55 protein-coding genes (1 of these 55 cut by a window edge) are annotated in these 56,755 nt (G+C 64.9%); 21 read left to right on the top strand and 34 right to left on the bottom strand.

Annotated features, from left to right (window positions below; translation table 11 throughout):
* Nucleotides 1–22, top strand: partial view of a DUF2863 family protein gene (locus J0M27_RS08050; protein ID WP_294989630.1) — the end only. Its footprint begins 1,151 nt before the window's first position; 22 of the gene's 1,173 nt are visible here — the last part of the coding sequence; its start codon lies off the left edge, out of view; the stop codon is at nt 20–22.
* Between the two features lie 45 nt (nt 23–67).
* Here J0M27_RS08050 and J0M27_RS08045 read toward each other — a convergent pair whose 3' ends face one another.
* Nucleotides 68–1,321 carry a D-amino acid dehydrogenase gene (locus J0M27_RS08045; protein WP_294989627.1) on the bottom strand — a complete coding sequence of 418 codons (1,254 nt, stop codon included), beginning with the start codon at nt 1,319–1,321 and terminating at the stop codon, nt 68–70.
* Between the two features lie 126 nt (nt 1,322–1,447).
* On the opposite strand from J0M27_RS08045, the gene msrB reads away from it, so the two are divergent.
* From msrB to J0M27_RS08020, 5 genes are read left to right on the top strand one after another with little or no spacing between them, the layout of a single operon-like run.
* The gene (gene msrB, locus J0M27_RS08040) at nt 1,448–1,846 is read left to right on the top strand and encodes a peptide-methionine (R)-S-oxide reductase MsrB (RefSeq protein WP_294989624.1); all 399 of its coding nucleotides are present in this window, start codon (nt 1,448–1,450) and stop codon (nt 1,844–1,846) included.
* Nucleotides 1,847–1,863: 17 nt separating this feature from the next.
* A complete protein-coding gene (locus tag J0M27_RS08035) occupies nt 1,864–2,436 on the top strand; it encodes a septation protein A (RefSeq protein WP_294989621.1) in 573 nt (190 codons plus the stop codon).
* A 52-nt stretch (nt 2,437–2,488) separates the two neighbouring features.
* Complete coding sequence (locus J0M27_RS08030; RefSeq protein ID WP_294989618.1) at nt 2,489–2,794, top strand: YciI family protein; 306 nt, start codon at nt 2,489–2,491, stop codon at nt 2,792–2,794.
* A complete protein-coding gene (locus J0M27_RS08025; RefSeq protein ID WP_294989616.1) occupies nt 2,791–3,054 on the top strand; it encodes a BolA family protein in 264 nt (87 codons plus the stop codon). Before J0M27_RS08030 ends, J0M27_RS08025 begins: the two co-directional genes overlap by 4 nt.
* 29 nt (nt 3,055–3,083) lie before the next feature.
* Nucleotides 3,084–3,884 (top strand): peptidylprolyl isomerase, encoded by an 801-nt coding sequence (locus J0M27_RS08020; protein WP_294989614.1) that lies wholly within the window; start codon nt 3,084–3,086, stop codon nt 3,882–3,884.
* 108 nt (nt 3,885–3,992) lie between these two features.
* Here J0M27_RS08020 and purL read toward each other — a convergent pair whose 3' ends face one another.
* The gene (purL, locus tag J0M27_RS08015) at nt 3,993–8,000 is read right to left on the bottom strand and encodes a phosphoribosylformylglycinamidine synthase (protein ID WP_294989611.1); all 4,008 of its coding nucleotides are present in this window, start codon (nt 7,998–8,000) and stop codon (nt 3,993–3,995) included.
* A 182-nt stretch (nt 8,001–8,182) separates the two neighbouring features.
* On the opposite strand from purL, the gene J0M27_RS08010 reads away from it, so the two are divergent.
* From J0M27_RS08010 to J0M27_RS08000, 3 genes are all read left to right on the top strand, one after another.
* Complete coding sequence (locus tag J0M27_RS08010; protein WP_294989608.1) at nt 8,183–9,151, top strand: GGDEF domain-containing protein; 969 nt, start codon at nt 8,183–8,185, stop codon at nt 9,149–9,151.
* Nucleotides 9,152–9,287: 136 nt separating this feature from the next.
* Nucleotides 9,288–10,151, top strand: coding sequence for a tetratricopeptide repeat protein (locus J0M27_RS08005; RefSeq protein ID WP_294989605.1), 864 nt, complete (start codon nt 9,288–9,290; stop codon nt 10,149–10,151).
* 76 nt (nt 10,152–10,227) lie between these two features.
* A complete protein-coding gene (locus J0M27_RS08000) occupies nt 10,228–12,594 on the top strand; it encodes a Tex family protein (protein WP_294989602.1) in 2,367 nt (788 codons plus the stop codon).
* Here J0M27_RS08000 and J0M27_RS07995 read toward each other — a convergent pair.
* Nucleotides 12,584–14,317, bottom strand: coding sequence for a diguanylate cyclase (locus J0M27_RS07995; RefSeq protein WP_294989599.1), 1,734 nt, complete (start codon nt 14,315–14,317; stop codon nt 12,584–12,586). The two genes, J0M27_RS08000 and J0M27_RS07995, sit on opposite strands and share 11 nt — an antisense overlap.
* A 54-nt stretch (nt 14,318–14,371) precedes the next feature.
* Entirely contained in the window at nt 14,372–15,409 is a 1,038-nt protein-coding gene (locus J0M27_RS07990) for an isocitrate/isopropylmalate family dehydrogenase (RefSeq protein ID WP_294989596.1), read from the bottom strand.
* 316 nt (nt 15,410–15,725) lie between these two features.
* Here J0M27_RS07990 and J0M27_RS07985 point away from each other — a divergent pair, with 316 nt between their 5' ends.
* The 4 genes from J0M27_RS07985 (at nt 15,726) to J0M27_RS07970 (ending at nt 21,174) form a co-directional block, all read left to right on the top strand.
* A complete protein-coding gene (locus tag J0M27_RS07985; protein ID WP_294989593.1) occupies nt 15,726–17,165 on the top strand; it encodes a 1-acyl-sn-glycerol-3-phosphate acyltransferase in 1,440 nt (479 codons plus the stop codon).
* Nucleotides 17,166–17,202: 37 nt separating this feature from the next.
* Nucleotides 17,203–18,603: an AAA family ATPase gene (locus J0M27_RS07980; RefSeq protein ID WP_294989589.1), complete on the top strand. Its 1,401-nt coding sequence runs from the start codon at nt 17,203–17,205 to the stop codon at nt 18,601–18,603.
* A complete protein-coding gene (locus tag J0M27_RS07975; protein WP_294989586.1) occupies nt 18,600–20,204 on the top strand; it encodes a VWA domain-containing protein in 1,605 nt (534 codons plus the stop codon). The genes J0M27_RS07980 and J0M27_RS07975 overlap by 4 nt, the downstream gene beginning before the upstream one ends.
* A gap of 112 nt (nt 20,205–20,316) precedes the next feature.
* Entirely contained in the window at nt 20,317–21,174 is an 858-nt protein-coding gene (locus J0M27_RS07970; protein WP_294989583.1) for a DUF364 domain-containing protein, read from the top strand.
* A 13-nt stretch (nt 21,175–21,187) separates the two neighbouring features.
* Here the strand turns inward: J0M27_RS07970 and J0M27_RS07965 are convergent, their stop codons facing one another.
* From J0M27_RS07965 to J0M27_RS07950, 4 genes are read right to left on the bottom strand one after another with little or no spacing between them, the layout of a single operon-like run.
* Nucleotides 21,188–23,689 carry an FtsX-like permease family protein gene (locus tag J0M27_RS07965; protein WP_294989580.1) on the bottom strand — a complete coding sequence of 834 codons (2,502 nt, stop codon included), beginning with the start codon at nt 23,687–23,689 and terminating at the stop codon, nt 21,188–21,190.
* Between the two features lie 22 nt (nt 23,690–23,711).
* Nucleotides 23,712–25,079, bottom strand: coding sequence for a DNA repair protein RadA (radA, locus tag J0M27_RS07960; protein WP_294989577.1), 1,368 nt, complete (start codon nt 25,077–25,079; stop codon nt 23,712–23,714).
* Nucleotides 25,079–26,170, bottom strand: coding sequence for an alanine racemase (gene alr / locus J0M27_RS07955; protein WP_294989575.1), 1,092 nt, complete (start codon nt 26,168–26,170; stop codon nt 25,079–25,081). Before alr ends, radA begins: the two co-directional genes overlap by 1 nt.
* 34 nt (nt 26,171–26,204) lie before the next feature.
* Nucleotides 26,205–27,122, bottom strand: coding sequence for a LysR family transcriptional regulator (locus J0M27_RS07950; RefSeq protein ID WP_294989573.1), 918 nt, complete (start codon nt 27,120–27,122; stop codon nt 26,205–26,207).
* A gap of 223 nt (nt 27,123–27,345) precedes the next feature.
* Here J0M27_RS07950 and J0M27_RS07945 point away from each other — a divergent pair, with 223 nt between their 5' ends.
* Nucleotides 27,346–28,368, top strand: a complete 1,023-nt coding sequence (locus J0M27_RS07945) for a YbhN family protein (RefSeq protein WP_294989570.1) — start codon at nt 27,346–27,348, stop codon at nt 28,366–28,368.
* Nucleotides 28,369–28,431: 63 nt separating this feature from the next.
* Here the strand turns inward: J0M27_RS07945 and J0M27_RS07940 are convergent, their stop codons facing one another.
* From J0M27_RS07940 to J0M27_RS07920, 5 genes are read right to left on the bottom strand one after another with little or no spacing between them, the layout of a single operon-like run.
* A complete protein-coding gene (locus J0M27_RS07940) occupies nt 28,432–29,127 on the bottom strand; it encodes a uracil-DNA glycosylase (RefSeq protein WP_294989846.1) in 696 nt (231 codons plus the stop codon).
* A 29-nt stretch (nt 29,128–29,156) separates the two neighbouring features.
* Nucleotides 29,157–29,597: a ribosomal protein S18-alanine N-acetyltransferase gene (gene rimI / locus J0M27_RS07935; protein ID WP_294989566.1), complete on the bottom strand. Its 441-nt coding sequence runs from the start codon at nt 29,595–29,597 to the stop codon at nt 29,157–29,159.
* Nucleotides 29,597–30,286, bottom strand: coding sequence for a tRNA (adenosine(37)-N6)-threonylcarbamoyltransferase complex dimerization subunit type 1 TsaB (gene tsaB / locus J0M27_RS07930; RefSeq protein ID WP_294989563.1), 690 nt, complete (start codon nt 30,284–30,286; stop codon nt 29,597–29,599). The genes rimI and tsaB overlap by 1 nt, the downstream gene beginning before the upstream one ends.
* Nucleotides 30,287–30,299: 13 nt before the next feature.
* Nucleotides 30,300–31,160, bottom strand: coding sequence for an SPFH domain-containing protein (locus tag J0M27_RS07925; RefSeq protein ID WP_294989561.1), 861 nt, complete (start codon nt 31,158–31,160; stop codon nt 30,300–30,302).
* Between the two features lie 11 nt (nt 31,161–31,171).
* Nucleotides 31,172–31,624, bottom strand: coding sequence for an NfeD family protein (locus J0M27_RS07920; protein ID WP_294989559.1), 453 nt, complete (start codon nt 31,622–31,624; stop codon nt 31,172–31,174).
* Nucleotides 31,625–31,955: 331 nt separating this feature from the next.
* Here J0M27_RS07920 and J0M27_RS07915 point away from each other — a divergent pair, with 331 nt between their 5' ends.
* Nucleotides 31,956–32,252: an HU family DNA-binding protein gene (locus J0M27_RS07915; protein ID WP_294989556.1), complete on the top strand. Its 297-nt coding sequence runs from the start codon at nt 31,956–31,958 to the stop codon at nt 32,250–32,252.
* Between the two features lie 95 nt (nt 32,253–32,347).
* Here the strand turns inward: J0M27_RS07915 and J0M27_RS07910 are convergent, their stop codons facing one another.
* The 16 genes from J0M27_RS07910 to rpsB all read right to left on the bottom strand — a co-directional run bounded on the left by J0M27_RS07910 (nt 32,348) and on the right by rpsB (nt 47,290).
* On the bottom strand, nt 32,348–33,136 hold the full coding sequence (locus tag J0M27_RS07910; RefSeq protein ID WP_294989553.1) for an RNA methyltransferase: 789 nt from the start codon (nt 33,134–33,136) through the stop codon (nt 32,348–32,350).
* On the bottom strand, nt 33,133–33,708 hold the full coding sequence (gene rnhB, locus J0M27_RS07905) for a ribonuclease HII (RefSeq protein WP_294989549.1): 576 nt from the start codon (nt 33,706–33,708) through the stop codon (nt 33,133–33,135). Before rnhB ends, J0M27_RS07910 begins: the two co-directional genes overlap by 4 nt.
* On the bottom strand, nt 33,705–34,856 hold the full coding sequence (lpxB, locus tag J0M27_RS07900; protein ID WP_294989546.1) for a lipid-A-disaccharide synthase: 1,152 nt from the start codon (nt 34,854–34,856) through the stop codon (nt 33,705–33,707). Before lpxB ends, rnhB begins: the two co-directional genes overlap by 4 nt.
* Nucleotides 34,857–34,860: 4 nt before the next feature.
* On the bottom strand, nt 34,861–35,637 hold the full coding sequence (lpxA, locus tag J0M27_RS07895; RefSeq protein ID WP_294989843.1) for an acyl-ACP--UDP-N-acetylglucosamine O-acyltransferase: 777 nt from the start codon (nt 35,635–35,637) through the stop codon (nt 34,861–34,863).
* Nucleotides 35,634–36,071, bottom strand: coding sequence for a 3-hydroxyacyl-ACP dehydratase FabZ (gene fabZ / locus J0M27_RS07890; RefSeq protein WP_294989840.1), 438 nt, complete (start codon nt 36,069–36,071; stop codon nt 35,634–35,636). Before fabZ ends, lpxA begins: the two co-directional genes overlap by 4 nt.
* A 32-nt stretch (nt 36,072–36,103) precedes the next feature.
* A complete protein-coding gene (gene lpxD / locus J0M27_RS07885; protein ID WP_294989543.1) occupies nt 36,104–37,129 on the bottom strand; it encodes a UDP-3-O-(3-hydroxymyristoyl)glucosamine N-acyltransferase in 1,026 nt (341 codons plus the stop codon).
* A 10-nt stretch (nt 37,130–37,139) separates the two neighbouring features.
* Nucleotides 37,140–37,637, bottom strand: coding sequence for an OmpH family outer membrane protein (locus tag J0M27_RS07880; protein WP_294989540.1), 498 nt, complete (start codon nt 37,635–37,637; stop codon nt 37,140–37,142).
* A gap of 24 nt (nt 37,638–37,661) precedes the next feature.
* Nucleotides 37,662–39,941, bottom strand: coding sequence for an outer membrane protein assembly factor BamA (bamA, locus tag J0M27_RS07875; RefSeq protein ID WP_294989537.1), 2,280 nt, complete (start codon nt 39,939–39,941; stop codon nt 37,662–37,664).
* Between the two features lie 15 nt (nt 39,942–39,956).
* Nucleotides 39,957–41,330 (bottom strand): RIP metalloprotease RseP, encoded by a 1,374-nt coding sequence (gene rseP, locus J0M27_RS07870; protein ID WP_294989535.1) that lies wholly within the window; start codon nt 41,328–41,330, stop codon nt 39,957–39,959.
* Nucleotides 41,327–42,514 carry a 1-deoxy-D-xylulose-5-phosphate reductoisomerase gene (gene ispC, locus J0M27_RS07865; RefSeq protein WP_294989533.1) on the bottom strand — a complete coding sequence of 396 codons (1,188 nt, stop codon included), beginning with the start codon at nt 42,512–42,514 and terminating at the stop codon, nt 41,327–41,329. Before ispC ends, rseP begins: the two co-directional genes overlap by 4 nt.
* Complete coding sequence (locus J0M27_RS07860) at nt 42,511–43,314, bottom strand: phosphatidate cytidylyltransferase (protein ID WP_294989530.1); 804 nt, start codon at nt 43,312–43,314, stop codon at nt 42,511–42,513. The genes ispC and J0M27_RS07860 overlap by 4 nt, the downstream gene beginning before the upstream one ends.
* On the bottom strand, nt 43,307–44,119 hold the full coding sequence (uppS, locus tag J0M27_RS07855; RefSeq protein ID WP_294989527.1) for a polyprenyl diphosphate synthase: 813 nt from the start codon (nt 44,117–44,119) through the stop codon (nt 43,307–43,309). The genes J0M27_RS07860 and uppS overlap by 8 nt, the downstream gene beginning before the upstream one ends.
* A 106-nt stretch (nt 44,120–44,225) precedes the next feature.
* The gene (gene frr, locus J0M27_RS07850) at nt 44,226–44,783 is read right to left on the bottom strand and encodes a ribosome recycling factor (protein WP_294989525.1); all 558 of its coding nucleotides are present in this window, start codon (nt 44,781–44,783) and stop codon (nt 44,226–44,228) included.
* An 8-nt stretch (nt 44,784–44,791) separates the two neighbouring features.
* The gene (gene pyrH, locus J0M27_RS07845) at nt 44,792–45,508 is read right to left on the bottom strand and encodes a UMP kinase (RefSeq protein WP_294989523.1); all 717 of its coding nucleotides are present in this window, start codon (nt 45,506–45,508) and stop codon (nt 44,792–44,794) included.
* 13 nt (nt 45,509–45,521) lie between these two features.
* On the bottom strand, nt 45,522–46,421 hold the full coding sequence (tsf, locus tag J0M27_RS07840; protein ID WP_294989521.1) for a translation elongation factor Ts: 900 nt from the start codon (nt 46,419–46,421) through the stop codon (nt 45,522–45,524).
* A 119-nt stretch (nt 46,422–46,540) separates the two neighbouring features.
* Nucleotides 46,541–47,290 carry a 30S ribosomal protein S2 gene (gene rpsB / locus J0M27_RS07835; protein ID WP_294989518.1) on the bottom strand — a complete coding sequence of 250 codons (750 nt, stop codon included), beginning with the start codon at nt 47,288–47,290 and terminating at the stop codon, nt 46,541–46,543.
* 299 nt (nt 47,291–47,589) lie between these two features.
* Between rpsB and J0M27_RS07830 the strand changes: the two genes are divergently transcribed.
* The 3 genes from J0M27_RS07830 (at nt 47,590) to J0M27_RS07820 (ending at nt 52,002) form a co-directional block, all read left to right on the top strand.
* Entirely contained in the window at nt 47,590–48,348 is a 759-nt protein-coding gene (locus tag J0M27_RS07830; protein WP_294989516.1) for a hypothetical protein, read from the top strand.
* A gap of 132 nt (nt 48,349–48,480) precedes the next feature.
* Nucleotides 48,481–49,290, top strand: coding sequence for a type I methionyl aminopeptidase (gene map / locus J0M27_RS07825; RefSeq protein ID WP_294989513.1), 810 nt, complete (start codon nt 48,481–48,483; stop codon nt 49,288–49,290).
* A 138-nt stretch (nt 49,291–49,428) separates the two neighbouring features.
* A complete protein-coding gene (locus tag J0M27_RS07820) occupies nt 49,429–52,002 on the top strand; it encodes a [protein-PII] uridylyltransferase (protein WP_294989510.1) in 2,574 nt (857 codons plus the stop codon).
* Between the two features lie 29 nt (nt 52,003–52,031).
* Here J0M27_RS07820 and J0M27_RS07815 read toward each other — a convergent pair whose 3' ends face one another.
* Nucleotides 52,032–52,907, bottom strand: a complete 876-nt coding sequence (locus J0M27_RS07815; RefSeq protein WP_294989508.1) for an alpha/beta hydrolase — start codon at nt 52,905–52,907, stop codon at nt 52,032–52,034.
* A 48-nt stretch (nt 52,908–52,955) separates the two neighbouring features.
* Entirely contained in the window at nt 52,956–53,240 is a 285-nt protein-coding gene (locus J0M27_RS07810; RefSeq protein WP_294989505.1) for a hypothetical protein, read from the bottom strand.
* A 431-nt stretch (nt 53,241–53,671) separates the two neighbouring features.
* Between J0M27_RS07810 and J0M27_RS07805 the strand changes: the two genes are divergently transcribed.
* The 3 genes from J0M27_RS07805 (at nt 53,672) to J0M27_RS07795 (ending at nt 54,930) form a co-directional block, all read left to right on the top strand.
* Complete coding sequence (locus tag J0M27_RS07805) at nt 53,672–53,923, top strand: type II toxin-antitoxin system prevent-host-death family antitoxin (RefSeq protein ID WP_294989502.1); 252 nt, start codon at nt 53,672–53,674, stop codon at nt 53,921–53,923.
* Nucleotides 53,920–54,174 (top strand): Txe/YoeB family addiction module toxin, encoded by a 255-nt coding sequence (locus J0M27_RS07800; RefSeq protein WP_294989499.1) that lies wholly within the window; start codon nt 53,920–53,922, stop codon nt 54,172–54,174. Before J0M27_RS07805 ends, J0M27_RS07800 begins: the two co-directional genes overlap by 4 nt.
* 243 nt (nt 54,175–54,417) lie before the next feature.
* A complete protein-coding gene (locus J0M27_RS07795) occupies nt 54,418–54,930 on the top strand; it encodes a transposase (RefSeq protein ID WP_365962417.1) in 513 nt (170 codons plus the stop codon).
* A gap of 259 nt (nt 54,931–55,189) precedes the next feature.
* On the opposite strand, the gene J0M27_RS07790 is transcribed toward J0M27_RS07795, so the two are convergent.
* From J0M27_RS07790 to J0M27_RS07780, 3 genes are read right to left on the bottom strand one after another with little or no spacing between them, the layout of a single operon-like run.
* On the bottom strand, nt 55,190–55,399 hold the full coding sequence (locus J0M27_RS07790) for a BrnA antitoxin family protein (protein WP_294989496.1): 210 nt from the start codon (nt 55,397–55,399) through the stop codon (nt 55,190–55,192).
* Between the two features lie 9 nt (nt 55,400–55,408).
* The gene (locus J0M27_RS07785; protein WP_294989493.1) at nt 55,409–55,690 is read right to left on the bottom strand and encodes a BrnT family toxin; all 282 of its coding nucleotides are present in this window, start codon (nt 55,688–55,690) and stop codon (nt 55,409–55,411) included.
* A gap of 13 nt (nt 55,691–55,703) precedes the next feature.
* The gene (locus tag J0M27_RS07780; RefSeq protein WP_294989490.1) at nt 55,704–56,279 is read right to left on the bottom strand and encodes a hypothetical protein; all 576 of its coding nucleotides are present in this window, start codon (nt 56,277–56,279) and stop codon (nt 55,704–55,706) included.
* Nucleotides 56,280–56,755 lie beyond the last annotated feature (476 nt).

The following is a 56,755-nucleotide window of genomic DNA, read 5'->3' as shown; positions in this document are numbered from 1 at the left end:
CGCTCCGCGGCACCTGCACTGAGCGACCGAAAAGTCGGCGCTGGCAGCACGGCGATTCGGGCCGCGCTCAATAGTCGTAGGGTGCCGGATCCAATCCCGGATCGCGGCCGGCAACCCTGTCCGCCAGCAATTGCGCCGAACCGCAGGCCAAAGTCCAGCCCAGGGTGCCATGACCGGTGTTGAGCCACAGGCCGTCGAGGCCGGCGCCGCGCAACGGACCGACCAAAGGCACGTTTCCCGGCGTCGAGGGTCGCAGTCCGGCCCAGTATTCCGCGTCCCCAACGTCAGCCAGTCCCGGAAATACCTCCCCGATTCGGCGCAGCAATGCAGCACAGCGCGCGGAGTTCAACGAGGTGTCGTAACCGTTGAACTCCGCGGTTCCCGCCACCCGCAGCCGCTGGCCAAAACGCGACATGACGATCTTGTGGCCGTCGTCGGTGAGGCTTACGGTGGGCGCCGCAGCGGCTTCCGGCACATTCAGCGTCACCGAGTAACCCTTGGCCGGATATACCGCCAGCCTCACGCCCAGCGGTCGCAACAGCAGCGGCGAGTAGCTTCCCAGCGCCAGTATGGTGATGTCGCTGCCGAGGTTCTCGCCGGACGCGAGGCGCACCGAGCCAACCCGGCCTCCCTCGCGCCGCAGGCCAACGACCGTTTCGCCATGACGAAAGCACACGCCGCGAGCCGCGGCTTGGCGCGCCAGGGCCTCGGTAAAGCGCCGCGCATCTCCCGACTCATCGCTCGCCGTGTAGGTTCCGCCAACCACCGGAACCGTGGAACCGGCCAGCGCCGGTTCGATCGCCAGGCATTCGGCGGCCGTTTTCGCCACGCGTTCGCAACCGAATTCGCGCATCAGTGCCGCCTGTGGCAGGGCATTCTCGAACTCGCGCGGATCGGTGTAGAAATGCAGGATGCCGCGCTCCAGATGGTCGTAGTCCAGGGCAAGATCCCGGCGCAGTGACTGCAACGCGGTCCGACTGGCAAGGCCAAGCCTGACGATGGCGCCGACATTGGCCCGCGCCCGTCCCGGCGTGCACTCACGCAGGAAACGCAGGCCCCATGCCCATTGCGCCGGGTCCGCGCGCATTCGCCACAAGAGAGGAGAATCCTCCCGCCCCATCCATTTCAGCGCCTTCAGCGGAGCCCGCGGATTGGCCCAGGGTTCGGCGTGGCTTACGGATATCTGCCCGCCGTTGGCGAAACTGGTCTCCAGCGCCGGCCCCGGCTGGCGCTCGACGACCGTAACCTCGTGTCCGTCGGCGGCGAGATACCATGCACTGGTAACGCCCACGACGCCGGCACCGAGCACCGTCACGCGCATCGAAGGCTCCCGGAGGCGAACTGGCGCGTCGCCCCGGTCGCTAGCGCCGGGAACGGGATTTTTTGTATATGCTGCCGGGTCTCGATCGCCATGGCCGCGATTATAGTCAGCCCCCCGGAGGCCACCATGAGCAGCAGGATCAACAAGACCGAAGCCGAGTGGCGCGCGCAGCTGACGCCCATGCAGTACCACGTCGCCCGCGAAAAGGGCACCGAGCGAGCCTTCAGCGGCGAATACTGGAACTGCAAGGAGCCCGGAACCTATCGCTGCATCGGCTGCGGCGCACCGCTGTTTTCATCGGCGACAAAGTTCGACTCCGGCTGCGGCTGGCCCAGCTTCACCGCCCCGGTCGATGCGGGCCACATCGACGAGGTCGTGGACAATTCACATTCCATGCGCCGCACCGAGGTCACCTGCGGCACATGCGGATCCCACCTGGGCCACGTCTTTCCCGATGGCCCGGCGCCGACCGGCATGCGCTACTGCATAAACTCGGCATCCATCAATCTCGACAAGCAGAAGTAGCGGCTAGAATCGACTCCATGAAATTCCTTTTCGACCTTTTCCCGGTCATCCTCTTCTTCGCCGCGTTCAAGGCCTTCGACATCTATGTCGCCACGGTCGTGGTCATCGTCGCCACCATGGCGCAGATCGGCTGGGTCTGGCACCGCCACGGCAAGGTGGACACGATGCTCTGGGTCAGCCTCGGTCTGGTCGTGGTGTTCGGCGGCGCAACGCTGGCGCTGCACGACGAAACCTTCATCAAGTGGAAGCCGACAATACTGTACTGGCTGTTCGCGGCAAGCCTCTTCGGCTCTGCCCGCTTCTTCGGCAAGAACCTGATTCGCACCATGCTGGAACAGCAGATGGAACTTCCAGGACCGATCTGGGCCAGGCTCAATTACGCCTGGGTTGGCTTTTTTGCCGTGATGGGCGTGCTCAACCTGTGGGTCGCGTTCAATTTCAGTACCGACACCTGGGTCAGTTTCAAGTTGTTCGGCGGCATGGGCCTGATGATCGTATTCATCGTCCTCCAAGGACTCTTTTTGGCGCGCTACATCCCGGAAGAGAAGGAACAACCGGTACCGCAACCCGCCGTCACTGAAAAGGAATGAGCATGCTGTTCAGCACCCGCCGCACCGCCGCCCGGATTACCGGGCGACCGTGATGCTCTATGCCATCATCGGTGAAGATATGCCCGCCAGCCTCGAACAGCGCCTCGTGTCGCGCCCGGCACATCTGGCGCGGCTGGCGGAACTGGACGCCACCGGCCGCCTCGTGCTGGGCGGCCCCTTCCCTGCGATCGACAGCCCCGATCCGGGCCCGGCCGGCTTTTCCGGCAGCCTGATCGTTGCCGAATTCGACTCGCTGGCGGCCGCACAAGACTGGGCCGATGCCGACCCTTATTGCGCCGCCGGAGTCTATGCCCGGGTCACGGTGCGTCCGTTCCGGCAGGTCTTCCCAAGATCATGAGCGTCATCGACGCGATGCGCGCCAGCCTGGCCGCACTCGATCCGGTCCGCATCGACGTGATCGACGACTCGGCGAGGCACGCCGGCCACGCCGGCGCCCGCAGCGGTGGCGGGCATTTCATGCTGACCATCGTCTCTCCGCGCTTCGCCGGGCTACGCACAATGGCGCGTCATCGCTTGGTGTATGATGCGCTCGGCCCGCTGATGAAGCGGGAAATCCACGCGCTTGGCATCACCGCGAAGACCCCCGACGAAAAATGATCCTCCTCCCCGCCACCTCAGGAACCACGATGAACCGTAACCTCCGCCACGCCCTCCTGCTCGCCTTTGCCGTTTCCATCGGGACAGCACCCGCCTTTGCCCAAAAAAAGGGCGATTCCGCTACATTCGCCACCGTGAATGGCAAGGTCATTCCAAAGGTCCGCGCCGATGCACTGATCGCCGGTCAAGCCGCGCAGGGCCAGCCGGACTCCCCGGAGTTGCGCAAGGCGGTTACCGAAGAGCTGGTTCGCCGCGAAATCCTCACCCAGGAGTCCATCAAGAAGGGCTTCGACAAGAAGCCGGAAGTCCAGGGCCAGATCGACCTGGCGCGCCAGGGCGTGCTGATCGGTGCCTACCTCAACGACTGGGTTCGTACCCACCCGGTTACCGAGGATCAGATCAAGGCCGAGTACGAGACGATCAAGTCCAAGCTGGGCAGCAAGGAATACAAGGCGCGTCACATCCTGGTCGAGAAGGAAGACGAAGCCAAGGCCATCATCGCCAAGCTGAAGAAGGGCGAAAAAATAGAGGATTTGGCCAAGGATTCGAAGGACCCAGGCTCAAAGGAACGCGGTGGCGATCTGGGCTGGGCCAACCCGGCCTCGTTTGTGCCGCCCTTCTCCGCCGCCATGACCAAGCTTGAAAAGGGGAAGTTCACCGAGACCCCGGTCAAGAGCGATTTCGGCTGGCACGTGATCCAGCTCGAAGACACCCGCGAACTCAAGTTGCCCGGCATTGAGGAAGCGCGTGCCCAGATCGGCCAGCAATTGCAGCAGCGCCATGTGCAGAAGCACATCGAAGACCTGCGCGCCAAGGCCAAGGTCGAGTAAGCCGAGCCAAGCATCCGGAGAACAACGGGAGCCGAGGCTCCCGTTGTTGTTTCTGCGGTAGCGCCAGCGACCAAAGAAAGTTCTCCTGTGCGGCGCCGACTTTCGGCCTTAGCCCAGCCGGCGGCGCGCGTTGCGGAACATCTCCAGCCACGGTCCGTCCTCGCCCAAGCCGGGCGGGTGCCATGACATCTGCAGGCTGCGGAAGGTGCGTTCCGGGTGCGGCATCATGATGGTGAATCGGCCGTCTGCCGTGGTGACCCCTGCAATGCCGTCGGGCGAACCGTTCGGATTGAAGGGATAGCCGGTCGCAACGGCGCCGCGGTTGTCTATGTAGCGCAACGCCAGCACAGGCTTGCCCCCTTGGTCGGCGCGGAACTCGGCCCGACCTTCGCCGTGGCTGACGACGACCGGCAGCCTGGAACCTGCCAGACCGCCAAGGAAGATCGAGGCCGACGGCGGTATTTCCACCATCACCACGCGCGCCTCGAACTGCTCGCTGCGGTTGCGCTGAAAGGTCGGCCAGTCCTGCGCGCCGGGAATGATGGGCGCGAGATGGGCCATCATCTGGCATCCATTGCAGACCCCCAGCGCAAAGCTGTCGCCGCGCACGAAGAACGCACCGAATTCGTCACGCAGGCGATCATTGAACAAAACCGACTTCGCCCAGCCCTGACCGGCGCCTAGGACGTCGCCGTATGAGAAGCCACCGCAGGCGGCAAGCCCCTTGTAGTCAGCCAGGCGCACACGGCCGGCCTGCAGGTCGGACATGTGCACGTCGTAGGTCGCAAAACCGGCGCGTTCGAAAGCGGCGGCCATTTCGACGTGGCCATTGACGCCTTGTTCGCGCAATATTGCGATTCTTGGCCTTTGGCCCAAAATTGTTGGCCCGCCGTGAGCCCTCTCCCCGAACCCCTCCCCGGCGGAGGGGACGATCGATTGGCTGCCGGCGGTACCGGCAGACGTCACAAGCATTAACGACAGCCCCGGATCGTCTGCATCGAGCAGTGCATCGAACTCTTCCTGCGCGCAGGCGGGATCGTCACGCAAGCGGGCGATCTGGAAGCTGGTTTCGCTCCAGATGCGCTGCAACTCGACGCGGCTTGCGGCCAGCACCGACTTGGCATTGCGCCAGATGCGTACTTCATCCGCCGTGTTGGTGGTGCCGATGGAATGGCTGCAGGCACCGAGTCCGGCGTCTCGCAAGACCTGCATCACGGCGCTGCGATCCTCGCGCCGGACCTGCAGCACGGCTCCCAGTTCTTCGTTGAACAGCGCGGTAAGCATGCGATCACGCAGGCGGCCGGCGATCTGCGGAAAGCGTTCGCTACCGTCGACATCGTTCATCAACGGGTCGTAACAGAGTCCGTCGAGATTCAGCGAGACGCCAACGTGCGAGGCAAAGCTCATCTCGCAGACCGTCGTCCACAGGCCGCCATCGGAACGATCATGGTAGGCAAGGATCCTGCCGGCCCGATTCAAGGCCTGTATCGCGCCGAAGAAGGCCTTCAGCGCAACCGCATCGACATCCGGCGTCTGGTCGGCGCTGACGCCGTAAACCTGCGCCAGCGCCGATCCGCCGAGGCGATTGCGTCCCTGGCCGAGGTCGATCAGCAGCAATTCGGTTTCACCAACCTCGGCATCGTGCCGCAGTTGCGGCGTCAGCGTGCGCCGCACGTCATCCACCGCGGCGAAAGCCGTGACGATCAGCGACAGGGGCGCTATGACCTGCTTGGCTTCCCCGCCATCATCCCACCTCGCACGCATCGACAAGGAATCCTTGCCGACCGGGATCGAGATGCCCAGCGCCGGACAGAACTCGATACCGACCGCCTTCACCGTGTCGAACAGGGCGGCATCCTCGCTGCCGTGCCCGGCAGCCGCCATCCAGTTGGCCGAAAGCTTGACCCTGCCGATGTCGCCAATATCCGCCGCCGCGAGGTTGGTCAGCGCCTCGCCGACCGCCATGCGGCCGGAAGCCGCGGCGTCGAGCAACGCCAGCGGCGTCCGTTCGCCCAAGGCGAAGCACTCACCCAGCAAAGTGTCATAACCCATGCCGGTGACCGCCACGTCGGCCACCGGCACCTGCCAGGGACCGACCATCTGGTCGCGCGCCGTGAAGCCGCCAACGCTGCGATCGCCAATGGTCACCAGGAAATTCTTCGACGCCACCGCCGGCAGGCGCAGCACGCGCTGCGCGGCCTCTTTCAGGTCGATGCCGGCGATATCGAGTGGTGGCATCGACACCTTCCGCCGCCGGGCGTCACGCTGCAGCCTGGGCGCCTTGCCCAGCAATATCTCCATCGGCATGTCGACCGGCTTGTTGCCGAAATGCTCATCCCTTACCGTGAGCTGGCCGTCATCGGTGGCGACGCCGAGCACGGCGAAGGGACATCGCTCGCGCTCGCACAGGGCGCGGAATTCGTCGAGGCGTTCCGGGCCGATGGCCAACACGTAACGCTCCTGCGCCTCGTTGCTCCAGATTTCGCGCGGACTCATGCCAGGTTCTTCGCTGGGAATCGCGCGCAGGTCGAAGCTTGCGCCACGCCCGGCGTCGTGCGCCAGTTCCGGCATCGCGTTGGAAATGCCGCCGGCGCCGACGTCGTGGATGGCGAGTATCGGATTGTCCGCGCCCATTTGCCAGCATCTGTCGATGACTTCCTGCGCGCGCCGCTGGATCTCCGGGTTGCCGCGCTGCACGGAGGCGAAATCGAGGTCGGCGGTGTTCGCGCCGGTCGCCATCGACGACGCGGCGCCGCCTCCCAGACCGATCAGCATGCCAGGACCGCCCAGCTGGATCAGCAGCGTATCCGCCGGGAATTTCTGCTTGAAGCAGTGATCCCCGGCAATGTTGCCGAGGCCGCCGGCGATCATGATCGGCTTGTGGTAGCCGCGTACCTCACCGTCGAACTTCTGCTCGAAGCTGCGGAAATAGCCGGCCAGGTTGGGCCGACCGAATTCGTTGTTGAAAGCCGCCGCCCCGATCGGCCCCTCGATCATGATGTCGAGCGCCGAAGCGATGCGCTCCGGCTTGCCGTAGGCGGTCTCCCAAGGTTGCGCATGGCCGGGAATCCGCAGGTCGGAAACCGAAAAGCCGCAGAGTCCTGCCTTGGGCTTGGAACCGCGCCCGGTGGCGCCCTCGTCGCGGATCTCGCCGCCCGAACCGGTCGCCGCACCGGGAAAGGGAGAGATTGCCGTCGGATGGTTGTGGGTTTCGACCTTCGCCAGGATGTGCGTGGTTTCCGCGCCATAGGCGTAACCCGAATCGGCACGCGGATAGAAGCGTTGGATGACCGCGCCCTCGATCACGGCGGCATTGTCCGAATAGGCCACCACCGTACCCTCGGGATGCGCCTTGTGCGTTTCGCGAATCATGCCGAACAGGGACAGCGGTTGCGGTTCGCCATCGACCGTCCAGCTCGCGTTGAATATCTTGTGCCGGCAATGCTCGGAATTCGCCTGGGCGAACATCATCAGTTCGACATCCGTGGGGTTGCGCCCCAGACGGCCGAAGTTCTCCACCAGGTAGTCGATCTCGTCGTCCGACAGCGCCAGCCCCAGTTCACGATTCGCCGCCTCCAGTGCCGCCTTGCCGCCGCGTTGGAGATCGACGGCAGTCAGGGGCTGTGGCGCAACATGATGGAAAAGGGCTTGTGCGGCATCGATCGAATCGAGCACGGATTCGGTCATGCGATCATGGAGCCGTGCCGCCAGAGCCCCGAGGGAAGTCTCCTTGAGGGACGCCGACCCCGGCAACGAATCACGGTCTTTGCCGGATGCATGAAACGCCACTGCGCGTTCGACGCGCTTCACGAAGGCGAATCCGCAGTTCCGGGCAATGTCTGTCGCCTTGGAACTCCAGGGCGAGATGGTACCGAGGCGCGGCGTGACCAGCAGCAGGCGGCCGGCCGGAGCCGGTGCGAGCGCGGCCGGAATGCCCAGCAGATCCTTCAGTCGGTCGGTCTCCGCCGTATCCGGCGCGCCTTCCAGCTCTACGAAATACCAGTGCTCGGCCGTCAGCCGGACACCGGGAAAAACATCGCCGAGAGATTGCTGGAGGCGTGCCAGGCGCGCGGGCGTGAACGCCGAGGAGCCCCGCAGGGCAAGGAATTCAGCCATGATGAATTACCGGGGCGGGTGAAAGGCGGAGGTGCAATGCGGAAGCTGGAATTATACCCGCGGAGCCGCTACCCGATTCAGCGGCCGGGTCGCCGTACCCTGCGGTGGCGGCAACGAATTGCATTCCGCGCCGAGCCCTGAGACACTTTGCACCTTGAACCGAACCCCGATGGACATTGCACATGAACCAACTGTCGACACCCAGGATAGTGAGCATGATCGCGGCGCTCACCCGACATCGTGACATCAGCCTGCTCGAATCGAGCCTGCTCAAGACCGTCGCCGACCTGTTCGCACCGAACTGGGCCGCGATCTTCCATATCGGCGACGACGACGTTCCGGCGTTTTCCACGTCCTTGCGCGAGGGCATCGTCTCGCAGACCGACTTTCCCGAGCCGTTTTCGGAGCTTTTCGGCACCGAAGGAGTGACTTCCTTTCCCATCATGAGCCATGCCCAAAAAGTGCTGGGCTACCTGCTGGTTTATCGCCGGCCGCAGTTGTCCGGGGAGGAAGAGACCCTGATGACGGAACTGTTCCGCGTCTATGACAACTACCTTAGTGTCCTGCGGGATTCGCAGGTGGACCGGTTGACCGGGCTACTGAACCGATCCACCTTCGACGACCAACTGGACCGCGCGCTCGGCCTTATCCGTGCCTCTTATCAAGAGCACGCCGGCGAACGGTCGAAGCGCAAGGTGGGCGAAGGCGCCGGATCCTTCTTCATGGGGGAAATCGACATCGACCACTTCAAGAACGTCAATGACCGCTTCGGCCACCTGCACGGCGACGAAGTGCTGATGATCCTCGCCCGCATCCTGCAAAGCACTTTCCGCAAAACCGACCTGATCTACCGCTTCGGCGGAGAGGAGTTCGTGGTGATCGTCTATGTCGATGATCGGGGGGACGCGGAGATGACCTTCGAGCGGCTGCGCATATCGATCGAGAACCACGTATTCCCCCAGGTCGGCAAGGTCACCGTGAGCATCGGCATTACCGAGGTCCGGGACACGTCGTTTCCCGTCGAACTGCTCGGCCACGCCGACCAGGCCCTGTATTACGCAAAGACGCACGGCCGCAACCGGGTCGCGTTCTATGAGGCCCTGCTGGCGAACGGGGAAATCGAGGCCTACCAGCGCACCCCCAAGACCTGATACCTGCGCGAACTGAACCCGGCCGCGGTGCTTTGGTGCGAGCCCGACACCAACGCCCAGGAAAAAGCCTGTCCGCGTTGCAATCCCGGTCACAGCCTGCGAAACTTGACTTGCGATTTCTCCGCGGGATCACACCATGCATGCATTTTCGACCGAGGTCGGCAGCGCCGACTTTCAGGAAAGCGTCATAGGCGCCTCGCACCGCGTGCTTGTGCTGGTCGACTTTTGGGCGGAATGGTGCGCGCCCTGTCGCACCCTGAAGCCCATCCTGGAAAAGCTTGCGGCCGAATACGGCGGGCGCTTTTGCCTGGCGAAGGTCAATTCCGATCAAAATCCGGAGCTTGCTGCGCGGTATGCGGTGCGTGGCATTCCCAGCGTCAAGGCTTTCCTCAACGGCGCAGTGGTACGGGAGTTCGCCGGCGCCCTGCCCGAGGCGCAAGTACGGGCCTTCATCGATGACCTGCTGCCCTCGCCGGCGGAACCCCTGCGGATTGCGGCGGAGGAAGCCCGCGCCAGGGGTGACACGGAGGTCGCATACTCCTTGCTGGCGGATGCGCTGGAACTCGATCCGACCCACGACGCCGCGCGACTTGACCTGGCCGACATCCACGTAAACCTGGGTGAAATCAACGCGGCACAGGCCATCCTCGAGTCGCGTGGGTACGCGACCCGCTTCGCGCCACGCATCGCGGCACTGCAGGCCCGTCTGAAGTTGGCGGCAACCGGGAGCGGAGCCGATACAGCGGCACTGGCAGCGCGCATCGCCGCGAACGCCGACGACCTCGATGCCCGCCTGCGCCTGGCCCATGCACTGGCATTCGCCCGCGACTATCGACCGGCGCTGGAAGAATTGCTGTCGATCGTGAAACGCGATCGAAACTGGCAGGACCAGGCAGCGCGCAAGGCCATGCTGGAACTGTTCACCCTGCTCGACAGCGATGGGCAATACGATGATCTTGTACGGGAATTTCGCATTGCATTGGCACGAACGCTGAACTAGGCCGCTGTCAAGACTTGTGTTCGGCTGCCCTTGCCGCTAAGGTGCGCGCCCTGCCCCTCGCCGCCGACTGGATTCCATGCCGCCCGCCCCCAATATCGCCCGACGCATCGCCGACGAACTCGGTGTGCGCCAGCAACAGGTTACCGCTGCCGTGCAACTGCTCGACGAGGGTGCGACCGTGCCCTTCATCGCGCGCTATCGCAAGGAGGCCACCGACAACCTCGACGACACGCAGCTGAGAAATCTGGAAGAACGACTGAACTACCTGCGCGAACTGGAAGACCGCCGTGCCGCCATCCTGTCCTCGATCGAGGAACAGGGCAAACTGACATCCGGCCTGGCGTCGGCCATTGCCGCGGCGGAAACCAAGCAGGGCCTGAAAGATATCTACCTGCCGTTTCGGCAGAAACGCCGCACCAAGGCGCAATTGGCGCGCGAGGCCGGCCTTGAGCCACTGGCCGACGCCTTGTTCGACGATCCGACGCTGACGCCGGAAATCGAGGCGGCCAAGTACCTGCGCACGGAGACGGAATCCGAGGAACAGCACGTGCCCGACGTCAAGGCGGCGCTCGACGGCGCGCGCCAGATACTGATGGAGCGCTTCAGCGAGGATGCTGCACTGCTGGAGAAGCTGCGCCGCCACCTCAACGACCATGGCATGCTGGCATCGACCGTGGTCAGCGGCAAGGAGGTGGACGGTGCCAAGTTCCGTGACTGGTTCGATTTCCGCGAAGCGATCCGCAGCATTCCTTCACATCGCGCTCTGGCCCTGCTGCGCGGGCGCAACGAGGATGTCCTGCGCCTCGCGCTGAAGACCGAGCAGGAACTGCGGGACTTACCCGAGGCCTCGCCCTGCGTGGCAATGGTCGCCGGCCATTTCGGCATCAGCGACCAGGGCCGTGCGGCGGACAGATGGCTGTTGGAAACCGCGCGCTGGGCCTGGATGGTCAAGCTTTCGCTGCACATCGAGTCCGAGCTGATGAACCAGTTGCGCGAGCGCGCCGAGGAAGAAGCCATCCGCGTTTTCGCGCGCAACCTGCACGACCTGCTGCTGGCCGCGCCGGCCGGCCAGCACACGGTGATCGGACTCGATCCGGGCATCCGCACCGGCGTCAAGGTGGCGGTGGTCAATGTCACGGGCAAGGTGGTCGATACCGCCACGTTGTATCCGCACGAGCCGCGGCGCGACTGGGAAGGCTCGCTCGCCGCGCTGCGCCGCCTGGCGCAGAAGCACGGCGCCGGCCTGATCAGCATCGGCAACGGCACGGCCAGCCGCGAGACCGACAAGCTGGCCGCCGAACTGATGCGCCGCCACCCGGAACTCAAGCTGATCAAGGTCATCGTGTCGGAAGCTGGCGCCTCGGTATATTCGGCATCGGAACTGGCGGCGCAGGAGTTTCCGGAGCTCGACGTCAGCCTGCGCGGCGCCGTGTCGATCGCCCGTCGCCTGCAGGACCCGCTGGCGGAGTTGGTGAAGATCGATCCAAAGGCCATCGGCGTCGGCCAGTACCAGCACGACGTAAACCAGTCGCGCCTGGCACGCGCGCTGGATGCGGTGGTCGAGGACTGCGTCAACTCCGTCGGCGTGGACGTGAATACCGCCAGCGCCGCGCTGCTCAAGCGCGTCTCGGGACTCAACGGCACGCTGGCCGGCAACATCGTCAGCTATCGCGACAAGCACGGGGCCTTCAAGTCGCGCAGCCAGCTGAAGGAAGTACCGCGACTGGGCGACAAGGCCTTCGAACAGGCTGCCGGCTTCCTGCGCGTGGGCGCCAGCGAGAACCCGCTGGACGCGTCAGCAGTCCATCCGGAGGCCTATCCGGTGGTCGAGCGCATCCTGGCCGACATCAAGGCCGGCGTGCGTGAGCTGGTCGGCGACGCATCCCGCCTGCGTGCAATAGACGCGCGCAAGTACATCGACGAACGTTTCGGCCTGCCTACCGTGCAGGACATCCTGCGCGAACTGGAAAAGCCCGGCCGCGATCCGCGCCCGGAGTTCAAGACCGCGTCATTCCGCGACGGCATCGAAGACCTGCGCGACCTGCAACCCGGCATGCTGCTCGAAGGCGTGGTGACCAACGTGACCAACTTCGGTGCCTTCGTCGACATCGGCGTACACCAGGATGGCCTGGTGCATGTCTCTGCGCTGGCGAACCGCTTCGTCAAGGACCCGCACGACGTGGTCAAGGCCGGCAACGTGGTCAAGGTCAAGGTGCTGGAAGTCGAAGCGGCGCGCAAGCGCATTGCGCTGACCATGCGCCTGGGTGACGAACTGCCGGCGCCGGGAATCACGGCATCAGGAGTCGGCGCCCCACAGGGACTTCCTTCGGTCTCTGGCGGAACGGCGAATCGAACGCCGGGCGTCGGCAGAGCTACCGCCGGCTCGCGTCAGGCCGATGATTCCGGCGCCATGGCAGCCGCTTTCGCCAAGCTCAGGCGCTGACGTCCTGCCCGCCTTCCGGGCAGATGCGGAAGGCATTGCGGCTGGACTCCTTTACCGCATAGAGCGCAGCATCGGCACTGTGCTGCAGGACTTCGGCATCGGCTCCATGCTCAGGGAACAACGCGATGCCGATGCTGCAGGAAATGGATACGGCGCCTGCATCGAGGGCAAACGGTCGCGCCAGGTCGGCGACGATGCGGGTAGCCACTTCCTCGACCTCTCGCCGCGAGCCGACATCGATCAGGATCGCGGCGAACTCGTCGCCGCCCAGGCGCGCGATGGTGTCCGCAGCTCGCATGCAGGCACGCAGGCGACGCGAGCATTCCACCAGCAGTTCATCACCGGCGGCGTGGCCATATCTGTCATTCACCGGCTTGAAACCGTCGAGGTCGATGAAGCACAGGGCGAAGCTGCGACCGTGGCGCTGCGCCTGGGATATGGCTACGCGCAGGCGATCGCTGAACAGGGCGCGGTTGGGCAGGTCGGTCAACGGATCGTGGTAGGCCCGATGGCGCAGTTCTTCCTCCAGTTGTTTGCTGCGCGTGATGTCGGTCAGCGTGGCAACGTAACGGCGAGGTTGCCCGGAGGAAGCAACGCAACTGATCGATAGCCAGACAATGAAGACTTCGCCGTTCTTGCGCTGGTTCCAGACTTCGCCCTGCCAACGGCTGTCGCGTATCAGGAGGCGCCACATCTGAGCATAGAAATCAGCCGGATGGCGGTCCGATTTGAGGATGCCGACCGGACGGCCCAATACCTCCTCCGGCGGATAGCCGCTCATCTGGGAAAAGGCTGGATTGACCTGGATGAAATTGCCCTTTTCGTCGGTGACGACGATGGCTTCGGCAGCATTTTCGAACACCGTGGCAGCCGTTTCGCTGTCCTCGAGCTGGCGTTCAAGAATCGAATTGGCCTGCGACAGGTCCCGCGTGCGGTCCGCAATCACCTGTTCCTGTTCCAGGGTCAGGTGCTCGAGTGCGAGCAGGTACCCGCGGGTGCGCCGCACCAGCAGGTGCAGCAGGGCGGCGGCGACGCAAAACATCAGCAGGTGGAACGCGATCGACCGGATACGATCGGCATCGCGAATCGCCAGCAGTTCGGCCGCCGGCATGATGATCGACACGCCGCCGCGGATCTGGCCGACCTCGTAGCCCTGCTGCGAATGGCACTTCAGGCAAGCCTCGGTGACTTTGAGCGGTGCCATGTAGCGATGAACCGGCGCCACGCCCGGGATGAATTCGGTGACTTCGGCAAGACCGGCTTCGAAACGACGCAGGGCGTTGGCCTCCCAGGCGTCCGCCGCGTTTGCCGGTCGGATCGGCTTGAGGCTGGTGATGTGCAATTGGACGCCCTCCGCCAACTGCGCAATCTCGGCGATCTGCCGCGTCATGTAGGCCGGGTTGATCATGGTCAGGGGCTGCCCCTCGTGGGTTACCACGTCGCGGCGCGGGTGATCCAGGTGGGGATTGGGCAGCGTCGCGGGCGTCACCGGCACATAGACGCCGCCATGGCGCGCGTTCCAGTCTCGCGTCAGTTCGAGCAGCCTGAACAGCGCGGCGCCACGCTCACGCGCAACGGCGTGCATGTTGGCATCGATTTGCCGCCAGTTCAGCGCGAAAGACATCAAGGCACAAAAAGCGACGATCGCGAAGAGGATCACCGGCTGTAGCCACAGGCTTGAGAGTCCGCCGACCATGGACGAACGTTTGGTGGGCGCGCGCATGGCCCATTATGCATCAGGCCATGGCGTGCGCAGCGCGGCGGCCGCCGCGGATAATCAGGCTCGAACCCGCGTCATCAAGGCCTTCGCGTACTCGTCGGTGGTAGCGTTGCCGCCCAGATCGCCGGTACGGATGTTGTCCTTGTTCAATACGTCTTCGATGGCCTGGCGCAGCCGGTCGCCGAGGTCCTTGCGCTTGACGTAGTCAAGCATCATGGCGGCCGCCATCAACAGCGCCGTCGGGTTGGCGATGCCCTTGCCGGCGATATCCGGTGCCGAACCATGGACAGCCTCGAAGATGGCCGCCTGTTCGCCGATGTTGGCGCCCGGGGTCATGCCCAGGCCGCCAACCAGGCCGGCCATCAGGTCGGAGAGGATGTCTCCGAACAGGTTGGTGGTGACCAGCACGTCGAACTGCCAGGGATTCATCACCAGCTTCATGGCGCAGGCGTCGATGATCACCTGCTCGAACTCGATTTTGCCCTCGTAGTGTTCCTTGTGCATCTGCTGCGCGGTTTCGAGGAAGATGCCGGTCAGGGCCTTCATGATGTTGGCCTTGTGCACCACGGAGACCTTTTTGCGCCCGTTGGCGATGGCGTAATCGAAAGCGTACTTGAGGATGTTGCGGCAACCCTGGCGCGTGTTGATGCCGGTCGACATGCCGACGGCGTGCGGATCGCCATCGATCGGAATGTAGTGTTCGTAGCCCATGTAGAGGCCTTCGATGTTCTCGCGGCAGAGGATCAGGTCGATGTTCTCGAAGCGACCACCGGGCACGATGGTCTTGGCCGGACGCAGGTTGGCAAAAAGCTTGAATTCCTCGCGCAGGCGCACGTTGGACGAACGGTAGCCGCCACCCGAAGGCGTTTCGAGCGGCCCCTTGAGCGCCAGCCGGGTAGTGCGGATGCTGTCGACACAGGCCGCCGGCAGGGGATCGCCGCAAGCCTTGACACCCGCCAGACCGGCGACCTGGGTATCCCATTTGAATGGAGCGCCGAGGGCTTCGAGCACCGCCACCGTCGCGGCGGTAATCTCGGGGCCGATGCCGTCGCCGGGAATCAGGGTGGCTGGAATCAGGGTCTGGGTCGTGCTCATATCAACTATCTCCGCAAGTCGGCATGGAAGGTTCAAACACATCGCGTCGTGGCCGCAATCCGCCCGACAAAGGGGCGGGGGCAACGGATCGGGACAATGCCACGGCAGGCTGAATGGCGCCTTACTGACCGGCGATTGCCCTCATGGCGAGGCGCGCATTATACGCAGTCCTTATTCGCCCATACGGTCCATGCATCACTGAACTGCCGACATCGCGCAGCGCGGAGCCCGGCGCCATGGCCGAACACGGCTGCTATGATCGGCATCGTTGCAACCGTCCGGACCGAGGCGGGCGCACGTCGGAGGGTCGGATCAGATGAGCCAGTCAGTCGCCGTTCCGTTGTGGGCATTCGTGATCCTGGCCGCGCTGGCGGGATGGGCGGCGCTGGTGATGCTGCTGGTACCCGGCATGCGCTGGTTCCTCCGGCGCCGCATCAAGATGGTCATCCGCCAGATCGACGGCCGGCTCGCCGTCGAACTGCCGTCTTTCAAGCTTACCCGCCGCCAGGTCCTGATCGACCGCCTGTTTCACGACCACAAGGTACAGGCCGCCGCTGCTGCGCATGCCACGGCCACCAGCGAAACGCTTGGCGAGGTCTGGCGGCGGGTGGACCGTTACGCGCGCGAGATCGTCCCCGCCTTCAACGCCTATGTCTATTACCGTGTCGGCTTCGCGGTCGCCCGCGCTGCGGCGCGCGCGCTCTACCGCGTGCGCATCGGCTTCGTGGACGAACCGGGCCTGGCCCGGATAGACCCGAAATCGACCATCGTCTTCGTCATGAACCACCGCAGCAACATGGATTACATCCTGGTCGCCTTCCTCGCCGCCGAGCGCGCCACGCTTTCCTTCGCGGTCGGCGAATGGGCGCGCATATGGCCCTTGCAGCAGCTGATCCGTGCCATGGGCGCGTATTTCGTGCGCCGCAACTCGGGCGATCCGCTCTACCGCACCGTGCTCGCCCGCTATGTGCAGATGGCCTCCGAGGCAGGCGTGACCCAAGCCGTGTTTCCGGAAGGGGGTCTGACGATCGACGGCCGCTTGCGTCCGCCGAAGTTCGGCCTGCTCGACTACATGCTGAAAACCTTCGACGAGCGCCCGGACGACGAACGCCGCGACCTGGTCTTCATTCCCGTCGGACTCAACTACGATCGCGTACTGGAAGACCGCAGCCAGTTGCTCAAGTTGCATCCGGACACCCCGCGACCCGGCGGCGCCCGCGCAATGGCGATAACCGCCGGCTTCCTGCTGCGCAACGGACTGCAGGCCATCGGTGGCGGCTGGCACCGTTTCGGCTATGCCTGCGTGAATTTCGGCGCGCCGCTGTCGATGCGGGCCTGGGCGCGCGAGCACGGCCTACATTTCCCGACCATGGACGACGCGACCCGGCGGATGGAAGTCGGCAGCATTGCCGCGCGACTGATGGATGCCATTGGCGGCGTGATTCCGGTGCTCCCAGTACCGCTGGTGGCCGGCATCCTGATGCGCGATCCGGCCCGCGCGTTGAGCGAACTGGAATTGAAGGCGGCGGCCCATGTCCGCATGGGCGAACTCGAAGCCCGTGGCGCCCACCTTTACATCCCGCGCCACGATCATGACTATGCCTTCGGCGTCGGCCTGCGCATGCTGACCCTGCGCCACCTTGTGCTGGAGGAGGACGGGTTGTTCCGGCCCGCGCCGGACCAACTCCCGGTGCTTGCCTACTACGCAGGTTCCATCGCGCATTTTGACGCACCACCGGATACCGACCCTCGATGAGCGCCCCTTCATTCATCCACTTCGATAGCTACCACCAATGCAAACCCATTTTCCGCTTCGCCTGAAAGGCATCATCGACATCCTTGAATCCGGACTGGTGGAACGCCGCCAGAGCGTGCGCCTGTGCCTGCTGGCCGCGCTGGCCGGCGAGCACACCCTGCTGATCGGGCCGCCGGGTACCGCCAAGAGCGAGTTGGCGCGGCGCCTGCACACGGTGTTTCGTGATGCCCGCTATTTCGAACGTCTGCTGACGCGCTTCTCGGTGCCCGAGGAATTGTTCGGCCCGCTGTCGATCAAGGCGCTGGAGGAAGACCGCTATGAGCGCCATACCGCCGGCTTCCTGCCCGACGCCTCGATCGCCTTCATCGACGAGGTGTTCAAGGCCAACAGCGCGATCCTCAACGCGCTGCTCACCCTGCTCAACGAGCGCGAGTTCGACAACGGCGCCGGACGCCAGCGCTGCCCCCTGATCAGCGCCATCGGCGCCACCAACGAAGTGCCGGAGGACGAGGTCGGCGATGCCTTCTTTGACCGCTTCCTGGTCCGCCTGCCGATCGCGGCGGTCAGCGACGATGGCTTCGGCGCCCTGCTCGATGCCGGTCGCAGCCGCGACTGGGCCCCGCCCGCGCCGGCCCTGACCCTGGATCGCGGCGACCTGGCGGCAATCGCCGCGCAAGCCGCCGCGGTCGAACTCCCGATCGAATTCGTCGCCGTTCTGGCCGAATTGCGCCGACATTTCGCCTCGGCGACGATCCACGTTTCGGACCGGCGCTGGGTCAAGATTGCCTGGCTGCTGCGGATGGCGGCGGCCAGCGAAGGCCGTGCCGCGGTATGCCTTTGGGACCTGCTGCTGCTGCCCTGGCTGACTGCGCCGGACGCAGCGCGCCAAGCGATGGTGGCCGACTGGCTGGCTGCACGCCTCGGCGTGCGCGCAGCATTTTCGCCGGCGCGGCTGACGCGCGTGGTGGAAGCCTTCGAGGGCCAGCTCGAGGCCGAGATTCGCGCCAACGACCTGGACTACGACGAATCTGGCCGACTCAGGTTTTCCTCGGTGGAACTCGCCGACGAGGTCGGCGATGCCAAGGGCGGCGCCTCCGCGCCACGCATGAAGTACAGTCGGCGCCGGCGCTACGGCGACGCCCACATCGGCGCCCGCCTGCGGCAGATCGATTCGCTGGCGGAACGGATCGCCGCCTATGCCGAAGAGATCACGATGCGACAGGCCGACCTCGCGGCCTTCGCCAAAAACAGCCTCTGGCTCAACGAGGGCCTGACGACCCGGGCAGCAGCCAACCTCTCTGCTACCGCCGCCGCCATCGACGAGCTCGCGGCCCGCACCCAGGCCGCGCGCACGGGCTTCGTCGAACTGCCACGCCTGGATCTCGACGACGGCAAGCTGCCGGATCCGGTGGACCACGAATCCCTGGACGCGGCATGAGCAAGCCCGTGTCGGCGGCGCCAGCGGAGAAACTGCCGCCACCGCTGCTGTTCGAAGTCGGCGAATGGCGCCTGGCCAAGCTGGATGCCCTGGCGCGTTCGCTCTGGCTGGGCGGCATGACCAACTCGCAGGGTAGCCTGGAGCCGCGCCTGGAAGCGCTGACGACGCTGCGCGACGAACTCCTTTCGGGAATCGGCCCGGCAGCGGAATCCTGGTCCTGGCCGCCACCGCCGATCGCCGCCGCGCTGGCCAAAGCCATCGCCACGCTCGACCTGCCACGCTACTGCGCCGGCCGGCAGGAACTGACCGACACGGTGCTGATGAGCGTGCTTTTCCACCTTGACTTCATTGTCGACTACCGCGACCGCGGCGCCGGCGAGGCGCGAGCGCTGCAGATGGCGATCGACGCCTTCAGCGACGACTGGCGCCGGCACTGCGGCGAAATCGACGAATTGGTCGAAGTGTTCGGCATGGTGCCCAACGACTGCGAGCACAGCCGCTGGGACCAGTTGCGCGGCGTGTTGCAATCTTCCGGGTGGAAGGAAGTGCTGCGCATCCGCCGCCTTCTCTCGGGCCTGCCGGAACTCACGAAGATCATCCGCGAACTCGGCCGCTCGCGCCAGTCCGAGATCGACGACGAAACCAGCCAGACTCTCGTCGAGCATCTGGAGCTGGCCGTCGCCAACCGCCTCGAAACGCTCACGGTGCGCGTGCCGGACATGCCCGGCGAAACCCGGGGCATCCACCGCTCGGACCGCATCGCGCGCATGCTGCCAGCCGAAGCCATGCTGCTCGGCCATCCGCGACTGCGCCTGGTCTGGCATGCGCGGCGTGCCGAACGCGCGCTGCTCTGCTACGAAGACGACGACCGCATGAGCGAGACTCGACTGCACCCGGCGCCGGTCATGCAACCGCGTCCCGGTCCACAGGCCGGCAAGCGGCCGGAACTGGGGCCGATCCTGGTCTGCGTCGATACCTCGGGGTCGATGCAGGGCGGCGCCGAGGCCGTAGCCAAGGCCGTGGTGCTGGAGGCGGTGCGTTGCGCCCACGCCCAGCGCCGCCCCTGCCTGCTGTTCGCCTTCGGCGGCCCGGAGGAGTTGCTGGAATTGGAACTCCCGGTGGATCGCGGCGGCATCGAACGCGCCACCCGTTTCCTCGGCCAGGCCTTTCGCGGCGGCACCGACATCTGCGGCCCGCTGGAAAAGGTGATTGACAGCATGGAAGAACAGCGCTGGCGTCTGGCCGACTTGCTGATCGCCACCGACGGCGAATTCGGCGCCACGCCGCAACTTGCCGCGCGACTGGCCACCGTCAAGCGCGAACTCGGCCTGCGCGTGCAGGGCGTGCTGATCGCCGATCGCGAAACCGTCGGCCTGCTGGAGATCGCGGACAACATTTTCCCGGTGCGCGACTGGCGCCGCTTCGGCGGCGCCAACGTCGATTCGCCGATCCATTCGCACCGCCTGACGGCGATGTATTTTCCCGGTGCGCTGCGCAACGCGGAAAGCCATGAGGCCACGGTTTCCGGTGCCGAGGTTTCCGCCGCGGTACGCACCAGCCTGCATCTCGCTCCCTCAAATCCTGGGAAGGACGACTCGTGAGCGCCGCCCGCAGGGCCGCCCCAAGGGCGGTGCCTCCTGGTTACGGAGCTGCGCAGCAGCGAACCGCCGTCACCCCCTGCCTCGGGCAGGGGGTTGGGGGGAGGGTAGTCCAGTGAGCTTCGCCGACGACTACCTGGCTCAACTGGAAGCCTTCGCCGCGCGCAGTCCCGCGCCGCGCGTGCACGCGCTGCACCTGCCGCCGCTGCAGCCGGATGCCGACAACAAGGGGGAGTTCTGTGCGCTGGAACTTGAGGACGGCTCGGTCGGACTATCCTACGTGCTGCTCGACGACACGCTGGCGCGCCTGCACGCCGGCGGTGACAGCCTCGGCATCGCCGGCGCCGACGCCCTGCAGCTTGCACGCCGTTACGCCGGCGCCGACTCTTTCGGCAAAGCCCTCGGTTTCGCCGCCGCCAACGCGCTGACCCGCTGCCTGTACGACCGCGCCGGTTTTCGCCCGGGCGACAGCGCCGACTCGATCGGGCAGATGCAGCCGCGGGCCGGCGAACATATCGGCATGATCGGCCTGTTCCGCTCCCTGCTGGGCCGCATCCTCGACAGCGGCGCGCGGCTTACGGTGGTGGAACTCAAGGCGGAACTCGCCGGCAGCGCCGAGGGCTACCGCGTGACGCTGGACGCGGAAGAATTGGCGACCTGCGACAAGGTGGTATCGACCAGCACCTTGCTGCTCAACGACACGCTGGACCGCATGCTGGGCTGCTGCCGCCATGCCAAATGGTTCGCCATGGTCGGGCCCAGCGCCGGCTGCCTGCCCGACTCCCTGTTCGCGCGCGGCGTGACGCTGCTCGGCGGCAGCTGGATCACCGATCGGAAGGGCTTCCTGGACGCCCTCAGGCGCGGCGAATCGCGCTCGGCTTTTTCCGGCAAGTTCGCGCTGACTCGCGACGACTATCCCGGTTTCAATTCGTTGCTGGGTCGTGCCTGCGGCGCATCGGCGCCACGGAACTAGCGCGGAGGGCGCCTTACTGCGCGGCACGCAAGGCCGGCAGTGCCGACTGGCGCAGCATCGACGAGGCGCCCAGCCAACCGGCAATGACGACCAGCACGACCCCGGCCAGCGCACCGACCAGCCACAGTTCAATTTGCGGCAGGTAGTCGAGGCGGAAGGCAAAGCGCGCCAGGCCCCAGCCGATCAGGCTGGCCGCGATTCCCGCGAGCAGCCCGGCCAGCGCGCCCAACGCAGCGAACTCGGTGGCCAGCGCCCCCGATAGTTGCCGGCTGCGGGCGCCCAGCGCGCGCAGCACGGCGAGTTCGTGGCGGCGCTCGTCGGCGCTGGCCTGCAAGGCCGCATAGAGGACGGCGAGGCCGGCCAGAACGGCAAATCCGAATACCAGTTGCACCGCGCGCGCCACCTGGTCGATGGTCGCGTGCAACTGCTTGACCAGCGCCGCGACGTCGATCACCGTGATGTTGGGGAAGCGGCGCACCAGTTCCGGAATCGCTCCGGCCTTGTCCGCCGGCAGGTGGAAACTGGTGATGAAACTGGCCGGATAGTCGGCCAGCACGGCCGGCGGCGACATGACGAAAAAATTGACGCGCATCGAATCCCAGTCGAGCTTGCGCAGGCTGGTGATGATCGCCTCGACCCGGTTGCCGGCGATTTCATATGCAAGGCGATCGCCCAGCCTGAGGTTCAGGGTCTCCGCCAGCCCCTGCTCCACCGAGAACTCGGCGCCCGTCGTGGCGCCATGCCAGCGCCCGCCGCTGATCGTGTTGCCGGCAGGCAGCAGCGCCGACCACGATAGGTTGAATTCGCGATCCACCAGGCGCTGGGCACGATCGTCGGCAAAGCTTTCCGGTCCCACCGGATTGCCATTGACCTGCACCAGGCGACCACGCACCATCGGTTCCAGTTCCGGTGGCGGCAGCCCGCGCGCCTTGAAAAAGTCGGCGATGGCGGTACGCTGGTCGGGCTGGATGTTGATCACGAAGCGATTCGGCGCGTCGGCCGGAACGCGCTTGATCCAGCTGTCGAGCAGGTCGCCGCGCGCCACGGTGAGCAGCAGCAGCGCGGTAAGCCCGAGTGCCAGTGCAACCGCCTGCACCAGCGTCGCCGCCAACCGCCGGCGCAGGTTGGCCAGCCCGTGGCGCCAGCCGTAGCCGCGACCGGCCGGGCGCACGCGGCCCAGCAGCGCGAGCAGCAGGCGCGCCATGAGGGCGAAGAAACCAAGTGCGACAAGGAAGCCGGCCAGCACGATCAGGCCCAGGCGCGGCTCGCCCGCCATCCACAGCATCAGCCCGGCCAGTACCAGCCCGCCCAGCAGGTAGGCGCCGACCGAGGCCGAGAACATGGAAGATTCGGCCCCGCTCCATTCGCGGCGCAGCACACGCAGCGTCGACACCCGCCGCAGCCGCAGCAGCGGCGGCAGGGCGAAGCCGATGACAAGCGTCAGCCCCACCGCCAGGCCGTGCAGCCAGGGCAGCAGCGAGGGCGCCGGCAGCGCGGTCGCCAGCAGGCCATCCAGCATCTGCTGCAATGCCATCTGCACGCCATAGCCTACGCCGCAACCGGCGAGGGTGGCGAGCAGTCCGAAAGCGAGGAATTCGCCGCCATGGATCAGCAACAGTTGGCGTGCCGAAGCGCCCATGCAACGCATCACGGCACAGCCGTCGAGATGGCGCCGCATGTAGCGCTCGGCGGCCAATGCGGCGGCGACGGCGGCGAGGACCACCGCCAGCAGCGCGGCCAGGCGCAGGAAGCGCTGCGCACGTTCGGTGACGTTGCGGATCTCCGGCCGGGCATTGTCCAGGCTTTCGATCTTCTCGCCTCGTCCCAGGCGATCCTTCGCCCATGCCTCGAAGCCAGCGACCGTAGCCGCTTCGCCGGCCAGATGCAGGCGATAGTAGGCACGACTGCCGGGCTGGATCAATCCGGTGGCCGGCAGGTCACCGAGGTTGATCATCAGTCGCGGCGCGAGCGCGAACACGTTCATGCCACGATCCGGTTCCATGGTAAGGATCGGGCCGCTGCGCACGGTGATCCTGCCCACCGCCAGTGCGGTTCCCGCGGCAAGGCCGAGCGTGGTCGCCAGCCGCTCGTCGGGCCATGCTTCGCCACCCTGCGGCACACGCGAGGTCGACTCGTCGGCGGCGTTCAGCACGGCAGCGGTGCGCAACGAACCGCGCAGCGGATAACCCGGCGACACCGCCTTGATCTCGGCCAGGACGGCGGCATCACCAAGGCTGACCATGCTCGGGAAGGTCGCGCTCTCGGCCAGGCGCAGTCCGCGCGCCGCGGCTTCCCGGCGGAACGCGTCCGGCCAGGGATGGTCGGCCGTCAGCAGCAGGTCACCGCCGAGCAACTGGTGGGATTGCAGTCGCAGCGCCTGCTCGACCCGGTCGGTCAGGAAGCCGACGCTGGTCAGCGCGGCGACGCCCAGCATCAGCGCGATGCCGAGTACCGTCAGTTCACCGGCGCGCCAGTCGCGGGCCAGCATGCGCAAGGCAAGTCTCAGGGAAATCACGAGGGCCTCCATGTGTCGCCTTTCACCAGCTTCGCATCTGCTCGATGGCCTGCTCGACGCGGTCGAGGGCGATGACCTCGATGCCCTTGAGGGCCGCGCGCGGCGCGTTGGCCTTGGGCACGATGGCATGGGTGAATCCCAGCTTGGCCGCTTCCTTGAGACGTTCCTGGCCGCGCGGCGCCGGGCGTATCTCGCCGGCCAGGCCGACTTCGCCGAACACCACCAGCTTGCCCGGCAGCGGCTTGTTGCGAAGCGAGGAAACGATGGCCAGCAGCACCGCGAGATCGGCCGCCGGTTCGGCGATCTTGACGCCGCCGACGGCATTCACGAATACATCCTGGTCGCCGCAGACGATGCCAGCATGACGATGCAATATTGCCAGCAGCATCGCCAGGCGATTCTGTTCCAGGCCGACCGCCAGCCGGCGCGGACTGGGCGCCTGGGAAGCGTCGACCAGCGCCTGGATCTCGACCAGCAGCGGGCGCGTGCCCTCCTGGGTGCACAGCACGCAGGACCCGGCCACGTCGAGCGAATGCTGCGAGAGAAACAGCGCAGAGGGATTGGCGACCCCGCGCAGGCCCTTGTCGGTCATGGCAAAGACGCCGAGTTCATTGACCGCGCCGAAGCGGTTCTTCACCGCGCGCACCAGGCGAAAACTGGAATGCGTGTCGCCCTCGAAGTACAGCACGGTGTCGACCATGTGTTCCAGCACTCGCGGCCCGGCCAGGCTGCCTTCCTTGGTGACATGGCCGACCAGGATCACGCAGGTGCCGGACTGCTTGGCAAAGCGCGTCAGCTGTGCCGCGCATTCCCGCACCTGTGCCACCGAGCCCGGCGCCGACTGCATGGCATCGGACCAGACGGTCTGGATCGAATCGATAACCGCCACCGCGGGACGCAGCTTGACCAGCGTGGCAAGTATCTTTTCCAGGTTGATCTCGGCCAGCAACTGCATGCCACCGACATCGAGCTGCAGGCGCCGCGCGCGCAGCGCAACTTGCTCGCCGGATTCCTCGCCGGAGACATACAGCACGTTCTCACCGACCTGTGCCAGGCGCGCCAGCGACTGCAGCAGCAGCGTCGATTTTCCTATCCCCGGGTCACCGCCGATCAGCACCACGCCGCCGGCCACCAACCCGCCGCCCAGCACGCGATCGAACTCCTCGACGCCGGTTGCCTGGCGCGGTTCCTCGCGCGGCCGGATCTCGGCCAGCATCTGCAGGCCACTGGCGCCGCCCAGCGCGGCAAAATTGCGGCCCGCCGGAGTCGCCGTCTCGACCACTGCCTCGACCAGGGTATTCCATTGCCCGCAGCCAGGACACTGGCCCTGCCACCTGGGTGAAGTGGCACCGCACTCAGTGCAGCTGTACTGCGTCCTCGGTTTTGCCATCAATCGGCTTCGATGACAGGCACGCGCGCCGCCAAGGCGCAAAACATCTCATATGACACGGTACCCGCGGCCGTCGCCACTTCATCGGCCGCCAGGTACATGGCGCCGGTTCCGCCCCACAAGGTCACCGTGTCGCCAACGCCGACTTTCCGCGGCAGCGCGCTGAGGTCGACGCAGATCTTGTCCATCGACACCCGGCCCAGGGTCCAGGTGCGCTGCCCGGCGACCTGCACCGGCGTCCCGGTGGGAGCATGGCGCGGATAGCCGTCAGCATAACCGCAGGCGACGATGCCGACGCGCATCGGTTCCGCGGCAACGAAACTGCTGCCGTAGCCGACGGTGTCGCCGGGCAGCAGGTCACGCACCGCGATCAGTTCGCTTTCCAGCGTCATCACCGGTCGCAGGTCCAGTTCCAGCGCGGTTTTCATCGCGGGAAACGGCGACGAGCCGTAGAGCATGATGCCGGGCCGCACCCAGTCGCCGACAGCCTCCGGAAATCGCAGCAGCGCCGCCGAATTGGCGAGCGACACGGGCAATGCGCGGCGCCCGATCATGGCGCGAAAGCGCTCCAGTTGCCGCTGGATGCCACGCTCCTCGTCGGCGTCGGCGAAATGGGTCATCAGGGTCGCGGATTCCAGGCAATCGGCCGCCACCAGCCTGTCGAGCGCGGCGCCGAACTCGTCCGCGTTGAAACCGAGCCGGTTCATGCCGGTGTTCAGCTTCAGGTACACCGGCTGGCGTCGCGGCAGGCAGGCATCGATCAGCGCATCGACCTGCCACATGGTGTGGAGTACTGGGATCAGTTCCAGTTCGGCGAACAAGGGGACATCATCGCCCCGGTATGGACCTTCCAGCATCAGGATGGGTTGGGTGAAGCCGGCATCGCGCAGCGCCATCGCACCTTCGACTTCCACCAGGGCGAAACCGTCGGTGACCTCGGCCAGGGCACGTGCCGCCGAGACCAGGCCGTGCCCATAGGCATCCGCCTTGACCACGCTCCAGATCCGGGCACCCGCCGCATGGCGCCGCACGATGCCGAGATTGTGGCGCAGCGCCGACCAATCCAGGCGCGCGCGAATCGGACGCGACATCTCAGGCTCCGTTGCGCATGATCACCGGCGCGAGCTAACCCGGCGGCTTCTTCGAGATCAGAGCGCGCAGCCGCGTGGAAGCGAATTCGACGAAGGTAGCCACCAGTCGCGAGCGAAACTTTTCCTTCGGATAGACCATCGACAGCGTCCGAATCAGGCGCGGCTTGAGCGGAATCGCAACGATGTCACCCAGCCTTTGCTCCTTGCTCACCGATGCGCGCGACGCGATCGCGAAACCGAGGCCGGTCTGCACAACGCCGTTGAGCGCGATCGGGCTGCCCAGCTCCATCACGACGTTCATCTGGTCGATAGCGATGCCCGCGCTGCGCAGGTAGTTTTCGGTAAATTCGCGGGTTCCGGAACCGGGCTCGCGCGAGATGAAGGCATGCTCGAGCAGCTTCTGCGGCGTCAGTTCCTTGTGCCGCGCCAGCGGAAAGCGCGGATGACAGATCACCACCAGTTCATCGTCACAACAAACCTCGCACTCCAGGGTCGGCTCGTGCGAGAGGGATTCGATGAAGCCGATGTCTATGGTGTGCTCCATGACGCGCGTCTCGATCGACTCGGAATTGCCAACCATCAACCGCGAACGCACGTTGGGATAGGTCGACTTGAACTCGCCGAGGATGCCCGGCAGCATGAATTCGGCGATGGTGGTGGATGCTCCGATCATCAGTGAGCCACCAATTTCGCCGGTCAGTTCGGAGAGGCGTACATCCATTTCCGAGGACAGGCCGAGAATTCTTTCGGCATAACCGAGCACCACTTCGCCGGCTGGCGTGAGCGCGATGCGACCGTGGCCGCGATCAAACAGCCGCGTATTGAAGTGCTCCTCCAGTTGCTTGATCTGGAATGTCACTGCGGGCTGCGTCATGAACAGCACTTCGGCTGCCTTGGTAAATGACAGTTGCTTGGCAACCGCGTGAAACACCTGAAGACGACGGTCAGCCATAAAAACACGCTCCTTGATACGTCTATTAACGAATAATTGTATTCAAGCACAAAAGCGACGCATAAGGTCGGCTGATAACCGAGGCCAGTCCGGTTTTATTTGCCCTGCCATTGCTGCGCTGCCACATGACATCGGGCGACTCGGCCGCACTCGGCGAAGGAACAGGCAGTGCTTTCGTGCTATAAACCTGCAGCCCATGAATGCCCTCGCCCGACGCCCCTGAATGCAGCACGCCAAGAAGGCCCTCTGGCTGACCGGCGTCGGTCTGGTTATCGCCTGGTCCCTATGGCTGCTCTATGCCAAGTTGCGAGGCGAAGTCGCCGCCGACCCCGTCGCCAAGGAATTGCTGGCCTCCGGCGGGTTCTGGATCAGCCTGAAGATCATCGCCGAATCCATCGGCCGCAGCATCGGCAATGTGTCGGCAGGCGGCTACGCCCTGGCGGCCGTCTCGGCGCTGCTGGCCTATGTCGCGCTCGCGTGGTATGACCGCATCGCCTTGCTCCACTTGAACCGCCAACACGAAATTTCGTGGCCCTTCATCGCTTCCTGTTCTTTTGTCACCTACGCCCTGGGCCACAATCTGGGAGCTTCGGTGCTGTCCGGCGGCCTGGTGCGCCTGCGCGCCTACGGAGCCTGCGGACTCAGCGCCGGCGAAGTGGCGATCCTGGTCGCCCTCTGTTCGTTCACCTTCGCCTATGGCTCCGTGCTATTGACCGGATTCGTGTTTGTCGTCCAGCCGGAGATCGTGCAACCGCTTGCCGCGATGATCCCGAAGCTCGACTTGCCGGCGTCGCTGGTACAAATCATCGGCGCCGCCATGCTCGGACTCTGCGCACTCTACGTTCTGGGATCCTGGCGGCATTTCAAACCCTTCCATTTCCGGTCGGTGCATATCGTCTACCCGCGACTACCGGTCGTCGCACGCCAGTTGATGGCCGCGCCCCTGGAGTTGATCGCCGCCGCCGGGATCATCTATTTCGTGCTGCCCGAGACAGGGAATCCCGGCTTCATCACGGTGCTTGGCGCGTTCCTGCTCTCGTTCTCGGCGGGACTGCTGTCGCAAACTCCCGGTGGCATCGGCGTCATGGAAGCGGTGTTCCTCGCGGTACTGAACACCGTCGCCCCGTCGGACGTGATTGCCGCGCTGCTGATCTGGCGCCTGATGTACTTGCTGATCCCGCTCGCCATCTCGCTCCCGCTCGTCGTCGCCTTCGAACGCGCGCAGTTTCGACGCCCGGAACAATAATCGCAGTCACGCGGACACGCGTGCCGACGAAGAAATGTCGGCGCCGGCGGCACGGCTAAGTGCTCAACCCCGATCGCCCAGCCGCATTGTCCGGCGCATGAGGCACAAGTCTTCCCACGCCCTGGCCTTGTCGGGCAGATTGCGCAGCAGGTAGGCCGGGTGATAGGTGACGACCAGCGGGATGTCACGATATCGATGCAGTCGGCCGCGCGCCGCGCCGATCTTGACCTCGGTGAGCAACAGGGTCTGCGCCGCGGGACGACCGAGAGCGACGATCAGCTTCGGTCGGATCAATTCGATCTGGCGTTCAAGGTAGGGCCGGCAAGCCGCCATTTCTTCCGGCGTCGGTGTCCGATTTCCGGGCGGTCGGCACTTGACGGCATTGGCGATGTAAACATTCTCGCCGCGCCTCAGTCCGATTGCCGCAAGCATGCTGTCGAGCAGTTTGCCGGCCTGCCCGACAAAGGGTTCGCCGCGCTGGTCCTCCTCCGCGCCGGGTCCCTCGCCGACGAACAGCCAGTCCGCGTCGCGGTCGCCGACACCGAGCACCGCCTGCTTGCGCCCTTCGCACAAGCCGCACTGGCGGCAGGCGGCCACGGCCGCAGCAAGCGCATCCCAGTCCATTGCGGCGGTTGCCGGTAGCGACGCTACCGGTGGATTGATCGCCGTCGGGGCCTCAGGGACCGAACCTTCGCCTTGTTCTTCCGTCGCCGCAGCAGGTAGCGGCGCACGCAGTTTCCAGAGCAGCCCGAGGCCCATCTCGCGCAGCATCCTGGCGCGCTGATTGCTCACGGTTCGCAGGCCATCACGATGGCATCCTCGCGCCCGCCGTGCGCCGGGTAGTAGTCGCGCCGGCGTCCGATTTCAACGAAGCCGTGACGCCGGTACAGCGCCTGCCCAGGCAGATTTCCCGGCCGCACTTCGAGCAGCATGCGCCTCACCCCGGCCTGCCTCGCCAACTCGAGCAGATGGGTCAGCATCGCGGTACCGCGACCGTGGCGCTGGTGTTCCGGCGGCACCGTAAGGTTCAACAGGTGGGCCTCGTCGAGCACCTGCATGGTCACGGCGTAGGCGGTCATGCGGCCGTGCTCCTGCGCCAGCCAGGCGCCATGTCCGGCCGCGAGGGAATCCGCGAAGTTGCCCCGGCTCCAGGGAAAGGGATACACAGCCTGCTCCACCGCCGCCACCGCGTCGAGGTCGGCCACCGTCATCGGTTCATAGCGAATCATCAGCGCAGCCCGCCTCGTGCCAGGCGTTCGGCGGTGGTCAGCGCCACCTTGTCGCGCACGTAGATGGGTCGCGCCTCGGCGGCGGATAGCGCTTCGCCGGCAGCGAACGCAACATGGGCCAGACGCAGCACGGCGGCGGCGGTGGGAAAAGCGGAGGCAAGCATCCCTGCGAGGTCCGGCTTCCTGCCGTGCAAGACCTCGCCGTGGGTCGCGAATCCGTCACCCGCGCCCCATGCATCGAGCAAAGTCGGCGCCGGCACCACGGTGGGTGGCAGGCAGACAGGCGCCATGACTTCATGCGGAACGTCGCGTTCGACACGATAGGCCGCGCTGTACACCTCGTTCATGCGCGCGTCGAGGCAGGCCCAGACTTCACGCTTGCCGCTCGCCAGTGCCAGCGCCTCCAGCGTCGATACCGGCAGCACCGGCAAAGCGAGGCCCCAGGCCAGGCCTTGGGCCACGCCGCAGGCCAGCCTCAAACCGGTGAAACTGCCGGGACCGGCACCGAAGCCAATACCGTCGAGTTGGGCCAAGCTCATCTGGCCCTCCGCCAGAAGTTCATGAACCCAGGGCAGCAGGCGTTCGGAGCCGCCGTTGGGCAGAGCCTCGCAGCGTTCGATGACCTCGCCGTCCTGCCAGAGCGCGACCGACAGGTGTCGGGTCGCGGTTTCGATCCCTAGCAGACGCACGGCGCGGAAGCGGTCAGGCCTGCTTGCGGCTGCCTAGGATGCCGCGCAGGGTGTCCTGGATGTCGGCGGGAATCAGCACCGTCTTCGCATTGTCGGACTTGGCCAGATTGCCGATGGCGTGGATGTACTTCTCGCCCAGCATGTAGCGCATCGGCGCATCTTCGGTGCCGATTGCAGCCGCCACGCGCCTGATCGCCTCGGCCGACGCATCGGCCAGCGTGACCTGGGCCTCGGCCTGCAGGCGCGCCGCCTGCAGTTGCGCCTCGGCGTTGAGGATGGTGGCCTGCTTGTTGCCTTCGGCCTTGGTGACCATGGCCTTGCGCTCGCGCTCGGCGGAGGCCTGAGCCTCCATCGCCTTCTGCATCGATTCCGACGGATTGATGTCCTGGATCTCGACCGATTTCACCGTCAGGCCCCAGTCAATCGCCTCGTCGGCGACGCCCTCGCGCAAGCGTGCCTTGATCTTGTCGCGATTGGACAGCGCCTCGTCGAGCGTCATGTCGCCGATGATCGATCGCAATGTGGTCATGATCATGTTGCGAATCGCCTCGGAGAAATCCGTCACGCCGTAAACCGCCTTGATCGGATCGGTGACCTTGATGAAGGCGATGGCGTTGGTCAGGATCACCGCGTTGTCCTTGGTGATGACTTCCTGCTCCTGAACGTCGAGGATGATGTCCTTGGTAACAAGCTTGTAGCGCACCTGGTCGAAATAGGGAACGATGATGTTGAGTCCCGGCCGCAGGGTAGCGTGGAATTTTCCCAGGCGCTCGACGATCCATTCCTCGCCCTGCGGCACGATACGCACGCCTTTGGCGATGGTGACCGCGACAAAGACAAAAACGGCAACGACAAAGATTGCGAACTCGCCCATGACCAACCCCTTCAGTATTTGCCAACCTTGAGTATCTGGCCATCAACGGCCAGCACCCTGACCCGTTCGCCGGCGGCGATCGCCTCGTCGGCCAGGCAGGGCCAGACATCCGATCCCATGACTGGCTTCTGGAAGCGCACTTCGCCGCGCGGCGACGACACCCCGAGCGGTTCGACCGCGCGCACCAGGACTCCGATTTCACCCAGCGCTTCATCGGCCTGGCCCGACCGGGTCTTGCCGTCTTCGCGGCGAAACACCTTGAACCAGAGCACGGTCATCGCGACCGAAGCCGCGGTCCACAGCATGACCTGCCCGCTGAAGGCAATGCCGGGCGCCGCCAGCATTGCTACCCCTACCAGCAACGCGCCGAGGCCGAACCAGATGATGAAGAAACTGGGCACGGCGAGTTCCAGCAGCCCGAGCGCGAGTCCGAGAACCATCCAATGCCACCAGGCCAAATCCATTCGAGTCGTGTCCTTTCAGGGGGAACATCGGGCGCTTGGATGACGGCCTCGCCGGCACGCCTGGAACCCATCGCCTGGCAGCCAATGCACCCAAAACATTTTATCGCCTTTGCCCGGCGCACTTCGCTCCACTGACACTAAATTGGCGGCATAATTTGCGGCGGAACCTGCGGGGCAAGCCTGTCCGGATATTGCTACAATTCGCAAAAAGCTTGATCCCGGCAAAGAATTGTTGATTGCATTGAGTTAGCATTCGCCTAGAATTCAACCCGCTGCTCGTTAGCGGGAATTTAAACCGCCACTACCACCATCCACATCTACGAGGTCCCACATGAACAAATCCGAACTGATCGAAATCACCGCCAAAGAAGCCGATATCAGCAAGGCTGCGGCAGAGAAGGCACTCTCCGCGGCAATGGGCGCGATCGTCAAGGCCGTCTCCAAGGGCGACACCGTTACCCTGGTTGGCTTCGGCAGCTTCAAGTCGTCCAAGCGCGCCGCTCGCGTCGGCCGCAACCCGCAGACGGGCAAGGAACTCAAGATCGCCGCGACCACCGTACCGCGCTTCACGGCCGGTGCCGGTTTCAAGGCCGCAGTGGCCGGCAAGAAAGCCGCCAAGAAGAAGTAAGCATCGGATCCTCCGGATCCCGGTCAGGCCCGCCGCGAGCGGGCCTGATTGTTTTCGGGCCGGCAAAGTGCACAGGCCCGCCGGCGCAAGCACGACTAGGTCGCGGCGTAACCCGCGCGCTGGCGACGGGCCTCGAACAGGCATATGGCCGCTGCCGCCGCAACATTGAGCGATTCCGCTCCATCGGCCAACGGAATGGTGACCCGCAGTTTCGCCGCCTGCGCCAGCGGCGCCGAAAGTCCCGAGCCCTCATTGCCCACCAGCCAGTAGATCGGGCAGCCAAGGTCGGTCTCATACAGGTTCCTGCCGCCGTGGGCGACCGTCGCAATCGCTGTTGCCTGCCCGGCTGCCAGTGTGCCGCCCAGATCGGCCTGCTCGCGGATTGCCAGCGAAAAGTGCGCCCCCTGCCCGGCGCGCAGCACGCGCGGAGTCCATGCCCCGGCACAACCGGGACCCAGCAGGATATTGCCCACGCCGGCGGCGGCGGCGGTGCGCAGGATGGCGCCGACGTTGCCGGCATCCTGTACCGCATCGAGCAACAGGGCATCACCAACGATCGGACCATCAGGAACCGGCGGTATGTCGATCACCGCTGCAACCCCCGTCGGCGTCAGCACACCGGAGATCTCTCGGAACAGGCCGTCGCGCAGGATCAGGCACTCGATGCCCGGTGCATCCCGCAGCAGACTGGCGATCTCGGAATGCCGCAACCCGCTTTCGCTCACCAGCAACTGCGCGACGCGCACACCGCGCGCAAGGCAGGTCGCCACCAGATGGATTCCGTCGACCAGCGAACGTCCATGCCTACGCGGCTCCGCCGCCATGGCACGCAGCGCCTTGAACGTCGCATTGTCGCGCGAAGCGATGCGCTTCGGCTCGCTCATTCCGCTTCCCGCAGCAGGGCCCTGACCGGCGCAAAGCTGCGGCGATGAAACGGCGCCGGGCCATGGAGGTTCAGCGCCGCGCGATGAATTGCCGTGTCATAGCCCTTGTGGCGATCGAGCCCGTATTGCGGAAACGCCAAGTGTATCCGCCGCATTTCCGCATCGCGCGCCGTCTTGGCCAGGATCGATGCCGCCGAAATGACCGGCTCGCTGGCATCGCCGCCGATTATGGCCCGCACCGGCATCGACAGTTGGGGACAGCGATTGCCGTCGATCAGGACTTCGGTCGGCAACACGCCGAGGGCCTCGACCGCACGCCGCATGGCGAGCAGGGTGGCCTGCAGGATGTTGACGCTGTCGATCTCTGCCACCGATGCCCAGGCAATGCCATGGGCCAGCGCCCGGTCACGGATCTCGACGGCCAGAACTTCCCGCTTGCGTTCGGACAGCTTCTTTGAGTCGGCCAGGCCGTGGATGGGCCGCCGCGGATCAAGTATCACGGCGGCCGCATATACCGGCCCTGCGAGCGGACCGCGCCCCGCCTCGTCGACGCCGCAGATCAAATGGATCATGCCCGCTGCAGGTAGGGCAACACCGCCGCCGCCGCCTTCTGCGCGGTATCCTGGCGCAGCAGGCGATGGATGCCATCGAAGACGCGGAATATTGCGGCGCCGACCTGGCGGTCGACCAGCAGATTGCCCAGCGCCTGCGACAGGTTTTCCGGCGTCGCGTCGTCCTGCAAGAACTCCGGTACGACATACCGGCCGGCGAGTATGTTGGGCAGGCCGACCCACGGCAGGTAGCGCATGCCGCGCATCAGGCGCCATGACCACGGCGACATCTTGTAGGCAATCACCATCGGCCGCCCCACCAGCGCCGTCTCCAGCGTGGCGGTGCCGCTCGCGACCAGCGCCGCGTCGCTGGCGGCGATCGCGTCCGCAGCATGGCCGAACATCAGGGTGAATGGAAGTTCATCGGCCTTGAGCTTCCACAAGGCCGTTTCGAACTGCAGTCGTGTCTCGCGCGAGACCAGCGGCACGAGGAACTGCAATTGCGGCTGGCGCTCGAGCAGGAGCTTCGCGGTTTCTATGAAAGTTTCCGCCATGTAGTGCAGTTCCGACTGGCGGCTGCCAGGCAACAGCGCAATCACCGGGCGTCCCGCTGCGATGCCCAAGCGCTCGCGCACCGCCCGCTGATCGATTTGCAGCGGAATCACGTCGGCCAGCGGGTGCCCGACATAGCTGCACTTGACGGGTGTATCGCGGTACAGCTCGGGTTCGAAGGGGTAGAGCGCGAGGATGTGGCTCACCGACTGGACGATCTTCGCCATCCGTTTGCGCCGCCAGGCCCAGATCGACGGGCTGACGAAGTGGATCGTCGGAATCCCGTGCCGCTTCAAGCGCCGCTCCAGCCAGAGGTTGAAATCCGAGCCGTCGACACCGATGAAGGCATCCGGCTTGTCCTGCAGCAACCGCCGCAGCAACCGGCGCCGCATGCGGGTAATGGCACGATAGTGCCGCAGCACTTCCGCATATCCCCGCACCGCCAGCATCTCAGCCGGCCAGAGGGACTCGAACCCCTCGCGCTGCATCTTCGGCCCGCCGATGCCGTAGAACTCGGCGTCGGGCAGGTGCTGCTTGAGGGCCGTGATCAGGTGCGCGGCAAGCTGGTCGCTGGAAGCCTCGCCGGCCACCATGGCGATCCGTGGAACCTGTCTCATGGAATCAGCGGACAATCCCGCGACCGGACGCGACCAGGAAACCGGCAAGCACCGACAGCTCAGGCACCGTCAGCGACTCGGCTTCGAGCGCGGCACGCGCCTCGTCGAGTTTCATGCCGGCCTTGTAGAGGGTCTTGTAGGCGCGCTTGATTGCCGCGATCGCCGTCGGCGAAAATCCCCGCCGCTTCAGTCCCTCGGCATTGATGCTGCGCGGCTCGGCGGGATTGCCGGCGGCCATGACGAAGGGCGGCAGGTCCTGCAGCAGGATGGTCCCCATCGCGGTGATGCTGTGCGCACCGATGCGGACGAACTGGTGCACCACCGTGAAGCCGCCCAGGATGGCCCAATCGCCGACCCGGACATGACCGGCAAGCTGGGCGTTGTTGGCGAAAATCGTGTTGTCGCCGACCTGGCAATCGTGCGCCAGGTGAACGTAGGCCATGATCCAGTTGTCGTTGCCCAGTCGCGTCACGCCCGAGTCCTGCGCCGTGCCGCAGTTGAAGGTGCAGAACTCGCGAATGGTGTTGCGATCGCCGATCTCGAGCCGCGTCGGTTCGCCGGCATACTTCTTGTCCTGCGGCTGTTCGCCGATCGAACAGAACTGAAAGATGCGGTTGTCACTGCCGATCATGGTGTGGCCGGTGACGACGACGTGGGGACCGATCACGCTATGGTCGCCGATCTCGACATGCTCGCCGACCACCGAGTACGGACCGACCACCACGCCCCGGCCGAGCTTCGCCGAGGGATGGACGATGGCGGTGGGATGGATGCCCATCAGGGTGTCGGGCGCACGGCGCAAATCAGATCGGCTTCGGACGCTATCTGTCCGTCGACGCTCGCCTTCGCCGAGAATTTCCAGATGCCGCGCTTGCTGGCGGACAGGACGACGTCGATCACCAACTGATCGCCCGGCCCCACCGGCTTCTTGAAACGGGCATTGTCGATGCCGACGAAGTAGTACACCGACTTGTCGTCGGGCTTGCTGCCCATGGTCTTGAACGCAAGGATGGCCGCCGTCTGCGCCATCGCCTCGACGATCAACACGCCGGGCATCACCGGGTGGTGCGGATAGTGGCCCGGAAAGTAGGGCTCGTTGACGCTGACGTTCTTCAGCGCGCGAATCCGCTCGCCGGGAAGCACGTCGAGAACGCGGTCGACCAGCAGGATCGGATAGCGATGCGGCAGGTAGTCGAGTATCTGGTGGATATCCATGCGGGAATCTCCCGCATCCGCCGCGGCTTCACTCATGATTTCTTCTCCAGTGCGGCAAGCCGCTGTTCGAGGGCCCGGATTCTATCGGCCATCTCATCGAGGTGGCGCAGGCGCGAAAAATTTCGCAGCCAGTCGCCGTGTTCCAGAAAAGGCACCGTGCCGCTGTAGGTACCGGCGCGTGGAATCGACTTCGCCACCAGCGTCCCCGCGGAAACATTGACATCGTCGGCGATGCTCAGATGTCCGAGGATCACCGCCGCGCCGCCGACCGTGCAGCGTGCGCCTATCACGGCGCTGCCGGCGATGCCGACGCAGCCGGCCATCGCCGTATGGGGGCCGATCCGCACGTTGTGTCCCACCTGTATCTGGTTGTCGAGCTTGACGCCATCGCCGATCACGGTATCGCCCAGCGCGCCGCGATCGATCGTGGTTCCGGCGCCGATCTCGACGTCGTCGCCGATGACGACGCGGCCCACCTGCGGCACCTTGACCCAGGACCCGTCGCCTTCGCGCGCGAACCCGAAGCCGTCGGCGCCGACAACCACGCCGGAATGGATCAGGCAGCGGGCGCCGATGCGGCAGCGGGCATAGATGGAAACGTTGGCGGCAAGGCGGCTGCCATCGCCGATCTCGACGTCCTCGCCGATGCTGCAATTGGCGCCGATCACCACGTCGTCGCCGATCCGCGCGCCACGTCCGACCCAGACGTTGGCGCCTACCGATGCCGTGGCGGCAACATTGCCCTCCACCACCGCGCTGGGATGAATTCCCGGCAGGGACGGCGGCGCCGGATTGAGCCATTGTGCGACGCGGGCGTAATAGAGGTAGGGCTGCGGAGTCAGGATAGCGGCCACAAGCCCTGGCATGGCCGGCGGCGCCATGATCACTGCGGCAGCGTGGGTCGTCGCGAGCTGGTGGCGGTATTTCGGATTTGCGAGGAACGCGAGATCGCCGGGACCCGCGTGCTGCAAGGTATCGATGCGGGAGACCGCCGTATCGCCGGCGCCGACTATTTCACCGCCGAACCGCGCGACGATCTCGTCGAGCCGCAGCACCACGGTCGGGGTCTTACTTGCCGCCGTCGCCCAGGGCCTTTATCACTTTGTCGGTGATGTCGATGCGCGGGTTGGCATAGACCGCCTCCTGGAAGATGATGTCGTACTTCTCGGTCTCGGCGATCTGCTTGATGATCTTGTTGACTCGCTCGAAGATGGCGGCCATTTCCTCGTTCTGTCGCTGGCTCAGGTCCTCGCGGAACTCCCTCTGCTTGCGCTGGAAATCGCGGTTAAGGTCGCCGAACTCGCGTTCCTTGTTGCGCCGCTCGCTTTCGGCCATGGTCACCGCATTCTTGTCCAGGTTTTCCTGCATCCCCTGCAACTGCTTTGCAATGCGCTGCAGGTCCTGGTCGCGTTTTTCGAAGTCCTTTTCGATCTTCTTCTTCGCGCGCGCGGCCTGGGGCGCGTCGTTGAGTATCTTCTGGCTATTGACGAAGCCGATCTTTCCCTCCGCCAGGGCGTTCGCGGCAAGTGAAAGGATGGCGGCGGCGATGATGTATTTCTTCAGCATGACTTTCTCACTATAAGAACGGGATCAGAAGACCGAACCCATCTGGAACTGCAATCGTTGCACTTTGTCTTCGGCCTTCTTGTTGAACGGATTGGCATAGGAGAACTTGAGCGGGCCCATTGGCGAATTCCATGCCAGTGCGACGCCGCCACTGTAACGCAGGCTGCCCAGGCTGAACTTGCTGTCATAACCCCAGACGTTGCCGGCGTCCATGAATACCGACAGGCGCATCGAGTTGTCGCGCCCCATGCCGGGAACCGGGAACAGCAGCTCGGCGTTGCCGATCAGGCGCTTGTCGCCGCCGATCGCTTCGTTGAGGGCCGTATCTCGCGGGCCCAGGGAACCGGAGTCGAAGCCACGCACGGAACCGATACCACCGGCATAGAAGTTCTTGAAGAACGGCAGGTCCTTGTTGCCATACGAACTGGCGACGCCGACTTCCCCGTTGACCGCCAGCGTCAGCCTGCGGTCGAGCGGGAAGAAATGCTGGTGCTGGTAGGTCGCGCGAACGTAGGTCGCCGTGCTGCCCGGCAGCGAAACCTCGAGCACGGCGCGGCGCAGGGAACCCTTGGTGGTCACCAGCAGGCTGTCGCGCGCGTCCTTCTGCCAGCCCAGCGTTGTCAGTAGCGTATTGCTCCTGGCGCCGAAGGTGGTCACGTAGTTCCGGTAGCGCAGCGGGCTGTTGGCATCGGTCTTGAGCGTGGTGCGATCGATCGACAGGCCGACGTTGAGGTAGTCGTCCTCGGCGATCGGAAGCCCCCAGCGTACGCCTCCACCCGCCGAATCGGAACCGAAGCTGCCGACCGCGAGGGTGCTGGTGTCGGTCTTGCGCGTGTAGATGTCGAAGCCCTGGCTGACGCCGTCGACCGTGAAATACGGATCCGTATGCGAAAGCGAATAGACCTGGTTCGACTTGCTGGTGCTGACCTGGACGCCGATATGCTTGCCGCTGCCGAACAGGTTCTGCTGCTGCACCGAACCGGAGAGGGTGAATTTTTCCGCACTGGAAAAGCCGGCGCCGAGCATGATGTTTCCGGTCGGCTTTTCCTTGACCTTGACCTCCATGTCGACCTGGTCGGTGGCACCGGCGACGGCTGGCGTCTCGACCGTGACTTCGTCGAAGTAACCCAGGCGGTCGACGCGGGTGCGCGACTTGTTGATCTTCTCGCCGTCGTACCAGGCGCCTTCGACCTGGCGCATCTCGCGGCGGATCACCTCGTCGCGCGACCGCGTGTTGCCCGACACGTTGATGCGCCGGACATAGACCCGGCGACCTGGATCGATGAAAACGGTGAACGCCACCTGGCGCTTTTCCTTGTTCAGTTCCGGCGCCGCATTGACGTTGGCGAAGGCATAGCCCTCGTTGCCGAGGCGCTCGCTGATCGCCTTGGTGGTGTCGGCCATCTTCTCGCGCGAGAAAACCTCGCCCGGCACGACTTGCACCAGCTTGGTCAGCTCCTCTTCGGGCAACAGCATCTGGCCCGCCAGTTTGACCGACGACACGGTATAGCGCTCACCCTCGGTCAGGTTGATGGTGATGTAGATGTCCTGCTTGTCCGGCGAAATCGAGACCTGGGTCGAATCGATGTTGAACTCGAGGTAACCGCGATCGAGGTAATGCGAACGCAGCGTTTCCAGGTCGCCGGACAGTTTCTGCTTCGAATACTGGTCGTTTTTGGTGTACCAGGTGAGCCAGCCCGAAGTGCGCAGGACCATCAGGTCGAGCAGGTCGGCTTCCGACATGGCGCCGGCGCCGATGATATTGATTTGCTTGATCTTGGCGATGTCGCCTTCATTGACGGAAAAGTTGACGCCGACCCGGTTGCGCTCCAGTGGCGTGATGGTCGTCGTCACCTGAACGGCATAGTGGCCCTGGGCCAGGTACTGGCGCTTGAGTTCCTGCTCCGCGCGCTCGACCACGGCACGGTCGAAGATGCGCGATTCGGCGAGGCCGACGTCACGCAGGGACTTTTTCAGGTCCTCTGGCTTGAAGGCCTTGAGTCCGGTGAATTCGAGGGAGGCGATGGCCGGACGTTCTTCGAGCACTACCACCAGGATTTGTCCGTCGATTTCAAGTCGCACGTCCTTGAAGAAGCCGGTGGCGAACAGGGCCTTGATCGCCGCCGCCGCCTTCTCGTCGTTCATCGTGTCACCGACTTTTACCGGCAGGTAGGAAAACACCGTACCTGCTTCGGTACGCTGGATTCCTTCAACCCGGATGTCCTTGATCTGGAATGGATCGAAGGCATGGGCTGCGTGCGCCAGCAAAGCGGAAATCAGACCGGCGAGGAGTTTTTTGTTCATTGGCTTGGAAGAAGGTTAGCCGGAGACGAGACGGGTTATATCGTTGTAGAAGGCAAAAGCCATCAGCAGCGCCAGCAAGGCAAAACCAATCTGTTGGCCAATTTCCAGAGCCCGTTCCGAGACCGGGCCACCCCTCAGAAATTCGACGAGATAATACATCAAATGCCCCCCGTCCAGAACAGGCACCGGCAACAGGTTGAGCACGCCCAGACTGATGCTGATCAGGGCCAGGAAGCGCAGGTAATAATCGGGGCCGAGCCGCGCCGACTGACCCGCGTAGTCGGCGATGGTCACCGGCCCGGAAAGGTTCTTCCATGACAATTCGCCGGTCAGCATCCGTCCCATCATGCGCAGGCTGAGGATGGACGTGTCCCAGGTCTGGGCCAGTGAGCGTGTCACGGATTCAAGCGGCCCATAGCTGACCACGGTGGTCATTTCGAAGGCTTCGCCGCTACCCTCCTTCGCCGATAGCCCCAAGCGACCCAATTTGCGCCCTCCCTCCTCCGCCAGACGCGGCGTTGCCGTCAACTCGACTCGCCCGCCATCGCGCTCGACCACGAAACGCAGCGGGCGATCCACCGCTGCCCCTGCCGTCGCCGCCAGTTCGCCCCAGTAGGCGATGGCCTTGCCGTCGATCGACAACACGCGGTCGCCGGCACGGAAGCCTCCCTCGGCAGCGGCCGACCCGGGCAGGACGCGGCCGACCACCGCCGGCAGGCGCGGCCGGTACAGCACCAGGCCGAGCAGGCGCAGTGAATCGCGTTCCAGTTCGTCGAGATCGAAGCGATCGGTCGCGACGCGGAACACGCCGATTTCCCGCTGCGCGTTGATTGTCTCGAGTTGCAATTCTTCCTTGTCCAGCGCTCGCCGCATGGATTCCCAGCGCAATTCCTGCCAGGTGGCGATCGGCTGCCCATTCACCGCGCGCACCGTCATGCCTTCGGCAATTCCGGCCATCGCCGCCGGGGTATCCGCCGGCGGTTGGCCGAGACGGGGCTTGAGTTCCGTCACGCCGTTCATGAACAGGAACCAGTAGAGCACTATTGCCAGCAGGAAATTCGCCGCCGGACCGGCCGCGACGATCAGGCTGCGGCGGCCCACCGATTGCCTGTTGAAGGCGCGGTGCAGTTCATCCGCGGCAACCGCGCCCTCCCGCTCGTCGAGCATCTTGACGTAGCCGCCCAGCGGAAACGCCGAGACCGCCCACTCCGTGCCATCGCGGCCGGCGCGGCGCATCCAGATCACCTTGCCGAAGCCGAAGGCGAAGCGCAGCACCTTGACGTTGCAGGCGCGTGCCACAAGGTAGTGGCCCATCTCGTGCACTACGACCAGCACAGCAAGCGCCAGCAGGAATGCGCCGATGTACCACGCCAGGTCTAGCGGGCTCATGCCGATGCGGGCTGCATGCGTTGCAGGAGTTGCTGCGCGACGACGCGTGCCTCGCGATCCGCCTCGAGCACCGCGTCGAGATCGGGCAACGCCCCCTGCGGCACGGCGTCGAGCGTCGCCGCGATCAACCCGGCGATGCCGAGGAAGGACAGGCGGCGTTCGAGGAAAGCCGCCACGGCCACTTCGTTGGCGGCGTTGAGTACCGCCGCCGCGTTTCCTTCCGCCTTCAGCGCGCGGTAGGCTAGTTCCAGGCAGGGGAAGCGCTGCAGGTCGGGCCGTTCGAAATTGAGCTGGCCCACGGCGAAGAGGTCGAGCGCTGCAACCCCCGAATCGATCCGTTCGGGCCAGGCCAGTGCGTTGGCGATCGGCGTGCGCATGTCGGGGTTGCCCAGTTGGGCCAGGACGGAACCATCCTCGTAGTCGACCAGCGAATGGATCACGCTCTGCGGATGGATCACGACCTCGATCTTCTCCGCCGGCGCATTGAACAGCCAGTGCGCCTCGATCACTTCGAGGCCCTTGTTCATCATGGTTGCCGAGTCGACCGATATCTTCCGACCCATGACCCAGTTGGGATGGGCGACCGCCTGTTCCGGGGTGACACGGGTCAGCACATCCCGCGACGAGGTGCGAAAGGGACCGCCGGATGCCGTGAGCAGGATGCGCCGCACGCCCGAGCGGGCCATGTCGCCCGCGTAGTCGTGGGGCATGGACTGGAACACGGCATTGTGCTCGCTGTCGATCGGCAGCAGCAGCGCGCCGGCGCGCCGCACGTCCGCCATGAACACCGCGCCGGCCATCACCAGCGCCTCCTTGTTGGCCAGCAGCACGCGCTTGCCGGCTCGAGCCGCGGCGAGCGTCGGCGGCAAGCCGGCGGCGCCGACGATGGCGGCCATTACCGCATCGGCCTCGGCCAGGCCGGCGACCCGGACCAATGCCTCGGCGCCATGCAGCACCTCGGTGCGCAGGCCGTCGGCGCGCAACAGGCCCGCCAGACGCCCGGCATCGGTCGGGCTGCCCACCACCGCATACGCGGGGCGAAACCGTTTGCACTGCGCGGCGAGCAGGTCTACCTGGCTGTGCCCGGTCAGGGCCAGCACTTCGTAGCGATCGGGGTGGCGTGCAACGACATCCAGCGTGTTCACGCCGATCGAACCGGTAGCGCCGAGGACCGTCAGCTTCATGTGCGCAAAAAATACAGAATCAATGCCGCCAGAGGCAGCGTCGAGGTCAGCGCGTCGATGCGGTCCAGCACCCCGCCATGCCCCGGCAACAACTGGCTGCTGTCCTTGATGCCGGCCTGGCGCTTGAGCAGCGATTCGAACAGGTCGCCCATCACGCTGACCGCGGTGAGCAGGACGAGCATCAGCACGATGACGGGGATGGACAGCGGCAGCCTGCCCGCCAGCGGAGAAAACGAGAATACGATTCCGCCGTAGGCCAGGACGCCGACGACGGCGCCAGCGACACCTTCCCAGGTCTTGCCGGGGCTGATGGTCGGCGCCAGCTTGTGGCGCCCGAAGGCGCGGCCGGAAAAGTAGGCGGCGATATCGGCGACCCAGACCAGCGCCATGGCGGCCAGCATCAGCCAGGTATCCACCGCGTGCAGGGCCACCATCGCGGCCCAGGTCGGCAGTATCACCAGTGCGCCGAGCAGGTAGCCGAAGAAGTCGTTGCCGGTCAGGGTCCATTTGTAGCGGAACCACAGCGGCACGACGAAGATCCAGAAGGCCGCCGAGATGCCGAGCAACACCGGCACCAGTTCCGGTGCGCCGACCGTAAGCTGCCAGCAGAACAAAAGCAGCACGAAGGCATACATGAAACGCGCCGGCTGCCCCTGACCCATCAGCCCGCCCCACTCCCATGCGGCCAGCGCGGCGATCGCGGCGAAGGCCAGCACCGCCGCCAGCGGCGGCAGCGCGAACAGGATCAGCGCAAGGCCCGCAACCAGCAGCAGCGCGGTGATGACCCGCGTCCTAAGCATCTCGGCGGCGGGCGGGCGACTCGATAGTCGGCGCTGGCGATACGGCGGGAATCTGCCCGGTGAGCTGTTCGCTGGTACGCCCGAAACGGCGCTCGCGCTGGCAGTAGGACGCGATCGCGAGATCGAGCGCAGCATCGTCGAAATCCGGCCACAGCGTATCGGTGAAGTGCAGTTCGCTGTAGGCCAGTTGCCAGAGCAGGAAATTGCTGATGCGCTTCTCGCCCCCGGTGCGGATGAACAGGTCCGGTTCCGGTGCGTAGGCCATCACCAGGTGCGGCGCCAGGTCGGCTTCGCCGAAGGAGCCGGCCTTTTCCGGATGCGCCAGCGCGAGCTGGTTCATGGCCTGCAGGATGTCCCAGCGCCCGCCGTAGTTGGCGGCGATGGTCAGCGTCAGCCGGGTGTTGTTGGCGGTCTTCGCCTCACCCTCGCGGATCAGCGCCACCAGCCGCGGCTCGAAGGCCGCCAGGTCGCCCACCACCTTGAGCCGCACGCCGTTGGCGTGCAACTTGCTGATTTCGTTCTGCAGGGCGCTGACAAACAGGTTCATGAGGAAGGACACTTCCTCTACCGGGCGCCGCCAGTTCTCGGAGGAAAAGGCGAACAGGGTCAGGTAATCGACGCCGCGCGCGATGCAGGCCTTGACCATCGCCCGCACGGTCTCGACGCCGCGCTTGTGACCGGCGACGCGCGGCATGAAACGCCTCTTCGCCCAGCGGCCGTTGCCATCCATGATGATCGCGATGTGGCGCGGAACCGTGCCCACATCCGGGATCGCCTGGGTCGAGCTGGTGAATTTTCCTGCCATGGCACGCCTTTCAGAAGACAGAAGACTGCGACCCAGAAACGGGCAAGCGGAACTCGATCACTCCGGCGGCGACGCCGGGACGGGTCATGTTTCCGGCCGCCCAGGCTCAGATTGCCATCAAGTCCTTCTCTTTGTCCGCCAGCGAGCGGTCGACTTCCGCCACGTAGCGGTCGGTCAGCCTTTGCATGTCATCGAGGGCGCGCCGCTCGTCGTCCTCGGAGATTTCCTTCTTCTTCAGCGCGTCCTTCAGGTGGGCGATCGCATCGCGGCGCAGGTTGCGGATCGCCACCTTGGCGTTCTCGCCCTCGTGCTTGATTACCTTGATCAGGTCGCGCCGCCTTTCCTCGGTCAGGGCCGGCATCGGCACGCGAATGATCTCGCCCTGGCTGGACGGGTTGAGGCCGAGGTCGGAATCGCGAATCGCCTTTTCCACCTTGGCCACCATGGGCTTCTCCCAAGGCTGGACCCCGATCGTGCGGGCATCGATCAGGGTCACGTTGGCGACCTGCGTGATCACCACCGGCGAACCGTAGTAGTCAACCATCACGTGGTCGAGTATGCCCGTATGGGCGCGCCCGGTACGCACCTTGGCCAGGTCGGCCTTGAGCGCCTCCAGGCTTTTTTGCATCTTGTGTTCGGAAGTCTTCTTAAGTTCGGGAATCATGAGCCCTCCTAAACGTGAACCAGCGTGCCCTCGTCCTCGCCCATCACCACGCGCTTCAGCGCCCCGGCCTTGAAGATCGAGAACACGTTGATCGGAAGTTTCTGGTCGCGGCACAAGGCGAAGGCTGTGGCATCCAGCACCGCGAGGTTGCGGCTGATCGCCTCGTCGAAACTGATGCGCGTGAAGCGGGTTGCCGCGGCATCCTTCTTCGGATCGGCGGTATAGATGCCGTCGACCTTGGTCGCCTTGAGCACTATCTCGGCCCCGATTTCCGAGCCGCGCAATGCCGCCGCCGTATCGGTGGTGAAAAAGGGATTGCCGGTGCCGGCACCGAAGATCACCACCTTGCCCTCTTCCAGGTAGCGGATCGCCTTGCCCCGGATATAGGGCTCGACCACCTGCTCGATGTTCAGCGCCGACTGCACGCGGGCATTGATGCCGGCCTGGCGCATCGCATCCGACAGCGCCATGGCGTTCATCACCGTGGCCAGCATGCCCATGTAGTCCGCCGTGGCGCGGTCCATGCCGGTTGCGGTACCGGCGATGCCGCGGAAGATGTTGCCGCCGCCGATCACGACTCCGACTTCGACGCCAAGATCGGTGACCGCCTTGATTTCCGCCACGATGCCGGCCAGCATCGTCGTATTGATGCCGTAGGCATCGTCACCCATCAGCGCCTCGCCCGACAGCTTGAGCAGGATGCGGCGAAACTTCGGTACGGCCATCGCCGCCGGACCCCTATTTGTTGCCCGCGGCGGCGGCGGCCTGCGCAGCCACCTCGGCGGCGAAGTCGTTGACCTTCTTTTCGATGCCCTCGCCGACGATGAACAGCGTGAAGCTCGCCACCGAGGCGCCCTTCGCTTTCAGCAGTTGCTCGATGGTCTGCTTGCCGTCCTCGGCCTTGACGAAGACCTGGCCGAGAAGGGTCACGTCCTTGAGGTACTTCTGCACCGTGCCCTCGGCGATCTTTTCCAGCATCGCTTCCGGCTTGCCGGCTTCGCGCGCCTTCTCGATCGCGATGCGGCGTTCCATGTCCAGCAGTTCCGCCGGCACGCCGCTGGAATCCAGCGACTTCGGCTTCGATGCGGCGATGTGCATCGCCAGGTCCTTGGCCAGTTGATCATCTCCGCCGACCACATCGACCAGCACGCCGATCTTCGAACCGCCGTGGATGTACGACGCCAGCTTGCCCTTGGCCGCGACGCGCACGAAGCGGCGGATGCTCATGTTCTCGCCGATCTTGCCCACCAGCGCGGCGCGGGTGGTTTCGACCGTGCCGCCGCCCAGCGGAAGTGCGGACAACGCCGCAACGTCGGCCGGGCCCTTTTCCGCCACCAGCTGCGCGCAGTCCGCCGCCAGCCTGAGGAACTCGTCGTTCTTGGCGACGAAGTCGGTCTCGCTGTTGATTTCGAAAATGCTGCCCAGCTTGCCGTCGGCGCTCATGTGGATGGCGACGACGCCTTCCGCGGCAACGCGGGTCGCCGCCTTGCTGGCCTTGTTGCCAAGCTTCACGCGCAGGATCTCCTCGGCCTTGCCCATGTCGCCGCCGGCTTCGGTCAGCGCCTTCTTGCATTCCATCATCGGCGCGTCGGTCTTCTCGCGCAGTTCCTTGACCATGCTTGCGGTAATTTCCGCCATTGCTCTACTCCAGAATCAGAATCTTAGAACCTGTTGGCCACGGAGGGCACCGGGAGAGGAGGGCACCCCCCCGTTCTTCCCCGAGTCCTCCGTGAACGTTGTGGCTGAATGCCCCGGACTTACTCGGCCGCGTCCGAGACCTCGACGAACTCGTCGTCGCCGGCCAGTTGCTGCACCACTTCGTTGATCCCCTGGCTCTTGCCCTCGAGGATGGCATCAGCCACGCCGCGGGCATACAGGCGGATCGCGCCGGAGGAGTCGTCATTGCCCGGGATCACGTAGCTGACACCTTCCGGGGAATGGTTGGTATCGACCACGCCGATCACCGGGATGCCGAGTTTGCCGGCTTCGGTGATGGCGATCTTGTGGTAGCCGACGTCGATGATGAAGATCGCGTCGGGCAGCCCGCCCATCTCCTTGATGCCGCCGATGGACTTCTTCAGCTTGTCCATTTCGCGCTGCATCGTCAGGGCTTCCTTCTTCGACAGCTTCTCGAAATTGCCTTCCGCCATCGCCGCCTCGAGGTCCTTGAGTCGCTTGACGGACAGCTTGAGGGTCTTGAAATTGGTCATCATGCCGCCCAGCCAGCGGTCATCGACGTATGGCATGCCGCAACGCTGGGCTTCCTCGGCGATGATCTCGCGCGCCTGGCGCTTGGTGCTGACGAACAGGACGGTGCCTTTCTTGGCCGCCATCTTGCGCACGAAGGCCATCGCCTCCTGATACTTGGCCAGCGTCTTTTCGAGGTTGATGATATGGATCTTGTTGCGGTGACCGAAGATGAACGGGGCCATCTTGGGGTTCCAGAAACGGGTCTGGTGGCCGAAATGAACGCCGGCCTCCAGCATCTGGCGCATGGTAGTGCTCATGGACTATCTCCGATTGGGTTGAACCTCCGTCCGGCCGTGCTGCTTGCCGCCTCCTTGCCGCGACAAGCCACCCTATCGGCGCCGAACGTGTGGATTTGCCCGGGACCATCCCGGACAGACGCGGGATTATAGCGGCTCGGACGGCCCGACACAAGCCGCAAGGCCGGCGCCGCCGGACCGGTGTGAAGCCAAAACGGCAAGGATTCGCCGAAATTCGCCTGTATCCATGGCAACAGTGCTATTTTTCGCCTTCGCCGCACGCTCCAGACTAGCTGCACTCTCGCCAGGAGATACAGACCGTGAGCCTTTTCGCCCTCAACCGCTTCACCCAGGACACCAGCATCGAGCACCAGTTTCACAGCCATGCCCCGCTCGACCGCTTCGATCCGAGCCGGACCAATGTCTCGCCGACGATACGCAAGGCCATCAGCGAAACCACGGCGATCGAGGCCGTCGTGTTGACGGTGGATATCCGCCGCTCATCGGCGGTGCTCAAGGAGTCCATCGACATTCCGCAGTACGCGAAGATCCTCGACGATTTCGTCGCCGAATTCCGCACCGTGCTGCACTACCACGACGGCTGGTTCGACAAGTTCACCGGCGACGGCTTCATCTGCTATTGGCTGGTCGAAAAATCCTTCGCCGACTGCATGGACCTGGTGCTGGATTTCAGCTGCTCGGTGATGGAGAACTTCCGCAGCTACTACTATCCCGCCTTCGTCGCCAACATGCGCAACGAACCCAGCGGAATCGGCCTCTCGATCGGTGTGGACGCCGGCCCCTGCTACCTGACGCCGATCGTCGGCGACCTGACCATCATCGGCTCGCCCATCGTCGGTTCGGTGCGCATGTGCGACGCCTGCCGGCCCTACAACCTGGTGCTCAACGCCTATCCCGGCAGCCGGCTGCTCGACGGCATGAGTTCGGTCTGCGGCCGCCTTTCCGACGAACTTGCCTACGTGATAGAGGCCCAGTCCGTGGCAACCAAGGAATACCCCAATGGCCAGGTGGCCTATTCGGTGCAGTTCTATCGCAAGGGCGAACGCGTCTTCGCCTGAGGCAAGGACCGCCGGCCGCCGCCGGGTGGTGACAACCGGTCGCCGACTCGGCCTGCCCGCGTTGCGGCGCCGACGGGTGGCTCGCGCCGCCATGGGCGGTAGAATGCCCATCCCCGATACAGCCGAGCTTCCATGGCCATTACCATAAAGACCGCCGAGGACATCGCCGCGATGCGGATCGCCTGCCGCCTGGCGGGCGAAGTCCTCGACTACATCGAACCCTTCGTCAAGCCCGGGATCACCACGGCCGAGCTCGACAGGCTCTGCCACGACTACATGGTCGACGTGCAGGGCTGCATCCCCGCCCCGCTCAATTACGCGCCGCCCGGCTACGCACCCTACCCCAAGTCGATCTGCGCCTCGGTAAACCACCAGGTCTGCCATGGCGTGCCCAACGATCGCGCGCTGAAGAAAGGCGACATCGTCAACCTCGACATCACCACCATCAAGGACGGCTGGCACGGTGACACCAGCCGCACCTTCTGCGTCGGCGATGCCTCCATCCTCGCCCGGCGCCTGGTCTCGATGACGCACGAATGCATGTGGATCGGCATCGCCCAGGTGCGCCCCGGCGTGCCGCTGGGCGTGATCGGCGCCGCGATCCAGAAGCACGCCGAAGGCGCCGGATTTTCCGTGGTGCGCGAATTCTGCGGCCACGGCATCGGCCGCAATTTCCACGAAGAACCGCAAGTGCTGCATTACGGCCGCGGTACCGAAGGCCCCCTGATGGTGCCGGGCATGGTGTTTACCATCGAGCCGATGATCAACGCCGGCAAGGCGTCGATCTCCGAGCTGCCCGACGGCTGGACCATCGTCACCAAGGATCGCAGCCTCTCCGCGCAGTTCGAGCACACCCTGCGCGTCACCGACACCGGCGTCGAGGTGATGACCATGTCAGCCGGTGCCCCACCCTGCCCGCCCCACATCCGCGTCAATCCCTGAACATGGCCGCCCGAGCAGCATGAGCGCCGCCCACCGGGCCGCCCCAAGGGCGGCGCAGCCAACCAGGCGGAGCGGGCGCAGCCCGCGAACCATGGTCGCCGCCTGCCGTGGGCCGGGGGACGGGGGGCAGGCGGTCAATTGAGCGAACTTCGCGAACTGGCCGCGACCACCCGCCGCCGCCTGGTCGAAGGGCAGCAGGAACTGGTCGCCGAATGGCGCCGCACCGGGCATGGCGGCGCACTGCTGGCCGGCCGCGCCGCGCTCGTCGACGGCGTGCTGCACGACGTCTGGGACGCGCTTGCGATGCCCGAGGACTATGCGCTGGTGGCTGTCGGCGGCTACGGGCGCGGCCAGCTCTATCCCGGCTCCGACGTCGACCTGCTGATCCTGGTCCCCGACCAGCGCCATACGGAAACGGAATCCACGGCCGCACCGCGGCTCGAACAACTGATCGGACTGCTCTGGGACATCGGCCTCGACATCGGCCACAGCGTGCGCAGCATCGACCAGTGCCTCGACGAGGCCGAACGCGACATCACGGTGCAGACTTCGCTGCTCGAAGCCCGCTACCTGGCCGGCGCGCGGACGCTCTACGCCGAATTCGAGCAGTGCTACGACGCGACGCTGCAACCCGCGCTGTTCTTCCAGGCCAAGCAGCTGGAGCAGTCCGAGCGCTACGCCAAGTTCAACGAAACCCCCTACAGCCTGGAACCCAACTGCAAGGAAAGCCCGGGCGGCATCCGCGACCTGCAGGTGATCCTCTGGGTGGCGCGCGCATCGGGCATCGGCGACGACTGGAAGTCGCTGGCCGACGCCGACCTCATCACCATGCCCGAGGTGCGCCAGCTGGAACTCGCCGACCGGCAGTTGTCCGACCTGCGCATCCAGCTGCACCTGCTCGCCGGCCGGCGCGAGGATCGCCTGCTGTTCGACCACCAGGAGAAGCTCGCCGCGGCGATGGGCATGGCCGCCACCGCGGCCAAGCGCGCCTCCGAAGTGCTGATGCAGCATTATTTCCGTAACGCCAAACTGGTGACACAACTCAACACGCTGCTGATGCAGGTGCTGACCGACCGGCTGATGCCGCCCCGGCAAGGCCCCCCCATCGTCATCAACGAGCATTTCCAGCTGGTGCGCGACCTGCTCGACGTGCGTGAGGAGGACGTCTTCCAGCGCAATCCGCGCGCCATCCTCGAATGCTTCCTGCTGCAGATGCAACGCTCGGAGCTCAAGGGCATGACCCCGCGCACCATGCGCGCCCTGTGGCGCGCGCAGGGCTCCATCGACGCCGCCTTCCGCCGCGATCCGCAGAACCGCGACCTGTTCCTCAAGCTGTTCCAGCAGAAGCACCTGATCCACCCGCTGCGACGCCTGAACCAGTTCGACATCCTCGGCCGCTACCTGCCCGCTTTCGGCAAGATCGTCGGCCAGATGCAGCACGACCTGTTCCACGTCTACACCGTCGACCAGCACATCCTGCAGGTGATGCGCAACCTGCGCCGCTTCGCCATGCCCGAACTCGCCCACGAGTATCCCTTCTGCTCGCGCCTGATGGTCGGCTTCGACAAGCGCTGGCTGCTCTACATCGCCGCGCTGTTCCACGACATCGCCAAGGGCCGCGGCGGCGATCATTCGCAACTCGGCAAGAAGGATGCGGCGCGCTTCTGCAAGGACCACGGTATCGTCGACGCCGACGCCGACCTGGTGGTGTTCCTTGTCGAACAGCACCTCAGCATGTCGCAGGTAGCGCAAAAACAGGACCTGGCCGATCCCGAAGTCGTGCTCGCCTTCGCCACGCGCGTCGGCGACCTGCGCCGCCTTACCGCGCTCTATCTGCTCACCGTCGCCGACATTCGCGGCACCAGCCCAAAGGTGTGGAACTCGTGGAAAGGCAAGCTGCTCGAAGACCTGTTCCGCATGACCGCCAACGTGCTCAAGGGCAGCTCCGTGCTGCAGCTCTCCGGCGTCGCCGAAAGGCAGGAAGAAGCGCTCCGCGTCCTGCGCTACCACGGCCTGCGGCCCGATATCGAAGACCAATTGTGGCAGCAGCTCGACACCGGCTACTTCATGCGCCACGCCGCCGACGAAATCGCCTGGCACGCGCGCATCCTCTACCACTGCCCGTCGACCGAGAAGCCGGTGGTGCGGGCGCGGCTCAACCCCATGGGCGACGGCCTGCAGGTGATGGTCTACGTGCGCGACCAGGAACTGCTCTTCGCCCGCCTCTGCGGTTTCTTCGCCCGGCTCGGCTACAGCATCGTCGATGCCAAGATCCACACCACGCGCCACGGCTACGCACTCGACAGCTTCGTCGTCTTCGCCTTCGACGCCAGCCAGGCCTATCGCGACATGATCGGCCTCATCGAACACGACATCACCGAACTGCTCGTCGCGCAGCCGCAACTGCCGGCCGCGCTCGGCGGGCGACTGTCGCGCCTGGTGCGGCATTTCCCGGTGGCGCCCGAAGTCGAGATCCGCGCCGACGAACGCGGCAGCCAGTACCTGATGTCGATCACCGCCGCCGATCGGCCCGGCCTGCTCTACGCCATCGCCCGCGTCCTCGGCCAGCACCGCATCACGCTGCACACCGCCAAGATCGCCACGCTGGGCGAACGCGTCGAGGACGTCTTCCTCATCAGCGGCAAGGAACTGGCGCAGACCGCCACGCTGGTCCGCCTGGAACAGGACCTGCTGGCCGTGCTGCAGATCTGAGCGGACGACGCGCCGCGCGCGCCTTCGCCTTACTTCCCGCCCACCTCGGCCGGTACCTGCCCGGTCCGCACCCACTCCAGCATCGCCGCCACCGTCTCGCGTTCGACGCCGACGAAGCCATGCGCGCTGCGCGCCTCGCAGGGCGCACTGCGCGCCGGCCCGCCGCCGCGTACCGTCAACAGCGGGCCGTGCGTCAGTTCGGCGACGCGCCGCGCCTCGTGATAAGGCGTGTAGGCGCAGGGATCGTCGGCATGGTGCACCCACAGCAGGCGCGACGACAGTTCGTTCCAGGCCACGCCGGAAAGCCCCGGCCCGTTGCGACCCGCCACCATCAGCGACGCCGTCAGGATCAGCCGCGGCGCCAGCGCGGGGTTCATTCGCGCGGCGTGGAACGCGCTCACCGTGCCTTCGCTGTGGCCGACCAGGGTCCACTGCGCGATGCCGTAGCGGCGCCCGGCCTCGGTCAGCAGCGCCGCCACGTCGGCGCCGTAGCGCGGCTGCGCGCGGAACAACTGGCTGAAGCTGCGCCACTCGTCGGACGGCGCATCGACCGAAATCACCAGCGTGTCCGCGTCCACCCAGTGGCGCCGCGCGCGGATCAGGAAATTGCCGCCCAGTTCGAAGCGCGGCTGCCCCGCCTCCTCGCGCAGTTTCATGATGGACGGATAGCCGGGAAACAGCGCGATGCCGTGCTTGAAAACCTTCGCCTCGGGCCGCCGCGTCACCAGCCCGGAAATGCTGTAATCGCCGCGTGTGACGCCCACGATCTCGTTGGCCAGCACGCTGTTCGGATCGGCCACCGCATCCGTTCCCGTCTGCGCCGCCGCGGCGACGGAAAGGAAAACCGACAGCAGTAGCGCCCGCCACACGGTCTCGATCCCGACGCGAAGGAGTCCGATGCCCATCGCCCTGTTGTCAGCAACCGAAGCGAGCCCCGATGGGGCGCCGGCCTTTCACCGGCATGCAGTGCCCATCAGCTTCGGCAAATGGTACTTCAGGCACTCGCCGAGGCTGGCCACATCCAACTCCGTGTCGGCGCGCGGCTTGAGGCGCACCGCCATGGCGACACCTTCACCCTGCGTGCCCAACTCGCCGATCCTGGCGCACTCGCCTGCGGCGCAGGCCGGCGCGCCATGCCGGCAACGGTCGATCGCGGCGATCACCTCCCGCGCCTCGCCGCCGACCTCCTCGAAGCTGATGACGACCTCGTCGCCCTGCTTCTCGATCCGATACCTCATGGCGCTCCCCTCATGTTTTTTTATAATTTTACCCGCTGCCGGATGCACGCGGAACGCGCCGCTGCCCGTTTCGAAAGTCGGCGCCCCACGGGACTGAGCGTCCATCGCCAAGTGTCAGGCCCAACGTCGAAGTTCCGGGGCGCGACGCAGCTTCATCGCGGCGCGCCCCCTGGAACGACGGGTTCGGCCCCTGAAATGCAGTCACGCCATGCAGCCCGTAACAGAAAATCTCAACTTTCACAGCATCGTATGGGAAAACAATGTGGCCGTCCTCCGTCTTGTTAAGCACGCCAGCGTTGAGTAGCGCAGTGACGTCGCCGTGTACGGCTTTTACGTCGCGTTCAGCAAGGCGTGCGGCTTGGACGTCTTGGCGATACTGGACACCTAGCCCACGTTACTGTACAGTAACACGTACATTCAAGGAGAAGCCCATGGACGCGATTACCTACACCACGGTTCGCGCAAACCTCGCCAGCGCAATGGATAGGGTTTGCAATGACCACGAAGCTTTGATTATCACGCGCAACGGAGAACAGTCCGTTGTGATGCTCTCGCTCGAAGATTTCAAAGCGCTTGAGGAAACAGCCTACCTCTTGCGCACTCCCGCCAACGCCAAGCGACTTCTCTCCGCCGTTGCGCAACTGAACGGAGGTAAGGGCGTTGAGCGGAAGCTGACGAAGTGAAGCTGATCTTCGCAGACGAGGCATGGGAAGACTACCTGTATTGGCAAAGGCAAGACAAGCGCATGGTGGAGCGGATCAACAAACTGATTCGGGAAACACAACGTGAACCATTTAGCGGCGTGGGTAAGCCAGAGCCGCTGAAGCACGCGCTATCGGGCTTCTGGTCGCGACGGATTACTGATGAACATCGCATGGTGTATCGCGTCGTGAATGATGCGCTGGAAATCGTGCAACTTCGGTTCCACTACTGACTCTATACGTCCAATCGGGACAGGGAGAAGCCTCACGGCTCCCCCCCCTCCCACACCACCGGACGCACGGGTCGAGGCCGCCACGGCGCTGTGCACGCCCGACACGCTGATCACGGCGGACGCCGGCCACCACTCGGATGCCAACCTCAAGGCACTGGCCGCGCAGGCCCGCCCGGCGCGGATCGCGGACAACCAGATGAGGAAGCGCGATGAACGCTTCGGGGCCAGGGGAAATACAAGGCGCTGCCCGATCCGCTCTGCGACAAGGCGCATCCGACGAAGGGCGCCGGCCATTACCGGCCCAGGGACTTCGACTACGACGCAGCGGCCGGCACCTGCATCTGTCCGGCGGGGAAGCTCCTCTACCAGAACGGAGCCAACTGCAAGCACAACGGCCATCTGGCGGTGAAGTTCCAGGGGGCGTTGCGCGATTGCGGGCCCTGCACCTTGCGCGAGAAGTGCCTGCGCAAGCCGGACACGACGCCGGCACGGCAGGTGTCCTTCTTCCGTGGGCGGGCGCCCGGCGGCCAGGTGAGCTGCGCCGACCTGATGCGGCGGGCGATCGATTCGGCGCGCGGGCGGGCGCTGTATGGCGGACGTTTCGCCACGGTCGAGCCGGTGTTTGGCAACCTCCGCTACAACAAGGGGCTGGATCGCTTCACCCTGCGTGGGCAGAAGAAGGTCGATACGCAGTGGAAGCTCTACTGCCTGGTGCACAACATCGAGAAGCTGGCGCACCACGGGGTGGCGCAGTAGAGAGCGAGGGGCAGAAAGCCCCTGAGCGAACCCGATGCGGGGCGCCTGACGAAAGTCGGCGCTGGCGACACGGTGCGACAAGAATTCAAACGATGAAATGACGAATGGCGCGATGGGAATCGCGCTATTTGAGGAGAGCTTTCGCGGATGAAAAGGGGTTTTTCTACAGCTTCAACGTGGGAGTTCAGAGGTGCTGCGTGGCTCTATCGCGCAGCGTCCTCTGGAACGACGGGTTCGGCCACGCGAATAACAAGCGCGCCTATTTCCAATTGAGATCGAGTTTGCGATGAGAAGCAGCGCAGTCCCTCAAGTACAAGTTAATGAGGCTCTGGTACGGAATGCCTACGTCTTCAGAGATTGCCTTGAAGTACGTGATGGACTCTTCGTCGAGCCGAATGGTAATTTGCTTCTTGAGTTGTGCTGCGTATGGATTCTTCCTCGCAGTGGAGAAGTCGTATTCTTTTCGCATGTAGCACCTCTAAGGATAAGATTTGGATTCCTTGGCAGTCGCCTTGCGTGCGGAAATGATGCGAATGACGTTGCTTTCGCTCCGATAGCAGTGACAGACAAGCAGCAGGCGAAGCGCGCTGCTTAGGCCAAGAAGAACAAAGCGGTCTTCGTCTTCTGAATGATCGGGATCGTCGATCAGCTTGGCGCGCTCATCAACGAAGACGGACTTGGCCTCATCGAAGCTCACGCCATGTTTCTTGGCGTTCGCAACAGCCTTCCGATCATCCCACTCGAAGTGAAGTGCGCTCATGTACGCAGTGTAACTACAATGTAGTTCTTAGACAAGAACAACTCCGAATGCGAACTGGAGGGGCCGAACGAGGCTGTAGAAAAACTCTATTCATCCGTGCATTCTGCTGGATGAAGCGGTCCACCACGGTGGGGATGCCCAAGGGGCGGGTTTTACCGTCGCCCTTCGGGATTTCCACGCGCAGCACCGGTTGCGGGCAGTAACTGCCAGCGTCCAGTTGGGCGCGAATTTCCAGCCAGTGGTGTTTGAGGTACTTTGGCAGTTCATCGACCGTCATGCCGTCGATGCCCGGCGCGCCTTTGTTCCGGCGCACTTGCTTCAATGCACGCTGTAAATTGCCCCGGTCCAGCACTTGGGCAAACAGCGTTTGGGTGTGAATCGACTCGGGTTGTCCTGACGATCCAGCGACAAGTTCATCCTGCGGCATGGCCGCAGCCCGATTGCTCGGGTGGTCAGATGCGTTCCCGTCTCTCTTCGTCACGCTCCTTCGTCTTTCATCGTTCGGGCCTTCGACGGTGGCGTCGCCTACTATGCCCTCTGCTGACTTCTCCACGGTATTCAGCGGCCGTTGCCAGACGCCCAGCTTCAATGCTCCGAAGCACCGGGGAGATCTCCCAGGGTAAGACGCGTTACCTTCACTGCATAGACGCCGGATTTACAAAATGCACCCTACTCCGCAGATGGAGGACTTCGCGGTCACGTGCCCGCTCGTCCCGAATGCATCACGCCTCATATCCGGTTTTTGTTCATCGTCCCGCAGTTTTGGATTGGGCTTCCTTCAGACCCCGCCTCGCGGCAACGCCCTTGCCCTTCTCCTTGCCTTCGGCTCTGCAATACCTGGCCATCGGACTTTCACCGACGAAGTAACGCGCCATGCCTGGCGCACACATTCAAAGTAACAGGCGCTGCGCGGCTTCATCGCGCAGCGTCCGGTGGAATGACTAAAAAGGGGACTTCCCACATCCCGCAGGCGGCGTTGGCCGACCGGCATCGAAGTGCCAAGATTGAATTTTCGTGAGTCAATCTGAAGTGCAGAAAGGGGAAGTCCAAATGAATGCTACGACA

This window comes from Sulfuritalea sp., assembly GCF_017302275.1.
Taxonomy (GTDB): Bacteria; Pseudomonadota; Gammaproteobacteria; order Burkholderiales; family Rhodocyclaceae; genus Sulfuritalea.
This window is presented reverse-complemented; position numbering and strand designations above follow the sequence as displayed.

Coding starts and splice junctions, on each gene's coding strand:
- J0M27_RS08045 (WP_294989627.1), bottom strand. CDS start 1,321: ATGCGCGTGACGGTGCTCGGTGCCGGCGTCGTGGGCGTTACCAGTGCA.
- msrB (WP_294989624.1), top strand. CDS start 1,448: ATGAGCAGCAGGATCAACAAGACCGAAGCCGAGTGGCGCGCGCAGCTG.
- J0M27_RS08035 (WP_294989621.1), top strand. CDS start 1,864: ATGAAATTCCTTTTCGACCTTTTCCCGGTCATCCTCTTCTTCGCCGCG.
- J0M27_RS08030 (WP_294989618.1), top strand. CDS start 2,489: ATGCTCTATGCCATCATCGGTGAAGATATGCCCGCCAGCCTCGAACAG.
- J0M27_RS08025 (WP_294989616.1), top strand. CDS start 2,791: ATGAGCGTCATCGACGCGATGCGCGCCAGCCTGGCCGCACTCGATCCG.
- J0M27_RS08020 (WP_294989614.1), top strand. CDS start 3,084: ATGAACCGTAACCTCCGCCACGCCCTCCTGCTCGCCTTTGCCGTTTCC.
- purL (WP_294989611.1), bottom strand. CDS start 8,000: ATGGCTGAATTCCTTGCCCTGCGGGGCTCCTCGGCGTTCACGCCCGCG.
- J0M27_RS08010 (WP_294989608.1), top strand. CDS start 8,183: ATGAACCAACTGTCGACACCCAGGATAGTGAGCATGATCGCGGCGCTC.
- J0M27_RS08005 (WP_294989605.1), top strand. CDS start 9,288: ATGCATGCATTTTCGACCGAGGTCGGCAGCGCCGACTTTCAGGAAAGC.
- J0M27_RS08000 (WP_294989602.1), top strand. CDS start 10,228: ATGCCGCCCGCCCCCAATATCGCCCGACGCATCGCCGACGAACTCGGT.
- J0M27_RS07995 (WP_294989599.1), bottom strand. CDS start 14,317: ATGCGCGCGCCCACCAAACGTTCGTCCATGGTCGGCGGACTCTCAAGC.
- J0M27_RS07990 (WP_294989596.1), bottom strand. CDS start 15,409: ATGAGCACGACCCAGACCCTGATTCCAGCCACCCTGATTCCCGGCGAC.
- J0M27_RS07985 (WP_294989593.1), top strand. CDS start 15,726: ATGAGCCAGTCAGTCGCCGTTCCGTTGTGGGCATTCGTGATCCTGGCC.
- J0M27_RS07980 (WP_294989589.1), top strand. CDS start 17,203: ATGCAAACCCATTTTCCGCTTCGCCTGAAAGGCATCATCGACATCCTT.
- J0M27_RS07975 (WP_294989586.1), top strand. CDS start 18,600: ATGAGCAAGCCCGTGTCGGCGGCGCCAGCGGAGAAACTGCCGCCACCG.
- radA (WP_294989577.1), bottom strand. CDS start 25,079: ATGGCAAAACCGAGGACGCAGTACAGCTGCACTGAGTGCGGTGCCACT.
- alr (WP_294989575.1), bottom strand. CDS start 26,170: ATGTCGCGTCCGATTCGCGCGCGCCTGGATTGGTCGGCGCTGCGCCAC.
- J0M27_RS07950 (WP_294989573.1), bottom strand. CDS start 27,122: ATGGCTGACCGTCGTCTTCAGGTGTTTCACGCGGTTGCCAAGCAACTG.
- J0M27_RS07945 (WP_294989570.1), top strand. CDS start 27,346: ATGCAGCACGCCAAGAAGGCCCTCTGGCTGACCGGCGTCGGTCTGGTT.
- J0M27_RS07940 (WP_294989846.1), bottom strand. CDS start 29,127: ATGGGCCTCGGGCTGCTCTGGAAACTGCGTGCGCCGCTACCTGCTGCG.
- rimI (WP_294989566.1), bottom strand. CDS start 29,597: ATGATTCGCTATGAACCGATGACGGTGGCCGACCTCGACGCGGTGGCG.
- J0M27_RS07925 (WP_294989561.1), bottom strand. CDS start 31,160: ATGGGCGAGTTCGCAATCTTTGTCGTTGCCGTTTTTGTCTTTGTCGCG.
- J0M27_RS07920 (WP_294989559.1), bottom strand. CDS start 31,624: ATGGATTTGGCCTGGTGGCATTGGATGGTTCTCGGACTCGCGCTCGGG.
- J0M27_RS07915 (WP_294989556.1), top strand. CDS start 31,956: ATGAACAAATCCGAACTGATCGAAATCACCGCCAAAGAAGCCGATATC.
- J0M27_RS07910 (WP_294989553.1), bottom strand. CDS start 33,136: ATGAGCGAGCCGAAGCGCATCGCTTCGCGCGACAATGCGACGTTCAAG.
- rnhB (WP_294989549.1), bottom strand. CDS start 33,708: ATGATCCATTTGATCTGCGGCGTCGACGAGGCGGGGCGCGGTCCGCTC.
- lpxB (WP_294989546.1), bottom strand. CDS start 34,856: ATGAGACAGGTTCCACGGATCGCCATGGTGGCCGGCGAGGCTTCCAGC.
- fabZ (WP_294989840.1), bottom strand. CDS start 36,071: ATGGATATCCACCAGATACTCGACTACCTGCCGCATCGCTATCCGATC.
- J0M27_RS07880 (WP_294989540.1), bottom strand. CDS start 37,637: ATGCTGAAGAAATACATCATCGCCGCCGCCATCCTTTCACTTGCCGCG.
- bamA (WP_294989537.1), bottom strand. CDS start 39,941: ATGAACAAAAAACTCCTCGCCGGTCTGATTTCCGCTTTGCTGGCGCAC.
- rseP (WP_294989535.1), bottom strand. CDS start 41,330: ATGAGCCCGCTAGACCTGGCGTGGTACATCGGCGCATTCCTGCTGGCG.
- ispC (WP_294989533.1), bottom strand. CDS start 42,514: ATGAAGCTGACGGTCCTCGGCGCTACCGGTTCGATCGGCGTGAACACG.
- J0M27_RS07860 (WP_294989530.1), bottom strand. CDS start 43,314: ATGCTTAGGACGCGGGTCATCACCGCGCTGCTGCTGGTTGCGGGCCTT.
- uppS (WP_294989527.1), bottom strand. CDS start 44,119: ATGGCAGGAAAATTCACCAGCTCGACCCAGGCGATCCCGGATGTGGGC.
- frr (WP_294989525.1), bottom strand. CDS start 44,783: ATGATTCCCGAACTTAAGAAGACTTCCGAACACAAGATGCAAAAAAGC.
- pyrH (WP_294989523.1), bottom strand. CDS start 45,508: ATGGCCGTACCGAAGTTTCGCCGCATCCTGCTCAAGCTGTCGGGCGAG.
- tsf (WP_294989521.1), bottom strand. CDS start 46,421: ATGGCGGAAATTACCGCAAGCATGGTCAAGGAACTGCGCGAGAAGACC.
- rpsB (WP_294989518.1), bottom strand. CDS start 47,290: ATGAGCACTACCATGCGCCAGATGCTGGAGGCCGGCGTTCATTTCGGC.
- map (WP_294989513.1), top strand. CDS start 48,481: ATGGCCATTACCATAAAGACCGCCGAGGACATCGCCGCGATGCGGATC.
- J0M27_RS07815 (WP_294989508.1), bottom strand. CDS start 52,907: ATGGGCATCGGACTCCTTCGCGTCGGGATCGAGACCGTGTGGCGGGCG.
- J0M27_RS07810 (WP_294989505.1), bottom strand. CDS start 53,240: ATGAGGTATCGGATCGAGAAGCAGGGCGACGAGGTCGTCATCAGCTTC.
- J0M27_RS07805 (WP_294989502.1), top strand. CDS start 53,672: ATGGACGCGATTACCTACACCACGGTTCGCGCAAACCTCGCCAGCGCA.
- J0M27_RS07790 (WP_294989496.1), bottom strand. CDS start 55,399: ATGCGAAAAGAATACGACTTCTCCACTGCGAGGAAGAATCCATACGCA.
- J0M27_RS07785 (WP_294989493.1), bottom strand. CDS start 55,690: ATGAGCGCACTTCACTTCGAGTGGGATGATCGGAAGGCTGTTGCGAAC.